General features: G+C 37.6%; 56 protein-coding genes. 39 read left to right on the forward strand and 17 right to left on the reverse strand.

Annotated elements, in window-relative coordinates; translation table 11 throughout:
- Positions 1–50: 50 nt before the first annotated feature.
- Positions 51–185: a hypothetical protein gene (locus SPK86_RS09765; protein ID WP_330949241.1), complete on the reverse strand. Its 135-nt coding sequence runs from the start codon at positions 183–185 to the stop codon at positions 51–53.
- An 11-nt stretch (positions 186–196) separates the two neighbouring features.
- Between SPK86_RS09765 and SPK86_RS09770 the strand changes: the two genes are divergently transcribed.
- Both SPK86_RS09770 and SPK86_RS09775 read left to right on the forward strand, forming a co-directional pair.
- Complete coding sequence (locus SPK86_RS09770; RefSeq protein ID WP_330949242.1) at positions 197–928, forward strand: RHS repeat domain-containing protein; 732 nt, start codon at positions 197–199, stop codon at positions 926–928.
- Positions 891–1,997, forward strand: coding sequence for an RHS repeat-associated core domain-containing protein (locus tag SPK86_RS09775; protein ID WP_330949243.1), 1,107 nt, complete (start codon positions 891–893; stop codon positions 1,995–1,997). Before SPK86_RS09770 ends, SPK86_RS09775 begins: the two co-directional genes overlap by 38 nt.
- Positions 1,998–2,286: 289 nt before the next feature.
- On the opposite strand, the gene SPK86_RS09780 is transcribed toward SPK86_RS09775, so the two are convergent.
- Positions 2,287–3,453 carry a C40 family peptidase gene (locus SPK86_RS09780; RefSeq protein ID WP_330949244.1) on the reverse strand — a complete coding sequence of 389 codons (1,167 nt, stop codon included), beginning with the start codon at positions 3,451–3,453 and terminating at the stop codon, positions 2,287–2,289.
- 543 nt (positions 3,454–3,996) lie between these two features.
- Here SPK86_RS09780 and SPK86_RS09785 point away from each other — a divergent pair.
- The 25 genes from SPK86_RS09785 to SPK86_RS09905 all read left to right on the forward strand — a co-directional run bounded on the left by SPK86_RS09785 (position 3,997) and on the right by SPK86_RS09905 (position 30,837).
- Entirely contained in the window at positions 3,997–5,820 is a 1,824-nt protein-coding gene (locus SPK86_RS09785) for a nucleoside-diphosphate sugar epimerase/dehydratase (protein WP_330949245.1), read from the forward strand.
- A 16-nt stretch (positions 5,821–5,836) separates the two neighbouring features.
- Positions 5,837–6,778 (forward strand): Wzz/FepE/Etk N-terminal domain-containing protein, encoded by a 942-nt coding sequence (locus tag SPK86_RS09790; protein WP_330949246.1) that lies wholly within the window; start codon positions 5,837–5,839, stop codon positions 6,776–6,778.
- Between the two features lie 30 nt (positions 6,779–6,808).
- Entirely contained in the window at positions 6,809–7,828 is a 1,020-nt protein-coding gene (locus SPK86_RS09795) for a Gfo/Idh/MocA family protein (protein ID WP_330949247.1), read from the forward strand.
- A gap of 27 nt (positions 7,829–7,855) precedes the next feature.
- Positions 7,856–9,193 (forward strand): nucleotide sugar dehydrogenase, encoded by a 1,338-nt coding sequence (locus SPK86_RS09800; protein ID WP_330949248.1) that lies wholly within the window; start codon positions 7,856–7,858, stop codon positions 9,191–9,193.
- Between the two features lie 14 nt (positions 9,194–9,207).
- Positions 9,208–10,485: a lipopolysaccharide biosynthesis protein gene (locus SPK86_RS09805; RefSeq protein WP_330949249.1), complete on the forward strand. Its 1,278-nt coding sequence runs from the start codon at positions 9,208–9,210 to the stop codon at positions 10,483–10,485.
- Positions 10,486–10,517: 32 nt separating this feature from the next.
- The gene (locus SPK86_RS09810; RefSeq protein WP_330949250.1) at positions 10,518–11,792 is read left to right on the forward strand and encodes an O-antigen ligase family protein; all 1,275 of its coding nucleotides are present in this window, start codon (positions 10,518–10,520) and stop codon (positions 11,790–11,792) included.
- A complete protein-coding gene (locus tag SPK86_RS09815; RefSeq protein ID WP_330949335.1) occupies positions 11,770–12,891 on the forward strand; it encodes a glycosyltransferase in 1,122 nt (373 codons plus the stop codon). The genes SPK86_RS09810 and SPK86_RS09815 overlap by 23 nt, the downstream gene beginning before the upstream one ends.
- Positions 12,892–12,906: 15 nt before the next feature.
- Positions 12,907–14,016 carry a glycosyltransferase family 4 protein gene (locus tag SPK86_RS09820; protein WP_330949251.1) on the forward strand — a complete coding sequence of 370 codons (1,110 nt, stop codon included), beginning with the start codon at positions 12,907–12,909 and terminating at the stop codon, positions 14,014–14,016.
- Position 14,017: 1 nt separating this feature from the next.
- A complete protein-coding gene (locus SPK86_RS09825) occupies positions 14,018–15,130 on the forward strand; it encodes a DegT/DnrJ/EryC1/StrS family aminotransferase (protein ID WP_330949252.1) in 1,113 nt (370 codons plus the stop codon).
- Between the two features lie 8 nt (positions 15,131–15,138).
- Positions 15,139–16,230 (forward strand): non-hydrolyzing UDP-N-acetylglucosamine 2-epimerase, encoded by a 1,092-nt coding sequence (gene wecB, locus SPK86_RS09830; RefSeq protein ID WP_330949253.1) that lies wholly within the window; start codon positions 15,139–15,141, stop codon positions 16,228–16,230.
- Complete coding sequence (locus tag SPK86_RS09835; RefSeq protein ID WP_330949254.1) at positions 16,230–16,946, forward strand: acyltransferase; 717 nt, start codon at positions 16,230–16,232, stop codon at positions 16,944–16,946. The genes wecB and SPK86_RS09835 overlap by 1 nt, the downstream gene beginning before the upstream one ends.
- 5 nt (positions 16,947–16,951) lie before the next feature.
- Complete coding sequence (locus SPK86_RS09840) at positions 16,952–18,187, forward strand: glycosyltransferase family 4 protein (protein WP_330949255.1); 1,236 nt, start codon at positions 16,952–16,954, stop codon at positions 18,185–18,187.
- A 13-nt stretch (positions 18,188–18,200) separates the two neighbouring features.
- Positions 18,201–18,824, forward strand: coding sequence for a sugar transferase (locus SPK86_RS09845; protein ID WP_330949256.1), 624 nt, complete (start codon positions 18,201–18,203; stop codon positions 18,822–18,824).
- Positions 18,817–19,452, forward strand: a complete 636-nt coding sequence (locus tag SPK86_RS09850; protein ID WP_330949257.1) for an acetyltransferase — start codon at positions 18,817–18,819, stop codon at positions 19,450–19,452. Before SPK86_RS09845 ends, SPK86_RS09850 begins: the two co-directional genes overlap by 8 nt.
- Positions 19,453–19,458: 6 nt before the next feature.
- Positions 19,459–20,613 (forward strand): DegT/DnrJ/EryC1/StrS family aminotransferase, encoded by a 1,155-nt coding sequence (locus SPK86_RS09855; RefSeq protein ID WP_330949258.1) that lies wholly within the window; start codon positions 19,459–19,461, stop codon positions 20,611–20,613.
- Between the two features lie 221 nt (positions 20,614–20,834).
- The gene (locus SPK86_RS09860) at positions 20,835–21,374 is read left to right on the forward strand and encodes a sigma-70 family RNA polymerase sigma factor (RefSeq protein ID WP_330949259.1); all 540 of its coding nucleotides are present in this window, start codon (positions 20,835–20,837) and stop codon (positions 21,372–21,374) included.
- A gap of 342 nt (positions 21,375–21,716) precedes the next feature.
- A complete protein-coding gene (locus SPK86_RS09865; protein WP_330949260.1) occupies positions 21,717–22,697 on the forward strand; it encodes an NAD-dependent 4,6-dehydratase LegB in 981 nt (326 codons plus the stop codon).
- Between the two features lie 119 nt (positions 22,698–22,816).
- Positions 22,817–23,860 carry a sugar phosphate nucleotidyltransferase gene (locus tag SPK86_RS09870; protein ID WP_330949261.1) on the forward strand — a complete coding sequence of 348 codons (1,044 nt, stop codon included), beginning with the start codon at positions 22,817–22,819 and terminating at the stop codon, positions 23,858–23,860.
- A complete protein-coding gene (locus SPK86_RS09875; RefSeq protein WP_330949262.1) occupies positions 23,853–24,494 on the forward strand; it encodes an acetyltransferase in 642 nt (213 codons plus the stop codon). Before SPK86_RS09870 ends, SPK86_RS09875 begins: the two co-directional genes overlap by 8 nt.
- The gene (neuB, locus tag SPK86_RS09880; protein ID WP_330949263.1) at positions 24,491–25,486 is read left to right on the forward strand and encodes an N-acetylneuraminate synthase; all 996 of its coding nucleotides are present in this window, start codon (positions 24,491–24,493) and stop codon (positions 25,484–25,486) included. Before SPK86_RS09875 ends, neuB begins: the two co-directional genes overlap by 4 nt.
- Entirely contained in the window at positions 25,483–26,655 is a 1,173-nt protein-coding gene (gene neuC, locus SPK86_RS09885) for a UDP-N-acetylglucosamine 2-epimerase (protein WP_330949264.1), read from the forward strand. Before neuB ends, neuC begins: the two co-directional genes overlap by 4 nt.
- Entirely contained in the window at positions 26,652–27,647 is a 996-nt protein-coding gene (locus tag SPK86_RS09890) for a Gfo/Idh/MocA family protein (RefSeq protein ID WP_330949265.1), read from the forward strand. Before neuC ends, SPK86_RS09890 begins: the two co-directional genes overlap by 4 nt.
- Positions 27,625–28,590, forward strand: coding sequence for a Gfo/Idh/MocA family protein (locus tag SPK86_RS09895; protein ID WP_330949266.1), 966 nt, complete (start codon positions 27,625–27,627; stop codon positions 28,588–28,590). Before SPK86_RS09890 ends, SPK86_RS09895 begins: the two co-directional genes overlap by 23 nt.
- Positions 28,587–29,348, forward strand: a complete 762-nt coding sequence (locus SPK86_RS09900) for an acylneuraminate cytidylyltransferase family protein (RefSeq protein WP_330949267.1) — start codon at positions 28,587–28,589, stop codon at positions 29,346–29,348. Before SPK86_RS09895 ends, SPK86_RS09900 begins: the two co-directional genes overlap by 4 nt.
- Before the next feature lie 193 nt (positions 29,349–29,541).
- The gene (locus tag SPK86_RS09905; RefSeq protein ID WP_330949269.1) at positions 29,542–30,837 is read left to right on the forward strand and encodes an acetamidase/formamidase family protein; all 1,296 of its coding nucleotides are present in this window, start codon (positions 29,542–29,544) and stop codon (positions 30,835–30,837) included.
- 136 nt (positions 30,838–30,973) lie between these two features.
- On the opposite strand, the gene SPK86_RS09910 is transcribed toward SPK86_RS09905, so the two are convergent.
- The 13 genes from SPK86_RS09910 to SPK86_RS09970 all read right to left on the reverse strand — a co-directional run bounded on the left by SPK86_RS09910 (position 30,974) and on the right by SPK86_RS09970 (position 42,418).
- Positions 30,974–31,378: a VOC family protein gene (locus SPK86_RS09910; protein WP_330949270.1), complete on the reverse strand. Its 405-nt coding sequence runs from the start codon at positions 31,376–31,378 to the stop codon at positions 30,974–30,976.
- Positions 31,379–31,423: 45 nt separating this feature from the next.
- Positions 31,424–31,783, reverse strand: coding sequence for a VOC family protein (locus SPK86_RS09915; RefSeq protein ID WP_284139072.1), 360 nt, complete (start codon positions 31,781–31,783; stop codon positions 31,424–31,426).
- Positions 31,784–31,905: 122 nt separating this feature from the next.
- Positions 31,906–32,334, reverse strand: a complete 429-nt coding sequence (locus tag SPK86_RS09920) for a DinB family protein (protein WP_330949271.1) — start codon at positions 32,332–32,334, stop codon at positions 31,906–31,908.
- A 101-nt stretch (positions 32,335–32,435) separates the two neighbouring features.
- Positions 32,436–33,278, reverse strand: coding sequence for an alpha/beta fold hydrolase (locus SPK86_RS09925; protein ID WP_330949272.1), 843 nt, complete (start codon positions 33,276–33,278; stop codon positions 32,436–32,438).
- A 177-nt stretch (positions 33,279–33,455) separates the two neighbouring features.
- On the reverse strand, positions 33,456–33,548 hold the full coding sequence (locus SPK86_RS09930) for a hypothetical protein (RefSeq protein ID WP_330949273.1): 93 nt from the start codon (positions 33,546–33,548) through the stop codon (positions 33,456–33,458).
- 54 nt (positions 33,549–33,602) lie between these two features.
- On the reverse strand, positions 33,603–33,830 hold the full coding sequence (locus tag SPK86_RS09935; protein WP_330949274.1) for a hypothetical protein: 228 nt from the start codon (positions 33,828–33,830) through the stop codon (positions 33,603–33,605).
- Positions 33,831–33,945: 115 nt separating this feature from the next.
- Complete coding sequence (locus tag SPK86_RS09940; protein ID WP_284139076.1) at positions 33,946–34,626, reverse strand: hypothetical protein; 681 nt, start codon at positions 34,624–34,626, stop codon at positions 33,946–33,948.
- Positions 34,627–34,674: 48 nt separating this feature from the next.
- A complete protein-coding gene (locus SPK86_RS09945) occupies positions 34,675–35,571 on the reverse strand; it encodes an ATP-binding cassette domain-containing protein (RefSeq protein WP_284139077.1) in 897 nt (298 codons plus the stop codon).
- A 28-nt stretch (positions 35,572–35,599) separates the two neighbouring features.
- Positions 35,600–36,760 carry a hypothetical protein gene (locus SPK86_RS09950; RefSeq protein ID WP_330949275.1) on the reverse strand — a complete coding sequence of 387 codons (1,161 nt, stop codon included), beginning with the start codon at positions 36,758–36,760 and terminating at the stop codon, positions 35,600–35,602.
- Between the two features lie 78 nt (positions 36,761–36,838).
- The gene (locus SPK86_RS09955; protein ID WP_330949276.1) at positions 36,839–38,065 is read right to left on the reverse strand and encodes a hypothetical protein; all 1,227 of its coding nucleotides are present in this window, start codon (positions 38,063–38,065) and stop codon (positions 36,839–36,841) included.
- A gap of 603 nt (positions 38,066–38,668) precedes the next feature.
- The gene (gene galT / locus SPK86_RS09960) at positions 38,669–40,150 is read right to left on the reverse strand and encodes a UDP-glucose--hexose-1-phosphate uridylyltransferase (RefSeq protein WP_330949336.1); all 1,482 of its coding nucleotides are present in this window, start codon (positions 40,148–40,150) and stop codon (positions 38,669–38,671) included.
- 6 nt (positions 40,151–40,156) lie between these two features.
- The gene (galE, locus tag SPK86_RS09965; RefSeq protein WP_330949277.1) at positions 40,157–41,149 is read right to left on the reverse strand and encodes a UDP-glucose 4-epimerase GalE; all 993 of its coding nucleotides are present in this window, start codon (positions 41,147–41,149) and stop codon (positions 40,157–40,159) included.
- Between the two features lie 426 nt (positions 41,150–41,575).
- A complete protein-coding gene (locus SPK86_RS09970) occupies positions 41,576–42,418 on the reverse strand; it encodes an AraC family transcriptional regulator (protein WP_330949278.1) in 843 nt (280 codons plus the stop codon).
- 163 nt (positions 42,419–42,581) lie between these two features.
- On the opposite strand from SPK86_RS09970, the gene SPK86_RS09975 reads away from it, so the two are divergent.
- From SPK86_RS09975 to guaC, 12 genes are all read left to right on the forward strand, one after another.
- Positions 42,582–43,937, forward strand: coding sequence for a carbohydrate ABC transporter substrate-binding protein (locus SPK86_RS09975; RefSeq protein WP_330949279.1), 1,356 nt, complete (start codon positions 42,582–42,584; stop codon positions 43,935–43,937).
- A 96-nt stretch (positions 43,938–44,033) separates the two neighbouring features.
- A complete protein-coding gene (locus tag SPK86_RS09980; RefSeq protein WP_284139083.1) occupies positions 44,034–44,924 on the forward strand; it encodes a carbohydrate ABC transporter permease in 891 nt (296 codons plus the stop codon).
- Positions 44,925–44,941: 17 nt separating this feature from the next.
- Positions 44,942–45,823 carry a carbohydrate ABC transporter permease gene (locus SPK86_RS09985; RefSeq protein ID WP_284139281.1) on the forward strand — a complete coding sequence of 294 codons (882 nt, stop codon included), beginning with the start codon at positions 44,942–44,944 and terminating at the stop codon, positions 45,821–45,823.
- Positions 45,824–45,832: 9 nt separating this feature from the next.
- Entirely contained in the window at positions 45,833–48,004 is a 2,172-nt protein-coding gene (gnpA, locus tag SPK86_RS09990) for a 1,3-beta-galactosyl-N-acetylhexosamine phosphorylase (RefSeq protein WP_330949280.1), read from the forward strand.
- Positions 47,994–48,161 carry a DUF6903 family protein gene (locus SPK86_RS09995; RefSeq protein ID WP_284139085.1) on the forward strand — a complete coding sequence of 56 codons (168 nt, stop codon included), beginning with the start codon at positions 47,994–47,996 and terminating at the stop codon, positions 48,159–48,161. Before gnpA ends, SPK86_RS09995 begins: the two co-directional genes overlap by 11 nt.
- 87 nt (positions 48,162–48,248) lie before the next feature.
- On the forward strand, positions 48,249–49,157 hold the full coding sequence (locus SPK86_RS10000; protein WP_284139086.1) for an ROK family protein: 909 nt from the start codon (positions 48,249–48,251) through the stop codon (positions 49,155–49,157).
- Positions 49,158–49,202: 45 nt separating this feature from the next.
- Positions 49,203–50,378: an SIS domain-containing protein gene (locus SPK86_RS10005; RefSeq protein WP_330949281.1), complete on the forward strand. Its 1,176-nt coding sequence runs from the start codon at positions 49,203–49,205 to the stop codon at positions 50,376–50,378.
- Positions 50,379–50,462: 84 nt separating this feature from the next.
- Positions 50,463–51,611, forward strand: a complete 1,149-nt coding sequence (gene nagA, locus SPK86_RS10010) for an N-acetylglucosamine-6-phosphate deacetylase (RefSeq protein WP_284139088.1) — start codon at positions 50,463–50,465, stop codon at positions 51,609–51,611.
- A 31-nt stretch (positions 51,612–51,642) separates the two neighbouring features.
- Positions 51,643–52,578 (forward strand): hexose kinase, encoded by a 936-nt coding sequence (locus SPK86_RS10015; RefSeq protein ID WP_284139089.1) that lies wholly within the window; start codon positions 51,643–51,645, stop codon positions 52,576–52,578.
- 18 nt (positions 52,579–52,596) lie between these two features.
- On the forward strand, positions 52,597–53,580 hold the full coding sequence (locus SPK86_RS10020) for a tagatose 1,6-diphosphate aldolase (RefSeq protein WP_330949282.1): 984 nt from the start codon (positions 52,597–52,599) through the stop codon (positions 53,578–53,580).
- A gap of 122 nt (positions 53,581–53,702) precedes the next feature.
- Positions 53,703–53,903 carry a hypothetical protein gene (locus SPK86_RS10025; RefSeq protein WP_330949283.1) on the forward strand — a complete coding sequence of 67 codons (201 nt, stop codon included), beginning with the start codon at positions 53,703–53,705 and terminating at the stop codon, positions 53,901–53,903.
- An 85-nt stretch (positions 53,904–53,988) separates the two neighbouring features.
- Entirely contained in the window at positions 53,989–54,972 is a 984-nt protein-coding gene (gene guaC / locus SPK86_RS10030) for a GMP reductase (protein ID WP_284139091.1), read from the forward strand.
- Positions 54,973–55,049: 77 nt separating this feature from the next.
- On the opposite strand, the gene nrdG is transcribed toward guaC, so the two are convergent.
- Both nrdG and SPK86_RS10040 read right to left on the reverse strand, forming a co-directional pair.
- Entirely contained in the window at positions 55,050–55,511 is a 462-nt protein-coding gene (gene nrdG / locus SPK86_RS10035) for an anaerobic ribonucleoside-triphosphate reductase activating protein (RefSeq protein ID WP_284139092.1), read from the reverse strand.
- Positions 55,508–57,367 (reverse strand): anaerobic ribonucleoside triphosphate reductase, encoded by a 1,860-nt coding sequence (locus SPK86_RS10040; RefSeq protein ID WP_443089772.1) that lies wholly within the window; start codon positions 57,365–57,367, stop codon positions 55,508–55,510. The genes nrdG and SPK86_RS10040 overlap by 4 nt, the downstream gene beginning before the upstream one ends.
- Positions 57,368–57,671: the final 304 nt, after the last annotated feature.

Genomic DNA, 57,671 nt, shown 5'->3' on the forward strand with positions numbered 1-57,671 from the left:
ATTTTCTTGACGGAGAATGAAAAAATAATGCTTACACAGAATTCTTGACACTACCTCAAGCGCAGCCCAATTCGATCAAGAACCGCCCCAATTCGATCAAGAATCACCTCAATTCGATCAAGAACCACCCCAATTCGATCAACAACCGCCGAAACTCGAAAAGCCAATTGAGAATTCTGATTCAAGTGGCAACACAATGCTTGGTCCTGATGAAGGAACGAATAGGGAAGAAGGTTTTCCAGAAAAGCCGAAATACGTGGTAGAACCTGCAGATTATGTAACATATACGTATGACGCTGTAGGCAATCGCTTGACAGAAGAAGTCGACGGTGAAATTAAGAAATACTATTACAAAGAAAATAATCAATTAACAAAAACAGATGACCGCACCTTGAAATATGATGCGAATGGTAACGTCATTGAAGAAACCAATTTGTTTGAACAAAGATCCTATACGTACGATGCTGCAAATCGCATTCGTGCAGTGATGTTCGGGGATGATAGCTATGTTACGTATGGTTATGATGCTCTTGATCGCAAAGTATATCGTGAAAGTGGCATGTGGCGTTCACTTGGAAAACCAAATGGGGAAGGACATCCAGGCAAAGGCCATGGGCTCAACAAAGATAACCCGGGCAAAGGTCATGGAGTTAATAAAGATAATCCAGGTAAAGGAAATGGTAAAGGAAATGGAAATGGTGTTGGAACAGACAATCATCCAGGAAAAGTAAATGCCTGGGGGTTATATAAACAGGGACAAGGCAAGAAAAAAATGGAGGTCGTGGAAACACGTTACCTTTATGAAGGCTTAAGCCATCTTGTTCACAAAGAATATAGTCCGTCTGGTTCACCATATGCTTGGTGCGAACAATCGAATTGTGTCACAAAAGATGTTTGGTTACCATGGACGCAGCATCCCAGGCCATGATCCAACAATGAAAACTACTGGAGGCTTGATGTACTATCATTATGATGGGATGTCAACCGTAAGTGAATTGACTGATCGGCATGGTGCAGAAATTCAAAGCTATCGCTATGACGTATTTGGTGGGCTTGTAAATGGAATAACTGCACCATTTAATACGAATAGTTATACAGGTCATAGCTATGACCAAGATGTCGGTTTAATTGATATGCGAGCGCGTATGTATGATCCATCAACAGCTAGATTTTTACAAGAGGATACGTATGCAGGAGAGCTCAATACGCCATTAACACAGAATCGTTATTCGTATGTGATGAATAATCCGGTCAATTATTGGGATCCAACTGGGCGGGTTGCTGAAAATTTTGATACATCAGGAATTCCGGATTGGGTAAAAGCTCGTCAGGATAATTTCGAAACTAATCGAGACAATCAAACTAGAATGAGCGAGGAGTCTTGGACTTATCAAAATTATGAAAGGACTTATGGTTCAGACGTACGAAAACAAGTCACGGATAATCAAAGATACTTAACAGTTTATTATGAAATTGATGCAAGGGATACATGGTATTATGATTATACGAAGACGTTGTATAGACTCTATCCAGACGGAACGATTGATTTTGGTTCAAAAATAGTTGCGAACGATGAATCTGTGCAATATGTAGCCGAAGGAATAGTGAGTTGGGAAGAAAGCATTTCGGCTTCTGCAATCGCAAAGGGGAACCAAGCATTTCTATCTAAACATTATAAGATACCAGAAAATGCAACGTTTAACACGTTTTATACATGGGCCAAGGGGTCCTACAATGCGATATTCTTTGATAATCCATTAACGGTAAATGATTACCTGCAATTGATGAAAAGTGGAGAACAGAGTTTCTCAGGAATAAGACATTTGAATACAGATGCAGATCCGAATGGATTAATGTACTATGAATTTTCGGATGGTACAATCGTAAGAGAAAATCAATTTTATAAACAGCTTCCGAGAGAGGGTTTTGTTTCAGAAATTCCATTGAGTGCATCCCAACCATCTTGGGCTATCTTCTCAGATTTATGTGAATTATAATAGTTAATGAAGCCTTAGGAGATTAATTCTTTTAAGGCTTTTTTCATGGGGTGGAATGACGAATGAAAAGCACTTACAAATGATAATTCAAATAGCGACTATGCAAGAAGTTCCAAAAGCCTTTAGCAAAACCAAAAACGCCTCTATTCACTGTAAGATAAGATTGGTTTCCCGACCACATTATCTCACTTTAGAAAGAGGCGTGTCCTATGAAGAACAAGAGTATTTTAATACACTCGATTTGGAACTCACACATTGGTTAGAGGTTCCATCTTAAATTATCCTACAATTAGTAGAATCTCTTAAAGCCGTCGAAGTGTTTTTTCCAATAGTTACTGTTTAGATTCGATTTTGTTACACCGGTAGATGTTCCGGAGTGGATAAATTCATTGTTTCCGACATAGATTCCCATATGTGAAATGCCTGCTCGATAAGTACCAGAGAAGAATACAAGATCTCCGATTTGTGGTTTATTCACATAAAAGGAGCGATTATAATAGCCGTCGGTTGATAGACGATTGATGCCCATTCCGGCGTCTTTATATGCATAATAAATAAAGCCACTACAGTCAAACCCTTCAGGTGAAGAACCTGCCCACAAATATGGAGCGCCGATAAGGTTTTCAGCTGCATTCGTAAGCTTATTTACATTATAACTAACATTAGCGCTTGGTTTTTCATTTTGTTCAGTTGAACCGGTGTTCACTGTATTGCCATTCGTAGCGCTATTACTTTCAGTTGAACCGTTCGCTGTGGAAGAACCGCTACTAGAAGAAGGTTTACCATCACCAATTGTTAGCTTCTGCCCGATTAAAATGAGATCGGATTTTAGCTTGTTCCACTTTTTTAAGTTGGCGACAGTTACCCCATTACGTGCTGCGATTGCTGATAGTGTATCACCTGATTTAACAACGTAAACAGAGGAAGAGGCGACTTGCCCTTTACCAGAATTAGTAGTTCCACTGCTATTTCCACTACTTGCGTTAGAGCTAGCATTCCCTTTGTTTCCAGTATCCGTAGTAGACTTGCTGACAACGAAGACATTGCCAGGATAAATCAACGTAGAATTTAGGTTATTCAAACGCATTAATTCAGACAGTGAAATCTTATGCTTACTTGCAATTCCGCTTAGCGTATCCCCAGCTTTTACGGTATATGTAGTTGTTTTCGAAGGTGTGGGTTTTGCTGGTTGATTGTTTGGTTTATTGTTTTTGTTCGGTGTCTGATTGTCTGTAGCTGTTGTTTTGAGTAGTTGGTTCGGATAGATAAGATCACTTGTAAGGCTATTAACCTTCTTTAAGTTAGCAACACTTGTATTATATTTTTGGGCAATCGTCCACAATGAATCACCTGGCTGAACCTTGTAAGAGGCAGCCTCTGCTTCCTGTGCAGCTAACATACTGGAAGCAATCACAGCACTAGCAGTTACGGACATGTACATTTTTTTATTCGACAATGGACAAAACTCCCTTCATGTAATGTATTTCATGTATACAGAAAGTTCTATTATTATATCGGTTTTTAACAAAATTTGCTAGATTTAACCTAATTGTAGCATGATAAAAGCAGAAAGCAACTTTCTTTTCCAATTATTGTCGAAAAAACCGAAGCACGCTAATTAAAAGTACTAAAATCACTTATAAACCGTGCATTCCCTTCAGAATAACGATAGAAATATTTTAATTTATACTCTGTCTACTATTATTGTGAATTTTTTGTAAGATAGTATAATAAGATTGGTGCAAATATGCTTTTTAAAATGCATACATAAAATTGCATAGCCTAGGGCGTATAATAAAGGTGCAAGATATGAGATTGGTGAAACAGTACATCTGGTATTTTGTCTATTTTTGTCATAATTCAACAAGGAATTTCGAAAAAGCCATATAAAGGAAAGTGTAAATGTGCTATTATTCTAATAGACATTATGAAATAAAATTTGTTTGCGAAATTTGTCATTTTACTTGTTTTATTATGCCTATTTAAGGGGGGTTCAAGGTTGTCGTATAAATTAAGAATGGCATTATTAGTTCTGATGGATTCTTTCATTGTCAGTACGGCGATTTTTATTGCGGCCTGGATCGTTTATCCGAACATGGATACATCGGTTTTTAACATGCCTGCTTTAATTACTAGTGCCATTGCGCTTTTATTATTTCATCATTTATTTGCATTCATTTATAAACTTTATAATAAAGTGTGGGCCTATGCGAGTGTCGGTGAGCTCGTAGCGATTGTGCAATCAATCACATTATCAATCGTAGCAGCTGGAGTTGTGCAATACTTTGCAAATGACTTTTCGCTGTATCGCCGGGCGTTAATCGTAACGTGGATGCTACATATTATTTTAATCGGTGGATCTCGCTTTGTGTGGCGAATCTTCCGTGATCGGTACATAACAGAAGTAATGGATAAGAAACGTACTTTAATTGTAGGAGCAGGCTCTGCTGGTGCAATGATAGTAAGACAGTTGAAAAATAATCACCAGCAATCAGAGCTTCAACCAGTTGCATTCGTGGATGATGATTTATCAAAGCAAAAAATGCAACTGTATAACATCCCTGTTTTAGGAACTGTAACAGATATTCCGCAAATCGTAGAAAAGAAAAGCATTGAGCATATTGTCATTGCGATTCCATCCTTACGAAATGGTGCGCTAAATCGTATTATTCAGGAATGTAATAAAACAAATGCTAAAACACAGATGATCCCCAAAATAGAAGATATTATGACTGGGAAAGTGTCCGTGAGCCAATTGAAAAATGTTGAGGTAGAAGATTTGCTTGGACGAGAACCAGTAAACTTAGATATTGAAGCGATTTCGAAGAATGTGACGAATGCTACCATTCTAGTGACAGGTGCAGGAGGTTCGATCGGTTCGGAGATTTGCCGACAGCTCATGCGCTTTACGCCTAGTAAAATAGTACTATTAGGGCATGGGGAATATAGTATTTATTCGATTGAAATGGAGCTTCGCGAGAAATTTGGTGGCGTCGATACAGAAATAATACCTGTTATTGGTGATGTGCAGGATCGACAACGGATGTTTGAAATTGTGGAAATGTATCGGCCATCGAAAATATATCATGCAGCAGCACATAAGCATGTACCATTAATGGAATATAACCCACGAGAAGCAGTGAAGAATAATGTCCTTGGAACGAAAAATGTTGCAGAGGCAGCTGATACGTTTGGGGTAGATACATTCGTTCTTATTTCTTCAGACAAGGCGGTTAATCCGACGAATATCATGGGTTCAACAAAGCGTGTTGCTGAAATGGTTATTCAGGATTTGAGTCAACGAAGCAATACAAAATTTGTAGCGGTTCGCTTCGGGAATGTACTTGGAAGTCGCGGCAGTGTTATTCCATTGTTTAAAAAGCAAATTGCAAACGGTGGCCCGATTACAGTTACAGATCCAGAAATGACACGTTATTTCATGACGATTCCAGAAGCCTCTAGGTTGGTTATTCAAGCTGGGACGTTAGCCCGTGGTGGGGAAATTTTCGTGCTCGATATGGGTGAGCCGGTAAAAATCGTCGACCTTGCGAAAAATTTAATTAAGCTTTCTGGACTTTCAGAAGACGAAATTACCATTCATTTCACTGGGAAACGTCCGGGTGAAAAAATGTATGAAGAGCTATTAAATGAAAATGAAGTTCATTCCAAACAGGTTTTTGAAAAAATTTATATCGGTAAAACAAACGGGACAGATTTTTCTGTCGTAAATGAAATTCTTACAGGATTCCAGGATTTATCAGAAGAAGCATTGAAGAAGCTTCTCATTGATACAGCGAATCCAAAAAAACTAGAAAAAGTATAGTAAGTGGGGAAAAGATATGAATGAAATGGAAGAGACAATTAGTTTACAAGAAATAATAGAGAAGTTATGGAATGGCAAATGGATAATTATTGGGATTACGTTGGCCTTTTTTGTGCTTAGTGCAATTTATAGTTTTGTTATTGCAGATCCAGTATATAAGGGAACTGCAAAGGTGACAGTACATAATGTGTCAGCAGTACCCGAAACAATTCAACCATATATAAATGAGATGACAAAGCCAGAGATATTTAATCAGACAATGAAGTCTACAGTAGTAATCGAAAAAATTATTGAAACAGAGAAATTGGATTCAACTGTTTCGCAATTGCAAAACAGCTTAACAGTTCAGTTGCCGAAAGATGAAACAAGTTCTTTAATTACTGTTTCTATGGAAGGAACAGATAAAGAGAAGATTAAATCTGTGATTGATAGTGCAGTTCAGATTACACGCGAACAGTTAGGGGCAAACATACAATCAAGATTAACGGTAATGGAAAATGAATATAAAACGAAGATGGAAGAAGAAAATGAGCAATTAGCTCAGGCTGTAAATGAGTTTAACGAAATAAATGCTGGGGAAGGTTTACCTACTCTACTACTCTTTCAACAAAATGCCGCTAGTGGAAATTATATGCTTGAGGCAAACGAAGTCTTGCTTGAAGAATTAAAAAACTTAGATAAAAGTGACCAAGTAAAATATGAAAAAATAAACAAAAAGATAAATAATTTAACCTCCTTGTATAATTTTTATAGTGATAAGTATGATGAGGTCCGAAGTATTTCTACAATGAATATTGTTGATATTAGTTCGAATGTGCTTTCGGAAGCATTTGTGCCGAAGAATCCAATTGCTCCTAATAAAGTGTTAAATGTAGCTATGGCTTTAGTGTTAGGATTTATGATTAGTGTATTCGTTGTATTCATTAAACCGTATTTGGAATTGAAAAAGAATAAATAAAATCTCATATCTAAAAGGTAGGCGACAAAAATGAAATTTGCTGTAGTAGGTTGTGGAAGAATTGCCAAGAAACATGTGGAAGCGATACATAATGCAGAAGGTGCAGAGCTTTATGCATTATGCGATATTGATTCTGAACGATTAAATAATATGGCGAAGGAAAACAAGATAACGAATTTGTTTCAATCAGTGGAAGAAATGCTAAAAGATTCAAGTATAGATGTTGTCAATATATGTACACCAAACGCATCTCATGCTGATCTAGCGATAAAAGCAATCGAAGCTGGAAAGCATGTAATGATCGAAAAGCCGATTGCTACTACTGTAGAAGATGCAGAACGAATAATTCAAGCTGCTAAAAAACATAAAGTAAAAGCTACTGCTGTGCACCAAAACCGCTTTAATGAAGCAGTACAAAAAACAAGAAAAGCCTTTGAAGCTGGGAAATTCGGATCAATGTCACATGGCGTTGCTAGTATTCGTTGGAACCGTGATGAGCGATATTATGGACAAGATGAGTGGAGAGGTAAAATTGAACAGCAAGACGGTGTCCTTATGAACCAATGTATTCATAATATCGATCTATTAATCTGGATGATGGGATCCGTAAAGAAAGTAACTGGAAAAACAACTACTCGCTTTCGTGATATTGAGATGGAGGACGTAGGTACAGCGATCATAGAATTCGAAAGTGGCTCACTTGGTGTTGTTGAAGGGGCTGGAACGATTTATCCTACTAATTTAGAAGAAACTTTAAACTTATTTGGTGAAAAAGGTACAGTATGTATCGGTGGAATCGCAGTAAATAAGATTGAAAACTGGCGCTTTAGTGAGGATTTTTCAGAGGAAGAAGATGCTATTATAAAGGAGCAACAAGGGAATCCGCCGACGGTTTATGGATACGGGCATCAAATTATTGTAGAAGATATGATAGACGCAATTAAGAAGGATCGCGAGCCATACATAACGCTAGAAGACGGTAAAAAAGCTGTTGAAGTAGTGTTAGCGATTTACGAATCATCGAAAACTGGAAAAACGGTTGAATTATAAACACATCTACCTAATGGAGGAATTCTAATGACTACAAAAACAAGAAGCGAAGAAAATGTTCAACAACTCTTAGAAAAATTAAACAACAAAACCGCAGTAATTGGTGTTGTGGGTTTAGGTTATGTTGGATTACCGTTAGCAGTTGAAAAAGCAAAGTCAGGATATCATGTAATTGGATTCGATATACAACAAGAGCGTGTGGATGAAGTAAATAGAGGAAACAATTATATTGGTGATGTAGTAGACGCCGAATTAAGGCAAATTGTTGAAAATAAACACTTCACAGCGACAACAGATTATTCGTTAATTAAAGATGTTGATGCAGTTGCAATTGCTGTTCCTACACCATTAGATATGTATAAACAGCCAGATACATCATATGTAGAGAGTTCAGCGACAGAGATTGCAAAGTACCTTCAAAAAGGCGTATTAGTAGTTTTAGAGAGTACTACTTATCCAGGTACTACCGAAGAAGTATTAAAACCTATTTTAGAACAAAGCGGATTAACATGTGGGGAAGATTTTTTCCTTGCGTTTTCACCTGAAAGAGTTGATCCAGGAAACAAACAATTTAAGACAAAAAACACACCAAAGGTTGTTGGTGGAATAACTGAAAATTGTACAAAGGTAGCTGCTACAATGTATCGAAATGTGTTAGAAGGAGAAATTCATGAAGTCTCTTCTCCAGCAGTAGCAGAAATGGAGAAGATATTAGAAAATACCTTCCGTAATATTAATATTGGACTTGTAAATGAAATGGCAGTTCTATGTAATAAAATGGGTATTGATGTTTGGGAAGTCATTGATGCTGCTGCGACTAAGCCATATGGATTTATGCCATTTTATCCAGGACCTGGATTAGGTGGTCACTGTATTCCAATCGATCCTTGGTATTTAACATGGAAAGCACGTGAATATAATTACCATACAAAGCTAATTGAAACAGCTGGTGAAATTAATAACGAAATGCCAGATTACGTAGTGAAACGAGTAATGGAGATTTTGAATAAAGAAGGTAAGGCTCTAAATGGTTCGAATATCCTTGTGCTAGGAGTAGCTTACAAAAAAGATATAGATGATTATCGTGAATCTCCTGTTTTACCTATATTGGAAAAACTAGAAAATGCAGGTGCTGATTGGACAGTAGTAGATCCATATGTCAAAGAATTTAAGTATAAAAACAGTTTATTAAATCCTGTAAAAGAAGCTAATGTTGAAATGATTAAGAATGCGGATTTAGTCTTAATTGCTACAGATCATAGTGATTTTGATTACGAAAATATATTAAATCATTCAAAAGTCATTTTTGATACTAGAAACTCTATAAAAATAGATACAACCTATACTAATTACTATAAACTATAATTGAGTTGGTATTTATGTTGAAACGAATAATGTCAAATGACTTTAACAAAAATGTGATTAAATTAATGACAGGCGCTACAATAGCACAAGCGATTCCGATAGCTATTTCACCTATACTAACACGCTTATATACCCCAGAAGATTTTGGGGTATTGGCGTTGTTTGTGGCAATAACTGCAATATTAGGTTCGGTTGCTAATGCGAGGTACGATATGGCGATAGTCTTACCTAGCGACGATAAAGAGTCCATTAATCTAGTAGCGTTGTCAGTTTTAATAGCCACTTTAATAAGTATCATGTTGACAATAATATTACTTGTTTTTCATACCAGTATAATCCGTCTTTTAGATAATCCAGATATAGGGAACTGGCTATACTTTATTCCTCTGGTAGTGTTTTTTATTGGATTATTTAATGCGTTAAATCATTTAAATACTAGAATGAAGAGCTTTGGTGTTATTGCTAGAGTAAGGGTAATAAAGTCTGTATCTTTAGCTGCCGTTCAATTGGGTTTGGGTTTTTTGAAATATGGTGTTAGTGGGTTGATTTATGGTCAAATTATTTCTCATATTTTTGCAAATACAAGGCTACTAAAAAGAGTATTAGAAATTAAAGGATGGTATTCATATATAAAACTGAGTGAAATAATAAGATTAGGTAAAAGATATTCAGATTTTCCTAAATACTCTTTAATAGCTACTTTATCGAACAATTTAGCTATTCATTTGACTAATATTTTTATACCTATCTTATATTCTACTAAAACCTTAGGACATTACTCTTTAGTGAATAGAACTTTGGGATTACCTACCACAATGATTGGTACATCAATCGGACAAGTTTTTCTTCAAAAAGCAAGTGAAGAAAAAAATAAAACTGGATTAGTTAAGGATACATTTAATTCAACATTTAAAAAGCTAATTCTAATTTCTTTAATTCCTTTTACTTTTTTATTTTTCTTTTCAGAAGAACTTGTTAGTATTATTTTTGGAAAGGATTGGATTGAGGCAGGCCTTTACATGAAGTATTTACTGCCGCTGTTCTTTATACGATTTATAGCAAGTCCTTTAAGCAATATATTAATCGTCTTTGAAAGACAAAAGTTGCTCTTATATTGGCAAGTTGGGAATTTATTTATCTCATTTATTGTATTCTTTGTTTCTTATTTAAACAATCTAGAAGTTAAGAGTTTTTTCATCTTTAATACACTATGTTTATTATTTCATTATCTGTTACTATTGTTTATTGTATATAGATTAAGCGTCTATGGGGCAATAAAAGGAGTTGAATAAGTTATATTGTCGGGTGAAATGAGAGTGAGTTTATGGATCAAGTGAAATACCGTATAAATTTTTTAGTTTTAATACATGTGATAGCATTAGTGGGATTAATATTTCCTTATGGATTTCCTTTATATTCAATTTCTATTTTAGCATTTTGGGGATACTCTTTATTAAACAAAAGCGTTTCAATTAAAAATAATGTATTTATGATAATTATGTACTTATCAATTACTACATATATTGTTGGTGTATTCAATAGTGAGGGTGTTTTATACAATACTGTAATTAATGATTTGATTGGAATTTTTTCACTCTTGCTAATGGTGTTATCTACAGGGAAATTTACAATTCAGGAGTATACTGAAACTGTGAAGAGATTTTTAATAATATATGCACATGTTTCTTTATTTTTTGCTTTAATATCTCTTTTTAAATATTATTCTTTACTAAATAATAAACATATCCAATATTTTGAAGTTGAAGGGAGACCTTATCCATGGGGAACTGCATTAATGCCAGACTACAATATGTTTGCCTTAGCAATGCTAGTTGGTTTAGTTGCTACCTCATATTTAATAAAGAAATCTGAGCAGACAATTATGCAAGTATATGGAGTAGTTTCAAGTCTAATTATTTCATTAGCGATTTTATTTTCAGGTTCTCGTCGAGGGTGGATTGTGTTACTGTTTCTTGTATTCCTATTAATGTATCGATTTTTACAAAGGTTAAAAAACAATACTAGTAGGAAAAATAAGAAATTGATACTAACATTAGTATTAATTTGTATTTCATTTATTATAATATTTAAAACTCAATTTAACCTTTCAATAACTAACAGTTATGAATTTGAAAAGCTTCGATATAGATTTTCTACATTAGAGGATATATCAAGCAGTCTGAGTAGTAGAACTAGTAGGCTGGAAGATGGGATTTTGCTAATGAAGGATTTTAATATTGTTGAGTTTATTTTTGGGGAAGGTTTTTCCTATCTATCCTTCTATGGAGAGAAATACATTGGCCCTGGTTATGAAGAATATCCCCATAATCCCCTACTATCAGCGTTCTTATATTCGGGAATAATCGGTTTATTAGTTATGATAACACTCCTTGTTATTCCTATATTTAGAAGTCTATTAAGCAGATTGAGTATTGATTATATGATTATTTATTTAATCGTATTATTTTTTCTAATCCAATCTGCTAATTCTATATTTTCTACGAATATATTTTGGTTGATTTTACTAATTTACTGTTTGATTCCAGTTTATGAGAGGCGAGTGGTTAGACTTGAAAGTGATATCAATAGTTCTAAATAACTTTGTTAATGATTCTAGAGTTTTAAAAGAAGCGATTTCTTTGGAGAACAATGGATATGAGGTCAAGGTTGTGGCTCTTTATGAAGAAAACCTTAAGGAATTTGATATTCAATCCGGTGTTCATGTCCATCGCGTTAAGTTAAAAACAAGAAACTTATCTAAACACTTTTTGTTTCAAATAATAAAATATGTCGAATTTTCAATAAAGGTTCTTCAAGTATATAAAAAGGTAGATTTTATTCATGTTAATGATTTAGGACCGTTACCTTTAGCGGTTCTAATGAAAATTCTAAATAAGAATATTAATATAGTTTATGATGCACATGAATATCAAACAGAAGTTAAAGGTCTTGGGAAATTCCGAAAAAAGATAATGAAAATGACTGAGAAATTGTTAATTAAAAAAACTGATTCTGTAATAACTGTTAGTCCAAGTATTGCAAATGAATATGTTAAATTGTATAACATATCAAAGCCTAAATTAGTTTTAAACTGTCCAAACTACAGAAGCGTTAAAAGGTCTGATTTATTTAGAGAGAGGTTTAATATTGGTGAAGAAAAAAGAATTTTCTTGTATCAAGGAGCTTTAGCAAGTGGCAGACAAATAGAATTATTACTAGAATCTTTTTCTAATCTATTAGAGACTAATGCTGTATTAGTTATAATGGGAAATGGTGTTTTACAGGAACTTGTAAAAGATTATGAAAAGAAATACGATAATATATTTTATCATGAAGCTGTTAACCCTGAAATTGTGCTTGATTATACAGTTTCTGCAGACATAGGTTTTGCATTATTAGAAGATTCTTGCTTAAACCATTCATATGCCTTACCAAATAAATTTTTTGAATATATTATGGCTGGATTACCGGTTGTTACAAATAATTTGCCTGAATTAGGATACATGGTTCAGAGTAATGCGGTTGGTTGGGTATTAGGTGATTTAACTGTAAATGATTTGATTAAAGTTGTTAAGAAAATAGTTTCTGATGAAGAATATATGGAATATAGAAAAAACACACGTGAAATGGCACGCAATTACTGTTGGGAGAAACAAGAAAAGAATTTAATTTCAGCCTATAGTAGTGACTATAAATAATTGGGATTGATGAAAATGAAAATATGCCATTTGACTTCTGTACACAAACCAGAAGATATTAGGATTTTCTTTAAAGAATGCACATATCTTGCACAAGAAAATCATGAAGTAAATTTAATAGCTCCGTCTTCAAATAGTTACCAGAAAAATTCTGTTAAAGTACATGGAATAAGTAATAACTATACTAATCGTTTGGATAGATTTTTTCGATTTTCAAAGCGAATCCTTCAAAAGTGTGAAGAGATTGATGCTGATATCTATCACTTTCATGATCCAGAGTTAATACCGGTTGGTAAAAAATTAAAAAAAAGTGGAAAAGTTGTATTTTATGATATACACGAAGACGTCCCTAGACAAATACTTACTAAACATTGGATACCTATTTATATTAGAAAAATCATTTCTTTTTCTTTTGAAAAGTATGAAAATTATTCTGTGAGGTTCTTTGATGCTTTAATTTGTGCAACTCCATATATTAGACAAAGATTTCATAATCTTAATCCTATGGTTATAAATGTAAATAATTATCCGATTTCATTTGAATTGTTTAGTAATAATAATCGATTAAAAAACCCTCCATATTTAGTATCTTATATTGGGGGTATATCAGAAAGTCGTGGAAGTTATGCAATGATAAAAGCGATTTCGAAAACAGATGCAATATTAGAGTTAGCAGGGAATTTTCAAAGTGATAGAGAAGAAACTGAACTTAAAAAGCACGAAGGTTGGTCAAGTGTTAACTTTTATGGGTTTGTTGGAAGAGAAGAAATTAAGAATATCTTAAATCGTTCTTTAGCTGGTTTAGTTGTTTTGGAGCCAAAAAAAAATTATGTGGACTCTTTACCAATTAAGATGTTCGAATACATGGCAGCAGGAGTTTGCGTAATTGCTTCAAATTTTCCGTTATGGAAGGAAATTATTGAAGGAAATAACTGCGGAATATGTGTAGATCCCCTGAACGTAGAGGAAATAGCAGAAGCTATACAGTGGGTAGTAGATAACCCCATTGAGGCGCAAAAAATGGGAGAGAACGGTAGAAGGGCTGTAGAAGAGAAGTATAATTGGGAAAGGGAAAGCGAAAAACTAATCCAATTATACAATGATTTGGAGAAGGAGATTAAATAGTATGAGAAAAGTAAAAATGCTTGATTTATCAGAACAATATAGCAACATGCGAGATGAGATGCTTCAGACCATTGATGAAGTTATTGGCTCATCACAATTTATATTAGGTAGTCATGTTAAGAAGTTAGAGAATGATATTGCACAATTCAGTAATGTTTCGAATGGAATTGGTGTTGGAAATGGTTCAGATGCAATACATATCGCACTACAAGCTGCAGGAATAAAAGAAGGAGATGAAGTAATTACTACACCATTTACTTTCTTTGCCACTGCAGGTTCCATTGTAAGAGCAGGTGCAGTACCAGTATTTGTTGATATTGATCCTATAACATTTAATATTGATCCTGAAAAAATTGAAGATGCAATTACTAATAAAACAAAAGCCATTATTCCAGTACATTTATATGGACAAATGGCTGACATGGATAAAATAGCTGTTATTGCACAAAAATACGAGCTTGCCATAATCGAAGACGCGGCTCAGGCGATTGGTGCAGAATATAATGGTAAAAAACCTGGTGAAATTGGTACAGCAGCAACATATAGTTTCTTCCCAACAAAAAACTTGGGTGCATATGGTGACGGTGGAATGATCGTTACCTCTGATGATAGTGTTGCTGAGAAGAGTAGGGTGATACGTGTTCATGGAAGTAAGCCTAAATATTATCACCATGTTCTGGGTTATAATAGTAGACTTGACGAAATCCAAGCTGCTATTTTAAATGTGAAATTTAAAAAATTGCCTGATTTCGGGAAACAAAGAAGAGAACGAGCATCTTTTTATTCGCAAGGTCTAAAGGGTATATCGAATTTTGTCACAACTCCGGTTGAAAAAGAAGGGAACTACCATGTTTTTCATCAATATACGCTTCGGGTAAGTAAAAGAGATGAATTGCAGCAATTCTTAAAAGAAAACGGAATAGATTCGATGATATATTATCCGATGCCACTTCATGTGCAGCCGGTTTTTGAGAATTTAGGCTATAAAAAAGGAGATTTTCCTCTAGCTGAAAAAGCAGCAGAAGAAGCATTGTCATTACCAATGTATCCTGAATTAAAACAAGAAGATCAAACGTATGTCATTGAGAAGATTATTGAATTTTATAAGGAATAGGTGATTTTTTGAAACTCTTAACTATAGCAGGAACTCGACCGCAACTTGTTAAAGTAGCTGCTGTTTCACGCGAGCTTAGAAAAGAATTTACTGAGGTATTAGTAAATACAGGGCAACACTATGATTATAATATGGCAGGTGTGTTTTTCGAACAATTAAATATACCTAAACCTGACTATGATTTAGGTGTCGGATCAATGGCGCATGGAAAACAAACCGCAAATATGATGATTAAAATTGAAGAAGTGGTAGAAATAGAAAAGCCAGATGCAATGGTTGTATATGGTGATACTAATTCAACATTGGCCGGAGCTTTAGTTGCCAGTAAATTACACATTCCAGTAATTCATATTGAGGCTGGTCTAAGAAGTTATAATAAGAAAATGCCTGAGGAAATCAATCGTGTAATGACGGATCACATTTCTGATGTCTTGTTCGCACCAACTGATTTAGCAGTGAGTAATTTAAGAAAAGAAAATATTATACAAGGTATCTATCAAATAGGCGATGTTATGTATGATGCGGTATTGTATAATTTGAATCTTGCTGAAGAACAGCATCAACTAGAGGACTATGATTTAATATCCAAACAATTTATCTTGGGAACAATACACAGAGCGGAAAACACAGATAATATTGAACGAATGACTGCTATAGTAGATGCTTTTACTAAAATAAACTATAAGGTATTTCTTCCACTTCACCCACGAACTAAGAATAAATTGGAGGAATATAATTTATTAGAGACCTTAAATCAAGCGGATAACATAACAATTGCTGAACCGATATCATACTTAGAAATGCTTTTATTAGAAAAGCATGCATTTGCAATTGTAACTGATTCCGGAGGAGTTCAAAAAGAGGCGTACTTTGCAAAAGTCCCTTGTTTTACCTTAAGAGATGAAACTGAATGGGTCGAAACAATCAATACCGGGTGGAATACGTTAGTTAATCCACAAATGGATGATTTAGCTAAGTCTATTACATCTTTTCAACCACAAGAATATATTGATAATCTATATGGCGATGGAAGAGCGGGGAAAAAGATAACTGAAATTATTAAAACACATTTTAACATAGAGACAGAGGAGGTTAGGTGATGGCTGATACTCAAGTTGGAAATAATGTAGTAATCGAAGAAAATGTAACTCTTGGAAAGAATGTCATTATTGGAAATAATGTAGTGATCTATTCTGGTACGAAAATCGGGGATAATGTCATCATTCAAGATAACGCGGTTATTGGTAAACAACCAACAAGAGCAAAAGCTTCAATCCTACCAGAAACAAACCAACTCCCTCCTGCTATTATTGGTTCAGAAGTTACTATAGGAACTTCTGCTATTATTTATGCGAATTGTAAGCTTGGTGATAACGTCTTTGTAGCTGATCTAGCCACGGTACGTGAAAGAGTTGAAGTAGGAGAATACACAATAATCGGACGTGGAGTTGCTGTGGAAAATGATTGTACCGTTGGAAAACGTTGCAAACTAGAAACGAATTGTTATATCACCGCATACTCATCTATCGAAGATTATGTATTTATCGCACCTTGTGTTGTAACTACGAACGATAACTACATGGCAAGAACGAAAGAACGTTTTAACAATTTTAAAGGGGTTACTATAAAAACAGGTGGTAGGATAGGAGCGAATGCAACTATACTTCCAGGTAAAGTTATTGAAGAAGATGGAACTATTGCTGCTGCTAGTGTAGTAACTAAAGATGTATATAGAGAAGAATTAGTTGTCGGTTCACCTGCTAAAAAAATACGTAATGTACCTGATGAGCAGTTGTTGCGTAATCAAGAGAGGTAGAGAGTGTGAATATCTGGATATTTAATCATTATGCAGTAGGGCCGAATAGTAGTGGAGGAACTAGGCACTTTGATTTGGCGAAGCAACTTGTTAAAAACGGCCATCGAGTTACTATTTTTGCTTCTTCTTATAATCATCAAACACTTGAGGAAGAGCAATTTAAAGAAGAAAATGACTTCTTTAAAGAAAAGGAATACGATGGAGTAAAATTCATTTGGATAAAAACTATTGCCTATAAAAAGAATGACTATAAGAGAGTTTTAAATATGTTAGGGTATACAAGGAAGTCTCTAAAAATTGGGAAGCAGCATAGAGAAAGACCAGATATCGTTATAGGATCCTTGGTTCATCCGCTTGCGGCATATGTTGGATATAAAATCTCAAGACATTATAAAAGTGTTTTTTATTTTGAAGAACGTGATTTATGGCCACAAACTCTTTTAGACCTTGGAAAATACTCTGAATATAATCCTCTAATTATTTTGATGGCAAAAGTTGAAAAATTTCTTTTTAAAAAAGCAGACAAAGTAATTGTTTTATTTGATAAAGCAGTTAAATATGTTGAAACAAAAGGAATTCCTAAAGAAAAAATTCTTTATATACCAAATGGCTATGACATAAAAAGAACTTCTAATGGAATAGAAGTGTCTGAAGAAATTAACAATCTTTTTCAAAGATTAGAGGGACAAATAATAGGAATATACACAGGGGCACACGGCATAGCTAATAATTTAGACGTTATCCTTGATAGTGCAAAAGTCTTGCAAGACAGAGATGTTCCTGTTTCATTTATATTAATTGGTAATGGGACAGAGAAAGAGAGATTAGTTGCAAGAGCAAGAGATGAAAAAATAGAAAATATATATTTTATTAGTTCGGTTCCAAAAGAAATGATACCAAGTATTTTAAAAAAGGCTAATGTTGGTCTATTACCTTTAGCAGATTCTCCTGTATTTAAGTGGGGGATAAGTCCAAATAAGTTATTCGATTACATGGGTTCCGAGTTACCGGTATTGTTATTGTGTGATTTAGATGGTACTCCGGTGGAATTAGCAGATGGCGGGAAGGTTATTAGACGGAACTTTGTAGATGGAACTGTAAATTTCTTTAGTGAGATTGATGCTGATAACCTAAAAAAACTAGGAGCTAATGGAAAGAAATACGTTGAAGAAAATCATTCATGGAATATTCTTGCTTCTATATTAGAACAACAAATGATTGAGGATTTAAACAATAAATAATCGATTTAAGAAGGTGAGCATTATTAAAAGATTATTTGATATTATCATTTCTTTCATTCTAGTATTGGCTCTATCCGTAATACTTATAATTACTGCTTTAGTAGTGAGGAATAAATTAGGGTCTCCTATTATCTTTAAACAAAAACGTCCAGGGAAAAATGGAAAACCTTTTTATGTGTATAAATTTCGCACAATGACAGATGAAAAGGATCAACATGGACAACTACTTCCAGATAACAAACGATTAACAAAGGTAGGAAGGGTTATACGCAAATTATCTTTAGACGAATTACCTCAGTTATTTAATGTTTTGAAAGGTGATTTAAGTTTGGTAGGGCCGCGTCCGTTGTTAATGGAATATTTACCCTTGTATTCTCAAGAACAAGCCCGGCGACATGAAGTGCGCCCAGGTATTACTGGGTGGGCACAGGTGAATGGTCGAAATGCAATTAGCTGGGAAGAAAAATTCAAATTAGATGTTTGGTATGTCGATAATCGAAGCTTTTGGTTAGATATAAAAATACTATTTTTAACTGCTTTGAAAGTTTTAAAATCAGAGGGTGTTAATCAAGACGAGCAGACCCCTATGAAGAAATTCGAAGGAAATAATTGTGAGAAGGTATCTTCAAATGGATAAAATTATTTTAATAGGTGCGGGTGGACATAGTAAAGTTATAAAAGATATTATATTAGCTACACCTAACTTTGAATTATATGGAGTTGTAGATGACGCTATCAATGAAACGCATATCATTAACGGGGTAACGTTTTCTAATACTTCTTTGTTAAGAGAAATCGATGTATATAAATATATGTTCTTGATTGCTATAGGAAATAATGATACGCGGAAAAGATTAGTAAATTCATTATCAATTCCAGAACAACGATTTGCGACAGTGATTCATCCAAGTGCAACTATTAGTAAAACGGCAAATATCGGTAGAGGAACTGTAATAATGCCCCAGGTAGTTATTAATGCGGATACAATTATTGGAGAGCATTGTATAATAAATACTGGATCCATTATTGAACATGATAATAAAATTGGTAATTATGTTCATGTATCACCAAGTGCGACATTAACAGGTTCGGTTTCTGTTGGAGAAGGGGCTCATATAGGAGCGGGATCTACTGTGATTCCTTCAAAAGCTATAGGGAAATGGACGACAATTGGGGCTGGAGCAGTAGTTATTAATGACATTAATAGTAAAACTATCGCTGTAGGGGTTCCAGCAAGAGAAATAAATTCAATTGAAAAGAGATGACTAGTAATGGTTATGCCACAAGAAGATAGAATCTTCCTCTCATCTCCTCACATGAGTGGAAATGAGCAAAAGTATATACAAGAGGCATTCGACTTAAATTGGATAGCACCTCTTGGTAATAACGTTGAGGGCTTCGAACGTGAACTAGCTCAGTATAATGATATAGCAGGTACTGCCGTTGTTACTTCGGGAACAGCAGCAATTCATTTAGCATTAAGAATGTTAGGAGTTGAGCGGAATGATACCGTTTTTTGTTCTTCTTTAACATTTATTGCTAGTGTAAATCCCATCATATATCAAGGTGCAAAGCCAGTATTTATCGACTCTGAACTTGATTCGTGGAATATGTCCCCTCAAGCATTAGAACGAGCATTTGAAGATGCTAAACGCAAGGGAGAAATGCCTAAGGCAGTCATCGTAGTTCACTTATATGGACAAAGCGCCAAAGTTGATGAAATTAAAGAAATTTGTGATACGTATCATGTTCCACTGATTGAAGATGCAGCAGAATCATTAGGAAGTACATATAAAGGGAAGAAAAGTGGAACCTTGGGTAAAATAGGGATTTTCTCATTCAATGGTAATAAAATCATTACTACATCTGGTGGAGGGGCGCTAATTTCAGAAGATGAACAGATGTTACAAAAAGCTAGATTTTTAGCTACACAGGCGAGAGATCAGGCTATACATTATCAGCATAGTGAACTAGGTTATAACTACCGAATGAGTAATATTGTGGCGGGAATTGGACGAGGTCAGTTAGAAGTTTTGGATGAGCGAGTGAATCAACGCCGTGCAGTATTTGAAAGATATTATAAAGCATTTAAAGACATACCAGGCATAGCATTCCAACCTGAATTAGAAAATAGTCGATCAAATCGATGGTTGACAGCTTTAACGATAGATTCGAAGCAAACGGGTGTATCAAGAACGGAAATTATCCAAAAGCTAGCTGAGGAAAATATAGAGGCACGCCCTGTTTGGAAGCCGATGCATTTACAACCTTTATTTGCAGGTTTATTGTACTATCCTCATGAAGTAGAGAATAGTGTTTCTGATTTCTTATTTGAAAATGGTCTTTGTTTGCCAAGTGGATCAAATTTGAGTGAAGAACAACAAAATAAAGTGATAGCTATGGTTCTAGATATGCTCAAAAAATGAATTTAAGTAGTAATCGTATTATAAATGGCTCTTCAGCATGAATTTGCTTTGAAGAGCTTCTCTATTGGACTAATTCTTTATATGAAATCTAGTTCCGTTCTAATTATATGGTTATTTTTTACCAATTTAACAAATTTTTGAAGGGATTTGCGTCCTCTAAGGAGAACATAATATATGACTAGTTTTATAGATTATATATTATGGGGGAGGTGAGTTCCAATATGAAGCAGCCGAAATTTTCGTTTGAGGATATCTTTGAGCAAAATAAGAATCGCGTATACTATCAAATGCACAGATTAGGAATATGGAATGATCCATGGCGAGAATATTTTCAAGAGGGAACGTTCGCGTTATGGAACGCTTATCAGAAATACCAACCAGATAAAGGCCCCTTATCCACATACTTCAACTATATTATCCGCTACCGATTAATCGACCTGCTAGAAAAAGAGGCCCGGCAAAGAGAACGTCAAGCCAAAATCACCCAGGAAGAAATCATAAACATAGATCATGGTAACCGTTATGGGAATAAGAAATATCCGCTTGTTGAAATAGCTAATGAGTCTGTTCAAGATGTCCAGTGGGAAAGAATTAAATCAATGCTTACGGACAAACAGTGGAAATGGATTGATTACTATATAATTCAAGACATGTCAGTCGAAGAAATTGCAGTTCGAGAAAATGTGCATGTAGAAGCAGTGAAAAGCTGGGGTAGAGGAGTACGAAAGAAACTTCAAAACGAAAAATGGTTAAAGGAATAAGATGATGGTCAACATTTTACATGTGAAATTCAAGCTTATCCAATAGGATTAATCACTTCATATAGCATACACGTTGCTGAGTGTGAGGAATCATTAAAAACCGGAGCTTATCCATAATGGCTTCGGTTTTTACATGTGCGGGCGAATAAAAGGAAGTACAATTATTTTAGTTAATTTTACTAATGGGCTTTTATTAAGCTACTCCCTTAAGAAAAACGTAATAAATGTCGAAAATAGAAGAAAGACGTATTGTTGAACGATGGTTTATAATAGACGTATAGCTTTAATAGAAAACAAAATGTTGAATAGAATTTTACTAGTATTAGGAGTGTGTCATACATAATGAAAAATATATTAGTAACGGGAGCAGATGGCTTTATTGGGAGCCATTTAACAGAAGAGCTTGTAAAAAAAGGGCATAAGGTAAAGGCGTTTGCTTATTATAATTCCTTTAATACGTGGGGGTGGCTAGATACACTTCCGAAAGAAATAATGAAGGAAGTCGAAGTTTTTACAGGAGATGTGCGTGATCCGAATGGAGTGAAGGAAGCGATGAAAGGGATGGATGAGGTGCATCATTTAGCAGCGCTTATCGCCATTCCATTTAGCTATCATTCACCAGATACATATGTAGATACGAATATTAAAGGGACGTTAAATGTGCTTCAGGCTGCTAGAGATCTAGAAACTTCTCGACTGCTTGTTACATCAACATCGGAAGTTTACGGGACAGCACAGTACGTTCCGATTGATGAAAAACATCCATATCAAGGACAATCGCCTTATTCTGCAACGAAAATCGGGGCAGATCGCTTGGCAGAATCTTTTTATCGTAGCTTTAATTTACCTATTACTATTGTTCGTCCGTTCAATACGTATGGACCAAGGCAATCAGCGCGTGCAGTCATTCCAACGATTATTACTCAATTGCTCGCAGGCAAAGAGGAAATTGAGCTTGGTGCGCTGTCACCGACGCGCGATTTTAATTACGTAAAAGACACGGTTAATGGATTTATCGAAATCGCAAATACAGATAAAACGATAGGCGAAGAGATTAATATTGCGACACAGCAAGAAATCTCTATTGGTCAATTAGCAGAAGAGCTTATCAAGCAAATTAATCCAAATGCAAAAATCCGCTGTGATGAAGAGCGTTTACGTCCGGAAAATAGTGAGGTCAACAGATTACTCGGTGCTAATGAAAAGATTAAACGACTAACGAACTGGAAGCCGAATTATACATTTGAAGAAGGACTTGCTGAAACGATTGCATTTTTTAAAGATCATTTAGATAAATACAAAGCTGATATTTATAACATCTAGGCGTTCTAACCTTGTAGCTCTAATTTAACGAAGGAGGATGTTGCTCGAGTCATTCATTGCTTGCAACATCCAGAAAGGTGAAATCGTCATCAGTGCCAATAACAGGGAGGGGAAGCAGCTTGGATATTAAAGAATTTTTGATTGATGAAAATGCGACGATGCTAGATGCAATGGCATTATTAGATAAAGTCGCCAAGAAGGTGCTGTTCGTTGTACGGGAGGACCACTTTATAGCAGCAATTACAGATGGGGATATCCGTAGATGGATTTTGCGGAAGGGGAATTTAGAAGCAAAGGTTTGTGATATCGCAAACTATAACCCGAAGTATATCTATGAGCATGATAAAAAGACAGCAAAAGCGTTCATGAAAAAGCATTCGATCGAGGCACTTCCCGTTTTAAATGCGGACAAGGATATTGTATCGATTATTTTTTGGAATGATGAAATTGAACATAAAAAGCGCCTCCCTGTTCCAGTTGTTGTTATGGCTGGTGGATTAGGAACGAGATTGTATCCGTATACGAAGATTTTGCCCAAGCCGCTAATCCCAATAGGCGAAATTCCAATTGCGGAGCATATCATTAATCGGTTTCACCAATATGGCAGTAAGGAGTTCTTCTTAGTTGTGAACCATAAGAAGAATATGATTAAAGCTTATTTTAATGAAATCGAAAAGGATTATGAGGTGCAGTATGCTGATGAGGACGAGCCATTAGGTACTGGTGGCGGTCTGAGCTTGTTAAAAGGAAAAATAAACGAAACGTTCATTTTGACTAATTGTGATATTTTAATTGAGGAAGATTATGAAAAAATATATGCTTACCATAAAAAAGAGGGAAACCTGATTACAATGGTCTGCTCACTAAAGCATATTCGCATTCCCTATGGTGTAATTGAAATTGGGGAAACTGGAGAAATCGAGGAAATGAAGGAAAAGCCAGAGTTTTCCTTTTTTACAAATACCGGAATGTATATTGTTGAACCGCAAGTTATTGAGGAATTACAAGCAGGTGAGGCAGTCGGTTTTCCGGATATTATTGAACGATATAAGGAAGCTGGAGAAAAAATTGGTGTGTATCCAATAAGCGAGCATGCATGGCTTGATATGGGGCAGCTCGATGAAATGGAAAAAATGAGGAAAAGGCTGGAACGAGATGAATAAACAAATGCTATTAGTCGGGGCAGGTGGACATTGTACGTCTGTCTTAGATTCCCTGCTTAGCTTAAAGCAATTTTCAAAAATAGGAATCGTCGAAAAAACGGGGAAGCATGAAAAAAGGTTGCTTGGTGTCCCTGTTGTAGGGTGTGATGCGGATCTTCCAAAGCTTTATGAGCAAGGCTATGAGTACGCATTTGTGACGGTAGGAAGTATTGGCGATGCAAGCGTTCGTATGCGTTTAATGACACACCTTGAAGAGATTGGCTTTAAAATCCCAACAATTATTGATCCGACTGCAGTCGTGAGTCATCATGTGCAGCTCGACAAAGGCATTTATGTTGGCAAGCGAGCAGTAGTGAATGCTGGGGTGGAAATTGGCAAAGGGGCGATTATTAATACAGGTACGATTATCGAGCACGATTGTCGAGTTGGTGCATTTTCACATATTGCCCCTGGAGCCGTGTTAAATGGTGCGGTTCACATTGGAGAGAATACTCATATTGGTGCAAACAGTACGGTCAAGCAAGAAGTGACAATTGGTTCAAATGGAATAATCGGAATGGGAAGCACGGTATTACATAACTTCGGCGATCATTTCGTTGCCTATGGAAATCCATGCAAGGAGGCGTTAAAGTGAGTGTTTTTATTATTGCTGAAGCGGGTGTGAATCATAATGGCAGTCTAGCTTTAGCGAAGCAGCTGGTTGATCAGGCAAAGGAAGCTGGTGCAGATTGTATTAAGTTTCAAACCTTTAAAGCGAAAAATATAGCCTCAAAAAATGCAAAAAAAGCTACCTATCAAAAGGAACAAACCGGAGCCGATGAAACACAGCTGCAAATGCTTGAGAATCTTGAGCTTTCCTTTGAGGAGTTTCGTGCGCTTCATGCGTATTGCCAAGCAAAAGAAATTGCGTTTCTTTCTACGGCATTTGATTTTGATAGCATCGATTTTTTAAACGAATTAAAGATGGATGTTTGGAAGATTCCTTCTGGTGATATTACGAATTTACCTTATTTAATGCAAATTGCTGCATTGAATATGCCTGTCATTCTCTCAACAGGAATGAGTACGATGGCGGAAATTGAAGCGGCCCTTCAAGTGCTTAAGCAGCATGGTGCTGGTGAGATTACGGTTTTGCATTGTACAACAGAATATCCCGCACCAATGGAGGATGTAAACTTGCTAGCAATGAAAACGATTGGCGAAGCATTTGGAGTATCAATTGGTTACTCGGATCACACCAAGGGTATTGAAATACCAATAGCTGCAGTAGCGATGGGAGCTACGGTTATTGAAAAGCATTTTACACTAGACCGGAGCATGGAAGGACCTGATCATAAGGCAAGTCTTGAACCACATGAGCTAAAAGCAATGGTACAGGCGATTCGCAATGTTGAAAAAGCGATTGGTAATGGTGAAAAAAAACCAGCCCCTTCCGAGGAAAAGAATATTGCAGTTGCTCGAAAAAGTATTGTAGCACAGCATAACATTCAAAAAGGCGAGTTATTCTCAACAGAAAACATTACCGTAAAGCGTCCTGGAGATGGACTTAGTCCGATGAAATGGTTTGAGGTTATTGGACAAAGAGCTGCGCGAGATTTTGAAGAGGATGAGCTGATTGAGCTATGAAGACGATTTGTATATTAACAGCCACTAGAGCGGAATATGGCTTATTAAAGCCGATTATTGTAAAGCTACAAGAAGAAGCGGCATGGAATGTGCGTCTTGTTGTAACAGGTGCCCATCTATCACCTGAATTTGGTTTAACGTATAAGGAAATCGAAGAAGATGGCATTTCCATTGATGAGAAGATAGAGATGCTTGTTAGTGCAGATACGCCAGCAGCGGTTTCTAAATCAATGGGGTTAGCTATGATTAGCTTTGCTGATTATTTTGCCAGGGTACAGCCTGATATGCTGCTTGTGCTTGGTGATCGTTATGAAACATTAGCTGTTTGTATGGCTGCCATGAATGCTCGCATTCCGATTGCGCATCTTTATGGTGGGGAAACAACAGAGGGTGCTGTTGACGAATCCATTCGTCATGCGATTACAAAGCTCAGCTATTTGCATTTTACGAGTACCGAAAGCTATCGTAGGCGAGTAATTCAGCTTGGGGAAGAGCCAGATCGTGTCTTTACAGTTGGCGCTATTGGGATAGAAAATATTCTTCACCATCCATTGATGGATAAGCAAGCACTTGAGGAATCGCTTGCCTACCGTTTAGAAAAGCCGTTTGCACTTGTTACCTTTCATCCTGTTACATTAGAAAATGATGAATCCGCCAATCAGTTTCAAGCATTGCTTGACGTGTGTGCGAATTTTCCGGACATGCAGTTCATTTTCACAAAGGCAAATGCAGATACAAATGGACGGATTATTAACGAAATGATTGATGCCTATGTTACAGCACATGAACACGCAATCGCCTTTACCTCACTTGGGATGCCGCGTTATTTAAGCGCCTTAAAGCATTGTCAGCTCGTGATTGGTAACTCATCGAGTGGCTTGTTAGAAGCGCCTTCGTTTGGTATTCCTACTGTGAATATCGGTGATCGCCAAAAAGGAAGGCTACAAGCACCAAGTGTAATTACCTGTGAACCAACGGTCGAAGCGATTACAGAGGCAATGCATACCGCTTTATCAGCAGCCTTTAGAGAACAGGCAAAGCAGACTGTAAATCCATACGGGGATGGGCATACAAGCGATAAGATCATTGCGGTGTTAAAGGAAATATTAATGGGCGATCGCATTGATTTGAAAAAGCGATTTTATGATGTGGAAGGTGAAAATCAATGAAAGTAGCTGTTATAGGCCTAGGCTCCATGGGAAAACGAAGAATTCGTTTAATTCAAAAATACAATGAAAATATTGAAATTCTAGGAATCGATACGCGTTTAGAACGTAGGGAAGCATGTGCAACGGAATATGATATCGAAGCCTATGAAAGCTTATCTGCATTAGGGGAAGCGCATAAGGTGGACGGGGCATTCATTTGTACGGCTCCCTTATCTCACCAAGCACTCATTCATCAATGTCTTGAGCTTGGTATGCATGTGTTCACAGAACTGAATTTGGTTGCAGATGGCTATGCAGAAAATATTGCCTTAGCCAAACAAAAGGAGCTCGTATTGTTTCAATCTTCTACTTTCCTTTATCGCGATGAAATAAAAACAATCAAGTCTTCCGTACAAGCGGTGGATGGTGCGCTTAATTATACATATCATGTTGGGCAGTATTTGCCTGATTGGCATCCGTGGGAAAGCTATCATGATTTTTTCGTCGCGAATAAACGAACAAATGGCTGTCGAGAAATCTTTGCCATTGAGCTACCATGGTTAACCGATGTTTTTGGAGAAATCGTCCATATAAATGTCGTGAAAAATAAAATTAGTACGTTAAACGTCGATTATGCAGATAATTATTTCGTTATGCTACAGCATAAGAGCGGACATAAAGGGATGCTAGCAGTTGATATTGTATCGCGAAAGGCCGTTCGTAATTTAGAGGTTTTTGGTGAGCAGCTTTATATGGCTTGGAACGGTTCGCCAGAGGGATTACGTCTTTATGATTATGAGCAAAAGCTTGAAGTACCAATTGAACTCCATGAAGCGGTAGAACGATTGGATAATTATAGTTCGTTTGTTGTGGAAAATGCCTATTATAATGAAATTGCTGCTTTTTTTGAGCAAATAGCGCATGGAACGGCCCCGTTATACAGCATGGAGCAGGATGAAAAGATCTTAAAGGTGATTGACGAGATTGAGAATGGAAACGACGCACATGTATAAGATTGGGTTGGTTGGACTAGGGTCGATCGGTACAAGGCATTTACATAACATCGTCAGCGTGCTGCAGGAAAGAAATCATGCTTTTTCGATTGATTTATTTCGTAGCGGCAAAGGAAAAGAGCTTGATGAACAGATTCAAAGGAATATCACGAATGTTTATTATTCGAGTGAGCAAGCGGCAAATGATTATGATGTCATATTCATAACAAATCCAACGCATTTGCATTTCAGTACAATTGCGCAATATGTTCCGAAGACGAAGCACATGTTTATCGAAAAACCAGTTTTCGATCAAACGGATCTTTCGCTTGAAGCACTTTCCTTGAAAAACGACAGCATCTATTATGTTGCCTGTCCGCTTCGTTATACCGATGTCATTCAATATTTAAAGGAGTGGACTGAGAAGGAAGGACAGCATATTTATAGTGCGCGGGTGATTTCTTCAAGCTATCTTCCGGAATGGCGTCCTGGGGTAGATTATCGAACAACCTATAGCGCCCATAAAAATCAAGGTGGCGGCGTATCCATCGATTTGATTCATGAATGGGATTATTTGCATTATTTATTTGGGAAGCCTGAGCAGGTGTTTCATATACAGGGGACTTTTTCGCATTTAGAAATAGATAGTGATGACTTATCACTTTATATTGCGCGTTATCGGAATATGGCAGTAGAGGTACACTTAGATTATTTTGGGAGAGAGCCGATAAGAGAGGTACAGCTTTTTACGAGAGAGGATACGATTGTAGGGGACTTGCTGCAAAGTGAGGTTCGCTTCTTGAAAAGTGGAAAAACCGTCTCCTTTCATGAATCACGGAATGATTTTCAACGGAAGGAAATCGAATATTTCTTTGATGTGATCGAAGGGAAGAAGCAAAACGAAAACGATATCGTGCGCGCAATGGAAACGTTAAAGATCGTAAAGGAAGGAAAAGTAACATGAATATTTTATTTACCGTTTGTGGTCGTGCTGGTTCAAAAGGAATCAAAAATAAAAATATAAAGGATTTTCTCGGCTATCCGCTCGTGTATTATACTATGGCTGCAATTGATTTGTATCAAAAGGAGCATCCGGTTTATTCATGCGATCTTGCTATTAATACAGATAGTAAGGAATTAATTGAAATGGTGCAGGACGGTTTGAATATTCCAGTCCATGTAATCGAACGGGAATCTTCTTTAGGACAAGATGATACACCAAAGGTGGCAGTCATTGCAAAAAGTCTCGATCAGATGATGGAACAGAAGAGGCAGCACTATGATATGGTTGTCGACTTGGATATCACCTCTCCACTGCGAACGGTCGCAGACATAGAGAAGCTTATTCAGAAAAAGCTAGCTTCAGAGGCAGATGTTGTATTTTCTGTTACCGATGCAAGAAGAAATCCATATTTTAATATGGTCAAGCAAACGGAAAATGGCTATGAACGGGTCATTGCATCCAATTTTAATGCCCGACAACAAGCACCAGAAATATTCGATATGAATGCATCTTTATATGCGTATTCGCCGTCCTTTTTACAAAGTGGAAAAGGAATCTTTGACGGGATATGTGAGATTATTAAAATGAAGGATACCGCTGTTCTTGATTTAGATCATGAAGGTGATTTTGAATTGATGGAGGTTATTGCCAAGCATTTATTTGCGAAGGATAAATCATTTGGTAGAATAAGAGCCCATATTGAGCAGGTGAAGAAATAAAAGATTATGTAATAATCTACTAAAAAAGAAGCGAGGAGAAAATTCCTTGCTTCTTTTTATGATGGGAATTTAATCCTTCGCGTTTTTGTCACTTTATGTCGAAAACACTTCTTTTTCGAGGGGGTTTAATAGAAAGCGTTTTCAAATCGGTGTAAAATGAAAGTGTATTGAATACTAGAAGGAGGTTATTCCAATGGTTGCCAAGCAAACCGTTTATGTAGACAGATTTACAGATGGAATTCTTGATCCGAGTAAAGAGATGGAATACGTTGTGAAGGATGGGGGACAGATTGTCGCAAATACCGCGCCAGGCTGTTGGGGACCTATGATTACACCTGCTTTAAAGGGCGGTCATGAGGTGACAAAGCCAGTATTTGTAGAAGGAGCAGAAGTGGGGGATGCAATTGCCATCCGTATTAAGTCTATTGATGTAACATCAGTCGTGACTGCATCGGGGAATGATGAGCCGATTGATGGAAGATTTAATGGTGATCCATTTGTTGCTGCAAAATGTCCAACATGTGGAACAGTCAATCCAGAAACGGTTATTAAGGGAATTGGTGAAAAAGCAGTTCATTGCAAAACCTGTGACACGGATATTACACCTTTTATATTTACACATGCTTATTCAATTGCATTTAATGAGAAGAAATCAGTAGGTATTACATTAAATAAAGAAGCAGCAGAAAAAGTAGCTGAAAATGGAAAGCATTATATGAATACACCAGAGCATTCGATTCAGAATCCAATCGTGACATTTGCTCCGCATGGTATGCCGGGAACAATGGCTAGACTACGCCCGTTTTTAGGACAATTAGGAACAACGCCTGCACGGGCATTACCAGATTCCCATAATGCAGGTGACTTTGGCCAGTTTTTAATTGATGCTCCACATGATTATGGTATTACAAAGGAACAGCTTGAGGATCGTACAGACGGCCATATGGATATTAATCGTGTAAGAGCTGGTGCAGTGCTAATTTGTCCAGTAAAGGTTCCAGGCGGTGGCGTCTACCTTGGTGATATGCATGCCATGCAAGGAGACGGAGAAATCGCAGGGCATACTGCTGATGTAGCGGGCGTTGTTCATTTGCAGGTGAATGTTTTGAAGGGCATGCAAATAAATGGACCTATCCTTCTGCCAGTTGAAGAAGACCTTCCATACCTTGCCAAGCCTTTTACAAAAGAAGAGAAAGAGCAAGCAGTTCATTTAAGTAAAGAATGGGGAGTAGTGGAGGTTGAAGAGGTGCTTCCAATATCCTTTATCGGAACTGGTGCAGATCTGAATGAAGCAACAACGAATGGTCTAGAAAGAGCGGCGGCATATTTTGATATTACCGTTCCAGAGGTAATGAATCGGGCTACCATCAATGGTTCCATTGAAATTGGACGACATCCGGGAGTTGTTACCGTGACATTTTTAGCACCGACGCGCTATTTAGAGAAAAAAGGCATCTTATCCATTGTTAAAGAACAGTACTTGTTATAAAAGGGAAAATTATTGGCTGTAAAGCATCGAACATTTTCAGATGATCTATGTGGGATAAAAAAGCAGCAATGCGTATGATGCGCATTGCTGCTTATAGTTTAAACTTAAAATCATTTTTGAGTAATAACTATAAACCTTATTTATGTGGATTCGAAGTTGGGAGTAGTGCATTTATTCTTTGTTTTTCTTCTTTTTTGTCAATGTATTCAAAAAGGCCAAGAAGATTCCCCCAAGGATCAGAAAATGTTCCCCACTTTACAGGAACTTCTTCTCTTTGGTGTATCTTAAATTTATCAATTTCTAATATGCGTACAAGCCTTTCTCTTTCTCCTTCAATGTCGCTAACTCCTATTCGTATCGGACCGCTCTTTTCTGATGGAGTTCCTTCAGCGACTTGTAACCAGCAGCCAGGTATTATTTCCCACTCAGCAAACCCATCATGAGGGATAAAGTCAGGTGTTCTATTAAGAAAGGTTTGATACCAGTTACTTCCTCTTGTAAAATCATGTACACGTACTTGTACTGTCATCTCAAAAATCATTTTTTCCCTCCTTAAGAAATACGCTAGGAGCAATTTCCGTTCATCCTATCCACCAACTAGAACAAAAACATTTTCATCTGGTGCTTGCATTACAGCAACATGACCGCCTAGGGAGTTAGGAAAAGGTGTGCGAATCCACTGAATATCGTGACTATCTTTTAGTGCCTCATAGGTTTGTTTTACATCGTCAACGAGGATTTCAACCTCAGCAAATTTTAATTCAGGATTGTTTTTTAGGATCAGTTCCGAATCGCCATCAGGAAACTTCATTCCAACAAGCTTCCAGCGGTTTTCATTGTCTTGAAATGTCTCCCAAGCTTTCACTAATCCGAGTGATTGATAGAATGCTTCCGATTTTTCCAAGTTATCTGTGTAAATGGCAACACATTCAATGCTTTTCCACATATCCCCTGCTCCTTATTTGAAATCAAGCTAATTAGAATTTATTCTTCATCGTTTAAACGTGCTTTTATTTCTTGAATTTGTTCAATATGTCGAGCTTCGTGTAAATGTACGAGCTCTATCCATTAATCTAGCGGCAACTTTCCAAAGAAGGGGTGCTTTACAGCAAGTTGTTTTAGGGTAGGTGTGTCCTCTATGGAAGCAAGGAAGGTCAGTAATTTTTCCCTTGATTGATTAAATAAATCTATCATTTCATCCACTGTAAATGCTTCAACAGCTGGGGTGACCACCTTTGGGGCGGAAACCTTTCGCGTTCGATCTAATATTAAATGGATGTTTTTCGGCTCTGTGTGCTCATGATTAGCTGGGCTTAATCCCCATTTGACAGCGTTTATCGTTGCCTCTTCTGTTAAAACTAAATGATGACAAACCTGTGCAACAGACCATGTATCTTCATCAGGCTGCATATTAAATTGGGTATCGCTTATAAAAGAAAATTCATTTAGAAGTTTATTTCTTGTTTCTCGTAGCTTTTCATCCAGTGCATTATTCATGAGCGATACATCCCTTCACTAGAAAATAGCATTCTTATATATATATTCTCTAAAAAGAAGCATATTCCTGCATCGATGCGTTTTTACTTTACTATTATGTGTTAGTAATTATCGTGTATGAAGCGAAGTATTGCCCTTTTGAATGCGGAAGGATGTTCTACATAAGGATGATGCCCGGTATTTAATTGTTGAATATCGTATATCGGAAATTTAAATGCGTGATGATGTGTCGGTCCGACTGCATCATCTTTTTTCCCAGCAATGATTAAGACAGGCTTATGAACAGCAAGTGATAGTGGGATAAAATCTTGAAAAAATTCTTCTGATGAAAATATATATTGTTGGAAGTTAGGGGCGCTCTCTATTCCTTCTTGATCAATTTCATCCATCTTTTTCTTGTTTGTTAGATCGACATACTGGAAGTTAAAATATGCACCGTTATCGAGAAGTAGAGAAAGCATAGAGTAATAGGATTGCATTAACGTATTCATGTTGACTGTACAGAAATCATCCTTATCTAAGCCTAATAAATTTGCTCCTGTATGGATTTGGTGCGTGAAGGACGTAGCCATATTTAAGGTTGCATTAGATAAGATGACTCCTTTTGTACGATGAAGAAATTGATGGGCATAGTTGACTGCTAGTAACCCTCCGAAAGAGTGGCCTAGAAGTAGCCATTCATCGATTTCTAAAAACAAGCGCAGCTCTTCGATATCCTCTATTATTCTTTGAAGTGAATAAGCTTTCGTAGCACTGTGCTCGGAACGCCCGCACCCACGTTGATCTAAATAAATCATTTGCAGCTTATTTTCTAATAGTTCCTTTGAAAAATGCTGAAAGGATTTACTCCAATAACCTGGTCCACCGTGTAAAAACAAACAGGGAATCCCTTTACCACTTATTTCAACATGAAGTTTTAGACCATCACTTGTTTTAAAATTCATCGTATTTACTCCTTAAAGCGAAAGATTACAGTAAAGTGAAAATAAAGCTATTAAATTCTTAATATCCAAACAATGTATGAGCTCGTGTTAAAGTACACACTTATTTGAGAAATGTGCCTGTGGCGTACACATCTACAGCTTGGTTGTTTAATTGTATTCTTTTAAACACATGCATGCCTATTTTTTGGCAACATGCTGGGAAGCAATATTTGCAGGTTGTATAAGTGCAATAAATCGTTCAAGTTGAAGGTTTTGCTTCCCGTTTTCCAAAAGCGTTTTCGCAGCCTCGGTGGCATATCCGTTGCCCCAATGTTCTCTTGAAATCTAATAACCAATTTCCATTTCTGTTTTTTCCTCAATGGTTTGTGGAACTAATCCAGCATGCCCAACTGGCGTACGATCGTCCTTTTTCTCTAGTACCATTAAGCCTAGTCCGTCACCCATCTCATATATCCGATAAATCCAATTCAAAAAGTCCTTTCCAGCCTGTGTATCTTTAACTTGACCGTTTCCGATATACCGAACCATTTTTGGCTCTGTTAATAAAGCCATTAAAAATGAAAAATCCTTATTTTCATATGGCGGAATTGTAGTCTATCTGAGGTGTATGTCATCGCCGAGCTCCTTTCAGTCACTTCTCGAATGAAATGCGATTCTTTTGCTTATTTTACTTTCCTTTTTTCTCTAGTTGTACCATTGTAGCACCTGAAACAATAATGCGCTGTCCTTTTTGTAAATGAACATCAAAGGTCGTTTCGCGATTCTCATGACTACTAAAAAGTTCATGAACACGAGGGCTTTCACCTTGCTTAAATATGATAAAGCTTCCAAACCCACTGCTAGCCACACGATAAATTCCTTCTTTAACGTCTTTTCCAACTTCCCAAATACCAGTTGTTAATTCAGTAGATAGCTTTGTTGCTACAGGGGTAATGAATACTTCTTCAAAGCCGTCCACTCGAACAGTATGAGAGTTGTTTACATCGATGGTAACCCTTTCTACGCCAGAGGGGTATGGAGCGATTACCTCGTGAAACAATAGTTTTCCAGCTTCATCACGAATATATATATTTCCAGTAATTTGACCAGAAATTTGGTATCTGCCTTCAGGAAGTGTTACCTCTTCACCATCTTGAGCGATGGGAGCAAGCTGGACTTCTTTGGCCGCTGCATTGCTCCGATCGATAGAATCATAAATTGTCTCACTAATATTCCCAACCATTGCTTCTTTTTCTTCACCAATAATTTCAAAGTTTTCCTGATAGCGAATAACCGTTTCGGAAGGTTGTTGACATGCGCTCAATGTTATTAACCCAAGTAAGGCAATAAAAATAATTGCTTTCCTCATAGGTGATCACTCCCAATCCACTTACTAGCCGTACAACAACTGCTATTATTATTCCTCATGGTAATATTTTTCATAGAATTCCACCGTTCCTAAAGGTCCGATCGTTAAATCCTTTCCTTTATATAGTAAAAGCCGTTCGATCCATGTGGCTTTCTCTTCAGGAGTTAAGTTTGATAAAGGCAAACAGAAAAGGCGTTTCGCAATATAATGGTGCTCCTCGGGTACTTCTATATCGTTACAAAGCGTTTTATATTGGTCTGGTTTTAACTCGATTTTTATATAGTCAACAGAGGCTTCATGCAAATCTTCCTGATAAACGATGACGCCATCCTTTAGGAAAAGCACACGATCAGCATATAAATCAAGATTTTCTAATAGATGGGAAGCGATGAATATTAATTTATCTTCTTTTTTCATTTGCAACAGATGGTTAGATATCATCGCTACATTCGCAACATCTAAGCCATTCATTACTTCATCCATGAGCATAATGGGAGTATCAGCTGCAGCCATCATGGCAAAGCAGAGGCGCTGGCGCATCCCTAAAGAATATGTTTTCACCTTTCGTTTCACGTAATTTGTCATTTGTAGCCGATCGATAATGTCTGGAACGTGCTTTGTTGTTCCTTTCCAAAGATTGGCATATAGATTCAAGTGATCTACTCCTGATAGCTCATCGAATAAATCCCCTTGATCTGGAAAGGTGACAAGCTGTTTATGAATGGTAAGCTCATCCTTCTCGGTCTTATATTCAATCGAATCAAAAAAGGTGACCGTTCCTGCATTCGGCTTTAAAAAGTTTGCCATTACATGGAACAATGTCGTCTTTCCCGTTCCATTTGGAGCAACTACCCCGATAACTTCGCCTTTTTCAGCTGAAAGGTTTAGTTTATTTAATACGTTCTTTTCTTTATATGCAACGGAAACGTCCTTTAATTTCAGCATAAGCATCCTCATTTCCATAATAATTTAGCTAAAAAGCTTTTTCTAAAGGCATATCCTTTGGCTGTCGATGGTATGTCCAACGATTCATTCCATAGATTATGCTGACAACAAGTATCAGTAGTCCGCCGAGCCATGTTATAGCGTGCCAATAATCAATCGTGCTGTTTCCAAATTGTATTGCTAATTCTCCGGATAATACTTTTGCAATATCCATATATTTGATTGGGGCTAAAATCTTCGGTGAAATCCCGGTAGCAGTTAATAAATCAGGAAGAAAAAAGATACCGAGACCAACAAGTAAATTAGCAAATGCATTGCGAAATAGCATGTTTAGTAGAACAGATACATAGAGTAAAAGCGTTAAAACGATGGCAAATCCAAGAAATACATAAAGTAAATATTGTAGTGTTGATACGGCTATATAGCTTTCATTTACATAGATGAGTACAGGAAAGGAAAAATTACTCGCTTGAAGCGTTGATGCTGCATAAATCGTTCCAATGAAAAAACCAACGATTAATAAGCTATAAACATGAACAAAATGGACAGCCACCTTCTGATTTACTTTTTTCATAAATGGCAATGGGAATCCTTTCACGACCGATTGGTGACGCTGCTCATAAATTAATAGCTCACTACCTGCAATAAGCGCGACTACTAGAAGCAACAATCCGCTCATAGCTTGCTGTGCTTTAACAAAAAAATCATTTGTCGCAAAAGAATCGTCTTCAATTGGTAATTGATGCTTTTTAATATAATGTAATATAGCGTTCTCTTTTAATATTTCATCCTTCGGTTTAATGAGGTGATTCGGAATTCCCTCATTCCCTAATTCATGCACCTTTAACCGCAATTGATTTAACTCAAGTCCATTTTCAATATACTGCGCCTGATCATCGCCCACGCCTAAATAAAACACTTGATAGTTTATTAAAGAGGATTGTTCGGTTAATAACTGATATACTTCTTCAACCTTTGGAACTTCATCGCGTAAATAATCAACATACTCAAATGTCGCATTCATGATGCCTTGTTCTTCATATTTTTGCTGCTTTAAGGTTAGTTGCTCTCCTTGGTTGTAATAGATGAAAAATATAAAATAAAAGAGAAGTAAAAATAGCGCTATAAAGAGATTTTTTCGATTATGCCACAATAGCTTTGTTTCAAATTGCGTATATTTCCAAAACATATTGCCGTATCCTTTCTGTGGAAAATATCCTTATCTATCATTTGCCACATGCATCAATATCTTTTTCAATGAAAATAGTTAAACTCCATAGTAAAAGCGGCGTTTGTTTACAATTCGAGATACGATAAACAGGGTAACTTCAACGATTACAAGACTAATGCATAGGACAAGCAGCCCTTTTTCATATGTCATTGTTTCTAAGTTAACGAGAAAGTTTTTATCATTTACAATGATTTTTCCTAAGTCAAAATAGGTTTGTGGCAGATTACTAATTTCAATGCCGAATAAGTCTCGTGTTGTTCTTGTGAAATAAATTCGCTCGGAAAATAAGAAAATCGTGCCTACCATTAGCACACCCCAAGTGTTTTTTAAAAGTAAGCTTAATATGGCGTTCAACCGAATAAATAAATAGATAAGAATGGGCAAATATCCCAGTGCTAACAAGAAAAATCGTCCCATCGATATGAAATCATATGCATAATAATTTCCATAAGCAAGCTCCTCAGCACTTGCTTGCATTGAGATTGGCACATGCATGGAAAAGGAGCCAAAGCCATTTTGAATCGTAAGCACGATGATCGATAGAAAAAGTAGCCCTGTTAAAACGAGCAGCGTATAAAAAAATGCGACGGTCGTTTTTAAATTGATTCGTCGATACCAAGATATAGGGAGCCCTTGCATAATGGATTGGTTTTTTCGATCCTTCGTGAGCATGTCACTACTAAAATAGATCGCACAAAATAGTACAATGAGCACGGCCGAACTAACTAGAAATTGTTTTACTGTTTGTAAAGCTGTTTTTTGTTCAATCACTTTATATGTAATTGGGTGATTTTCAGTTAAATAGCCTTCATAGCGTATGATAGTTTGATTAAAGCGATGATTTATATCCTTTCCTGGAAAAGGAGAATCTCTAATAATCGCTTCATCCATCGATTGACTCATATAATTATTCGCCATATCAATCATCCGAAGTCGTAAAAATCTGGTGTAATTTCCATCATCAAAAGCATAGACCATTCGATTCCGAACATTATATGCGTATTCATTTTCAGCAAACACAGCTCTCCCAGACATGTAGGAAAAACCAGTTGCACCACGAGCTTTCTTTCCTTCTTGAACCGCAGCCAAGTCTTTGAGCTCTAGCTTCACCTCGTTGGAATCAAAAGAATCAGGGGTCTGTTTAACAGGAAGGATAATAAAAAAGTAGCTTAGCATTAATGCGACTAATGTAATGATAAACAGGATGTTTTTCCTACTTCTACTAATCATTTTAAATTCATGAATAAATAAAGCTTTGTTCATTGTTTCTTCCCCTTTAGATCATACTTTCGTTGCTTGCCCTATCGAGAACAGGATATGTATATAAGTTTATTTTTTAAATATTTTTAACTATTTAAAAAATAGTCTAGCAGAAGGGGATAGAAAAGTAAACGGCTGTCTTATTAGATCATTCGCACTAGATTTGGAAGGACGAGCGGGAGTTGCTCCGGAATTGCTTTAATTCGAGCAAGAATGCGTCGAACTCGAGCGAGAACTGCTCAAATCGAGCGGGAAATGCACTAAATCGAGCGAGAACTGCACCAATTCGAGCGAGAAGCTGCCCAAACGATCAGGATTCGCTTCAAATCGATCAGGAAAGTGCCCCAAACGATCAAGGAACGCTCGAATTCGATCGAGAAAGCCCCGAAACGATCAAGAAAGTGCTCCAAACGATCAAGAAAGTGCCTCAAACGATCAAGAACCACTCGAATTCGATCGAGAAAGCCTCAATTCGATCGAGAATCCCCCAATTCGAGCGAGAGCCACCCAAATTAGAGCGAGAACTCCCCAAACTCAAGCGAGAAGCACCCCACACTCCCAAAAAAAATCGCGTGAGCCCAATCGAGCTCACGCGTACGCTTTCCTCTATAATGTTTGGATAAATCGTTTAAAGGCTTTGATTCCTTCATTAGTTTGTTTGAATACGCCTGCATCTTCTAGCACACGTGCAAATTTCAAGCCAAGCTCTTTTTCTACAATTTCTCCTGCTTCTTCTATTGTAGATGGGGTATATTTTGCTTTCATTTGTTCTGCCCATGCTTGATGGTATGCTGCTACGGTTACCGGTTGATTAAGCAAATATTGCTTAATGGTTGCGAGCTCGTCCTTTAGTCTTGCTGGTAGGACGGCTAAGCCCATTACTTCAATTAGTCCGATGTTCTCTTTTTTAATATGATGTACGTCCTCATGCGGATGAAATATTCCTAATGGGTGCGCTTCAGTCGTACGGTTATTGCGCAATACAAGATCAAGCTCATATTGCTGACCACGACGTCGGGCGATTGGTGTTACCGTGTTATGTGGCGTTTCTTCTGTGAATGCGATAATATCCGCATTGGCATCATCATAGCTTTTCCACGTTTCTAAAATGTGGCCTGCTGCATGGATGATCTGGTCTTTGCTTTTACTTTGTAGTCGAATAACGGATAATGGCCATTTTAAAACAGCTGCCTCTACGCCCGGAAATCCTTGCAGTGAAAATGAAAAAGCATTTTCCGCGTTCGTCATCGCAAATTCATAGCAACCTGCCTGATAATGGTCGTGCGAAAGAATAGAGCCGCCGACGATAGGTAAGTCTGCATTTGAACCGATAAAATAATGTGGGAATTTTGCTGTGAATTCCACTAATCGGGCAAAGGCATTTCGGTCGATTTTCATGTTTCGGTGCTCTTCCGAAAGAAGAATGCTATGTTCATTATAGTAAACATATGGTGAGTATTGTAAATACCAATTTTCATCAAAAAGAGGTACGTTAATTACGCGGTGGTTTGCGCGCGCCGGATGATTAATCCGTCCAGCATATCCTTCATTTTCTACACATAATACGCACTTCGGATATTGGACTGCATGCTGCTTACTTTCGCGCTCACGCTTAATTTGTTCTGGGTCTTTCTCAGGCTTGGAAAGATTAATCGTAATATCTAATTTTCCGTAAGCTGTATCTGCTTTATAATGGATGTTTTTGGCGATTTGCTTCATTTGAATATAATTGCTGTTTTTGCTTAATGCATAAAAATAATCGGTTGCGGCCTCAGCGGATTGCGCATACTTTTCATAAAACGTATGTTGAACAACTGAGGGACGAGCTACAAAGCAATTCATGATGCTCGCAGATAAAATGTCCTTCTGATCAAACGTATCTTCAATGACTTCATTTTCGACCGCGTATTGGACGATTTTTTCTAATAGATTCGGAATAGAATCTGTCGTTTCAGCAATTGAATCAGGAAAACTATCCAATTGAAGTAACTGCATTACTTGGTTTCGGGTGTAACGTGCATCTATCACCTCGATGAGTTCGGTTTGGATTGCCTGTTGCACGAGGCCTGCTATATCGTTGTAAATCATCATCGGTTAATCCTTTCTATATCCATGTGGATGTGATTTATGCCAATTCCAAGCATCCTGGATAATCGTTGTAATGGATGTGCGAGTAGGCTGCCATCCGAGTATTTTTTTTGCTTTTGCGGAGCTAGCGATTAATTTACTTGGATCCCCTGCGCGACGCTGGCCAATTAATGCCGGGATTTCTTCACCTGTTACTTTTCTTGCTGCTTCAACGATTTCTTTCACGGAAAAGCCTTGGTTGCTACCTAGATTAAAAATATCGCTCTCGCCATTTTGCTGTAAATAATCAAGCGCAAGCAAATGGGCAGCAATTAAATCCTCGACATGAATGTAATCACGAATGCACGTCCCATCTGGTGTAGCATAATCGTCTCCAAAAATGGTTACGTTGTCGCGCTGCTTTAATGCGGTTTGTAGGACAATCGGAATAAGATGGGTTTCTGGATGATGGTCTTCACCAATTTCGCCAGTTGCTCTTGCACCTGCAACATTAAAATAGCGCAACGATACAAACTTGATTCCGTGAGCCTTTGCTGTCCATTTCATCATTTTTTCCATTGTTAGTTTCGTTTCACCATATGTGTTCGTAGGGTTTGTCGTCATCGTTTCTGTAATAGGCACTTGATCTGGCTCACCATAGGTTGCTGCAGTAGATGAAAAGACGATGTGCTTTACATGAAACTCTGTCATCACCTGAAGTAATACTTGTGTTCCGTAAACATTATTATCAAAATATTTTAATGGATTTTCCATAGATTCTCCAACGAGCGAATTCGCTGCAAAGTGGAGAACGGCATCAATTTGTTCTTTTTGAAATACAGTGCGGAGAAAATCAATTTGGCGAATGTCACCATGATAAAAGGTTGCATTGGGGTGCAGTGCTTCTCGATGACCTGTTTCCAGATTATCGACAACAACTACGTCTTTCTTTTGATCGATTAACTGATAAACTGCGTGGGAGCCGATATATCCTGCTCCACCTAAAACTAAAATACTCATTTTACCACTCCTTCAGGGAAATCATGTTTGGTTAATGTCAAAAAGACTGCTTTCATTCACATCATGCACCAATGTTCTTCCTTACAAAAGTTCATGTATCCATGAGTATGCGAACAAACCGGAGCTGAAATGCAACTGCAGTCCTTCATAATAGTCGTTTTCCTGTTCAATAAAAATACAAAAAACACCGCGATGAACAGGGTGAAGTGTGGAAAATAAATATATGCTTGCAACAAAGAAGGGAAAGCAAGCGATTGTTTTATCAATCAAAAAAATAGGGGACTACTGTTAGTCTAATCTATCTTGTTTAATTAGTATAGTAGAACGTCGGATTTTTTTCGAAAAAGTTACGAAACGTAAACGAAAAACAATTTCACTAAAAAAGCATCCAACAAAATTTGCATTGGATGCTCTTTACCGTACAAGTTATACGCTTCCTTTACTCTTTGCCGCTTTTCGATAGCTTGAAGGTGTTTCGTTTGTGCTTCGTTTAAACGCTTGTGCAAAAAATGATTGTGAAGAAAACCCGATAATTTCAGCAATATAAGAGATAGGATAATCGGTTGTTTCTAATAAAATTTGTGCCTCATGCACACGGATTTTATTTAAATAGTCAATGGGAGAGACGCCCATATCCTTTTTAAAGCTATGTGCCAAATAATACTTATTAATATGGGCAACCTTGGCAAGCTTATCAAGTGTAATATTATCACGGTAATTCTGATTAATGTAATGCATAGCAAATGCGACCGCTTTGTTTACATTCTTTGTTTCAATTTGCTCCACCTTGAAATTCTTTTCTCTTCGTAGCTTTACAATTAAAATCTCAATTATATTTTGACAAACAATCTCGTATTCTGCATCCCCGTGCTGGACCTCTACTAAAAGCTTTTGAAGATAAAAGAGCATGTCCTTCCGATCTCCTTGATAGGTGTAAAGTCCAACACTGGAATCCATTTCTTTTGGTAGCGAAAAGGCTAGTCCTTCAATCCCTAATGCAATATATTCCAAGGAATCCTGTGGGTTTGATTTTTCTGTATGCTCGACATTTGGATTAATAATGACAAGATCATTTTCTTTAATCGGAATTTCCTTTTGTGGAAGTACGAATGCTCCTTTTCCTTTTACAATATAAAAAAGCTCTGTAAAATGATGCGTGTGCTGCGTGCTATGCCAGCCTTTGTCATATTCAGAATGGGTAATGTATAACAGCTTAAAGGGCATTTTTTCCACCGAAAAATCCTTCATTTTATAAACTTCATAGGACATTCATCTCATCCTTTCGATGGAGCATATTGTTACTATATTATTTTATCGAGTTATAATATAAAAAGCAATATAACTAAAAATATCAACAAGATGTTTATTGTGAAAGCGTTTTATTATTTGTACGATAAAGATGTGGAAAATAAAAAAAGTAGGGGGCACGCATATGAAGCTCAAGAAAATAGTTTGGATGTTTGCACTTGTTTTGTTAGTTGTCGGCCTGGCAGCTTGTTCTGGGGATAAAGAAGAAGGCGATAACAATGATGCAGCAGGTGACAAGGATAAGGGAAAGCAAACGACACTAAAAGTAGCCGCATTAGAATCTGCATATGGCGCAGATATGTGGAACAAAATCGCTGAATCCTACGAGGCAGCAAATGAAAATGTGAAAATCGAATTAACATTAAAGAAGAATTTAGAAGAGGTCATTCGTCCGAACATGCAGGCTGGAGAATATCCAGATGCTGTTTTACTAGCAACTGGACGTCCAGAAGCATTAACAGAAACGTTAATTAAGGAAAATGGCTTAGAAGATATTTCAGATGTATTTGAAGGAAAAGTATATGGTGAGGATATTAACGTAAAAGATAAAATGTTATCTGGTTTCACTAATACGTTAGCAACAAATCCATATGCAGATGGTAAAACATATTTAGCACCAATGTTCTATAGCCCAACAGGATTATTCTACAATGCTGGTCTATTAGAAGAAAAAGGTTGGGAAGTTCCAAAAACATGGGATGAAATGTGGGAGCTAGGAGAAAAAGCACAAGCAGAAGGTATTTCCTTATTCACATACCCAACAACTGGTTATTTTGATACATTTATCGGATCCATGCTTTATGCTGCAGGAGGTACAGACTTCTTTAATTCTGCAATGACTTATGAAGATGGAATTTGGGAGTCAAAAGAAGCAACGAAAGTATTCGAAACAGTTGAGAAGTTAAAGGATTATACAGAAAAGAACACGGTAGCAAATGCGAATCCGAACGATTTTACAAAGAACCAACAATTAATCTTGGATAATAAAGCATTATTCATGCCGAATGGAACATGGGTTGCAGGAGAAATGGCGGAAGCACCAAGAGCAGAGAACTTTGAATGGGCTATGATGCCAATGCCTGCTTTTGAAGAAGGTGGAGACCGCTATGCATTTACTTTCTTTGAGCAAATGTGGATTCCAGCAGCTGCAAAAAATAAAGATGCTGCGAAAGAATTTATTTCGTACATGTATTCCGATGAAGCAGCAGAAATTTTCCTAGAAGCAGGTGCGATTCAGCCTGTGAATGGAATTATTGATCAATTAGAAGGACAAAACAAAACATTCTACAGTGTCTATGAGAGTGAAGGTGCACTTCCAGCTATGGGTACATTTGCTTCAACAAAGCCTGTACCTGGTGTAAATATGGGAGATACATTATATGGTTCAATCGACAGTGTCATGAGTGGAAAAATTTCGTATAAAGAATGGCAGGCAAATGTCGAAGCAGCAAGTGATAAGCTAAGAGATGCAATGAATTAAATGATTTGTATGCCTGTATAAGAACGACAGTAACTTAAAAATAAAACGGTGGGTATACAGGCTCGCCGTTTTATTTGCTTAAGAGAGGTGAACGAGATGAGTAAATCGAAGTCGAGAAATATATTTATTCTGGTTAGTGTTGCACCAGCAATAATATTATTTCTCTTATTTATGGTTATTCCAACGATAGAAGTGTTTCGGATGTCGTTGTATCAATGGGGAGGCTTTTCTAACACACAGCAATTTGTGGGCTTAGATAATTTTAGAACGTTATGGAATGACATGAATTTCATTCGTTCCTTTCAAAACTCCATCCTGTTAATTGTTGTAGTAGCGTTGATCACTGTTGTTTTTGCGGTGTTCTTTGCAGCAATTCTTACGAAAGAAAATGTACGAGGAGCTAACTTCTTCCGTGTCATTTTTTACATTCCGAACATCCTTTCTGTCGTTGTTATTGCGGGTATTTTCTCCGCAATCTATGATCCATCAAATGGATTGTTAAACAGCGTTTTCGGTATGTTAAGCCTAGAAAATCTTCAGCAAATGTGGCTCGGAAATCAAGAAATTGTTATCTATAGTATTGCGGGTGCGTTAATTTGGCAGGCGATCGGATATTACATGGTCATGTACATGTCTAGTATGGCAAGTATACCTGCAAGCTATTACGAAGCTGCATCATTAGAGGGCGCTAGTAAATTAAAGCAGTTTACGAGCATCACCCTTCCACTAATTTGGAACAATATCCGAACAACATTAACATTTTTTATCATTAGTACGATTAATTTAAGCTTCTTGCTTGTAAAAGCGATGACGAATGGTGGACCAGATGGATCGACAGAAGTTTTCCTTTCCTACATGTATGCACAAGCCTACGGGAACTCAACATACGGCTATGGAATGGCAATCGGAGTCGTTGTCTTTACCTTCTCATTTGTTCTTGCAGCGATTGTTACACGAATTACGAAGCGTGACGTACTGGAATATTAAGGAGGTTTGGCAGATTGATGAAGAAATCAAAAGGTATTAGCACAGAAAAGTTATTTCGATTATTTGTTTATGTTGCATTAATTTCATTAGCAATCTCCATCCTTATTCCAGTTGGATGGGTTTTTCTCGCTTCTATTAAGGAAAATGCAGAGTTCTATGGCAGTCCTTGGGCAATGCCAAATGGCTTTCATTTTCAAAACTTTATAGAAGCATTTAATGAGGCAAAAATGGGAGAGTATCTACTTAACTCTGTCATTGTTACGGTATTAGCATTAGTGATTTTGCTTGCTGTTGCATTACCAGCAGCATATGTATTATCACGCTTTACATTTAGGGGAAGTAAATTTTTGAATAGCTTTGTAAAAGCAGGGTTATTTATCAATATGAGTTATATTGCTGTTCCTATCTTTCTTATGCTACTTGATTGGGATACCGCATTACGTGTCATTATGGGTGATGGTGTCTTTTTAAACAATCGTTTCATGCTTGCGCTTGTTTATGCATCAACGGCATTACCGTTCACTATTTTTCTGCTTTCCAGTTATTTTGAAACATTACCTGCTGACTTTGAAGAAGCTGCAAGTATTGATGGAGCTGGATATTTTCGCACGATGTTTTCGGTAATGCTTCCAATGGCAATGCCGAGTATTGTTATTGTCGTGTTATTTAATTTTCTCCTATTTTGGAACGAATATATTCTTGCGCTGACATTAATGCCAGGAGAAAACCAAACACTGCCAGTCGGCTTATTGAACTTAATGGCAGCGGAAAGAGCCGCCGTAAATTACGGACCAATGTATGCAGGCATGGTTATTGTCATGCTACCAACATTAATTTTATACATTATTGTACAAAAACGATTAACTCAAGGGATGACGGTTGGAGGATTGAAAGGATAGGTGTATCAGATGAAAAAACAAACAGGAAGAGTAACCTTACCGAGTGAGCAGAATTTTTTACAAGAAACAAAGGAATTAATGGCGCGCTGGGGTGCAGATGCGCTTCGAGATAGTGACGGAACAAAGCTTGATGATGAAATTAAGCAATTGGATGCCAAAATCTATACGACGTATTTTGTGGCGAGAAGTCATAATGAATTTGCTGAAAAGCATCCAGAAGAAGTACAGCAGCTATATTTAATGTCCCAGTATAATACGGCAACATCTACAACACTGGATATTACGTTTTTAACTGGCTATTTCGAAGAGCAAATTGAAGCGGATTATGTACATGACCCGAAGAAATGGTGGGAGGTTATTGACCGGACTACTGGTGCAGTTGTAGACCAGGAGAAATGGACTGTCGATCAAGAGAATAATGTATTGACAGTTCATGATGCAACACCATGGCATGAATATACCGTATCCTTTCTTGCCTATATGAAATGGGATCCTACCCAAATGTATAACCATATTACGAATGATTGGGGCGACAAGCCACATGAAATTCCGTTTGATGTTCGTCAGCCACATTCAAACCAATTTATGAAGCAATATTTACAGCAATGGTTGCAGGAAAACCCTGACACAGATGTTGTTCGTTTCACCACATTTTTCTATCACTTTACCCTTGTATTCAACAATTTAGGAAAAGAAAAATTTGTTGATTGGTTTGGTTATGGTGCAAGTGTATCGGTTGCAGCATTAGAAGCGTTTGAGAAAGAAAAAGGATATCGTTTAAGACCAGAGGATATTGTCGATCAAGGCTACTATAATTCTACGTTCCGTGTTCCTTCTAAAGCCTATTTAGATTATATGGACTTTATTCAGCAGTTTGTAGCGAAGGAAGTAAAGGAATTAGTCGATATTGTACGCGAATCTGGAAAAGAGTCGATGATGTTCCTTGGTGATAACTGGATTGGAACAGAGCCGTACGGAAAATATTTTAAAGAAACAGGCTTGGATGCTGTTGTTGGAAGTGTTGGTGATGGAACAACGCTACGAATCATTTCAGACATTCCGCATGTGAAATATACAGAGGGAAGATTTTTACCATACTTTTTCCCAGATACGTTTTATGAAGGCAATGATCCAGTAATTGAAGCAAATCAAAATTGGCTTACTGCTCGTCGTGCCTTAATGCGAAAGCCGCTAGATCGAATTGGCTATGGAGGCTATTTAAGTCTTGCTTATAAATTCCCAGCGTTCGTTGACTATGTTGAAAAAGTTACCGATGAATTTCGCGAAATTTATAGCAATATTAAAGATGTCAAGCCGTATACCGGATTACGTGTAGCGATATTAAATTCATGGGGTAAGCTAAGATCTTGGCAAACACATATCGTCGCACACGGCAAATGGTATAAGCAAATTTATTCGTACCAAGGTGTATTAGAAGCATTAAGTGGATCGGCAGTTGAAGTAGAATTCATTAGCTTTGATGATGTAATTCAGAATGGGGTCCCAGAAGGTATTGACGTCATTATTAATGCGGGTGATATGGGAACAGCATTTTCCGGTGGAGAGCGCTGGCAGGAGGAAGCATTAGTTGCAAAAATTACCGAATGGGTCTTTCATGGCGGAGGATTTATTGGAATTGGAGAACCGACTGCATATCATCATGAGGGACGTTTCTTCCAGCTTGCGAACGTGCTTGGTGTAGATAAGGAATTAGGCTTTAGCTTATCTACGAATAAATATTATACAGCGACTACACAAAACCACTTTATTGCAGAAGATATCGATACGTATGATTTTGGGGAAAGCATGAAAAACGTTTATGCTACCCGAGAAGATACAGAGATTATTGAGAATTCGGATGGAGATGTGCATTTAGCTAGTGCACCATTTGGTAAGGGTAGATCGGTTTACATTGCCGGGTTACCGTATAGTCATTCCAATACGCGATTATTAATGCGGGCTATGTATTACGCGGCAAATAAAGAAAAAGAATATAAGATTTGGCATGCATCGAATATTCATTGTGAAGTACATGCATATCCGGAAGCTGGAAAATATGCGATTGTGAATAATTCGAATGAGCCGCAAGAAACAGAAGTATATGATGGAAACGGCGTAAAGCGGAATGTGTCACTAGCACCAAGTGCAATTATATGGGAGGAATGGCAGGATGAAAGATAATCTTTCTCGTATTCTAAAAGTCGTATTCTTTCTCTTTTGTATGTTTTTGATCATTTATGGACAGCGAACCGTTGGGCGAACGTTTTTGTTTATGCAATTAGTCGGACTTGGAGGCTTGCTCGTTTTGCTTTGGAATTACAATCGAAAGTTTACGTGACCAATCGGTATGTGACACGATTTTTCCAATGAAAATAGCAATTCCTACCTGATTATAAAAATCAGCGATGAAGGGAAGTGTTCGGTTATGAAGTATGCGATTGGAATCGATATCGGAGGAACAAAAATCGCCGCTGGCATTGTCAATGAAAAAGGCGATTTGATCCAAAAGGAAGTTGTGAAAAGTGATCCCTCTGATCGCGAGAAGATGTTCCAACAGGTGATTGGGTGTGTAGAGCAGCTTCTCAATCATTCTAGTATTCCATTAGATCATATTTATGGCATTGGAGCAGGTGTGCCAGGAAAGGTAGATCGGGAGAAAGGAATTGCCGTCTTTCAAAACAATTTACCATGGGATAATTTTCCGTTTGTTGAGCGCGTCAAAGAGGCATTACATATCGAGCGGATTCGAATCGATAATGATGTCTATATGGCGGCCTTTGCAGAGTGGAAGCAAGCACAGCTAACGAATGATCAGCTACTCGTTTACCTAACGATTAGTACAGGAATTTCCTGTTCGATTATTCAAGGCGGACAATTTGTACGTGGTGCGGGCTTTGCAGGGGAACTAGGTTTAATTCCTGTGCTTAGTCCGCGAAAGGATAGACTAGAGCGATTGGAAAGACTTGAGCTAATCGCTTCTGGGCCAGCTATTGAGAAAGAAGCGAAGTATCGTTTCGATGATTCATCAATCACAGCAAAGAAACTATTCGATGCGTATTATGATGGGGATATACATGCACAGCAGTTGATTGACGAAACGGCAACTGCATTAGCACAAGGAATATACATGGTTAATAGCTTACTAGATCCACATAAAATTGTTATTGGTGGTAGTGTAGCGACGAATAATCCAATTCTTCTCCATGTTATCAAGGAGAAGCTAGGAAGTAGTCTCCTTCCAGAGCAACAGCACATCTTGAACAATATGGAGATCAGTCAGCTTAAAAACGAACAAGGTGTTGTCGGTGCAGGACTCCGCGTGTTTGAAAGCTAGTAATCTTACGGAAAACAGTAAATAAACAAATATGGAGGATGAAAAATGTTTAACATCACAGCTGAACAGCTTGAAAAATACAAGGCTATCCATACAGCAAGGGAGATCTATCAACAGCCAGAAGTATGGAATGAGCTCGTTGAAATGATTTTACAGCAGCAGGATACATGGAAGACATTTGTGGATTCTATTTATCAAAAGCATGATCAAGTTAGAGTGATTTTTACTGGTGCAGGAACATCCGCTTTTGTTGGAGATACAGTCGTACCTGCACTTCGTAAAGGAACTTCCGGGAACATCCAGTTTGAAGCAATTGCAACAACGGATATCGTTTCTAATCCTGAAGAATATTTATTAAAGCAAGTACCGACGATTATGGTATCTTTCGCACGATCTGGAAATAGTCCAGAAAGTGTGGCAACAGTAGCTTTAGGGGAACAGTTAATTGATCATTTTTATCAAGTAGTGATCACGTGTAACAAGGGTGGACAGCTTGCGAAAAATGTCGAAAACGATGATAAAGCACTCGTTATTTTAATGCCAGATAAAGCACATGATCAAGGATTTGCTATGACAAGTAGCTTTACAAGCATGATTCTTACCGCGTATGCATTATTCCAGTCCACGCCATTTAATGGAGAACAGGAGCAGCTTCTTGTGGAGCAGGCTCAGCATTTCGTGGATCATGTTGGGGATGTTGTCGATGATATGCTTTCATTCGACTTTGAACGCATCGTTTATCTTGGCTCAGGGCTATTTGGACAGTTGTCTCATGAAGCAGCGTTAAAAATGCTAGAGCTAACAGCTGGAAAGGTTGTTGCTATTCATGAATCATCCTTAGGCTTTCGTCATGGTCCAAAATCTATCCTGCATGAGAAATCAGCAGTTGTACTATTCATGTCACAGCAGTCCTACACGCGTAAATATGACATGGATATACTGCGTGAATTAGCAGTGGATGATTCTGGTATGAAGGTCATTGCCTTAACAGAAAAAGAAGATGCAGAGGTAGCTGCATTAGCAGATTGGACCATTACGGTAAACCAAAGTGAAACAGCCTTTTCTAATGATTTTCATCTTGCATTGCTATACGTTATTTTCGCTCAAACGGTTGCATTGAAGAAGTCTTTAGCGCTTGGAATTACACCAGACAATCCGAGTCCAGATGGACGTGTAAATCGTGTTGTACAGGGTGTTACCATTCATCATTACGACGTGTAATCGGCTCAACTAAGCGTTAATAGATGCATCGATTCGGAAGCGTATTAAGATGACGCTAATTTACAATCAAAGGAAGCATGTACAATGACTACCTATATAAAAGCAGATCGTTTTTTATTAGAGCATGGAGAGGCTTTTCATTCGTTTCTTGAAATTAATAATGGGCGTTTTGGTGAGTTTGTTAATAACGTCCCGAATGATGCGGAAATTATTGATTGGACTGGGTACACGGTTGCGCCTGGTTTGTTTGATACCCATATCCATGGCATTAAAAATCAGGATGTTATGGACGGAACTGCAGAAGCGATCCATTTGATTTCCGAAGCAATATTAGCCCTAGGTGTAACACGTTTTTTACCAACAACACTGACATCTAGTAAAGCAGCACTCGAAGCATCGATCCAGGCTATTGTGAACGCTGTGAAGGACGGACTACAAGGTGCGCAATCAGAAGGTATTTTTCTCGAAGGACCGTATTTTACAGAACAGCATAAAGGTGCGCAAAATCCTAGTTATTTTCGCGATCCAGATATGCAAGAATTCGAGCGCTGGCAGGAGCTTGCCGAAGGTTCTATTGTAAAAATAGCACTAGCACCTGAAAGGGAAAATAGCATTCCGTTTATTAAGCAAATGCGTGAGAGTCGTGTTTTACCAAGCATTGCGCACACGGATGCCAGCTTTGAGTGCTGTCAGCAAGCGGTTGCTGCTGGTGCAACAAATTTTGTGCATTTATTTAATGGCATGTCAGGGCTGCATCACCGCAATCCAGGTGTAGTAGGCGCTGCATTAACGAATCCGCATGCATTTGCTGAATTAATTTGTGATGGTTTTCATGTTCATCCAGAGGTAGCGGCATTTGCTGCAAGGGTGAAGGAAGATAAGCTGCAATTAATTACAGATTGCATGCGTGCGGGCTTAATGCCTGATGGAAATTATCAGCTTGGTGAATTTCCAGTCATTATGAAGCAAGGAGTTGCTCGAACAGAGACGGGTTCGTTAGCTGGGAGTACATTAACGCTTATTGATGGCGTAAAGAACCTCCATGCTTGGAGTGAAAAAGCCCTTTATGATGTCTGGCATTTAGCATCATTATCTCCAGCAGCTAGCCTTGGCCGTGCAAACGAGCTAGGAAGTATCGCGCCAGGAAAGCTTGCTGACTATGTTGTTTTAAATGAACAATTGGATGTCCAAGCGGTAGCTGTAGAAGGAAATTTGAAATATAAGCGCGTCTAGGATTTTGATAGATTGGATTGGGGGTGAAGCAATGATACTTACCGTAACGTTAAATCCAGCAGTGGACATTAGCTATAAACTCGAAACGCTGTCATTGGATACCGTTAATCGAGTAGCCGACGTAACGAAAACTGCTGGTGGAAAAGGATTAAATGTTGCACGCGTCCTTCAGCAGCTAAATGTGAATGTTGCTGCAACAGGGTTTTTAGGTGGAAGTTTAGGTGCATTTATTCGAAGTGAGCTTACGAAGCTTGGCATTGAAGATTATTTTGTCGGAATAAAAGGCGAAACACGTAACTGTATTGCCCTTATTCATGAAGGACAACAAACAGAGATTTTAGAAGGTGGACCGCTGATATCTGAAGAAGAGCAAGCACGATTGTTAGCTGCTTTTTCTCTGCATCTTCCTGAAGTAAGTCTTGTAGCCATTTCGGGGAGTCTGCCAGCTGGGATCGCTGCAGACTACTATGAACAAATGCTTGCACTTGCAGCTGAACAGGATGTGCCAGTTCTCTTGGATACAAAGGGAGACTTATTAGAACGTACATTACAATCGGTCAATAAGCCGTATTTAATTAAGCCAAACGAATCAGAGCTGTCTGATTTGCTTGGTAGGACGCTAACGACAGAAGCTGCCTTGTTAGATGGACTACAGGATGAACGATTTGAAGGCATTCCAATGGTTGTTGTTACAAGAGGAGCTAATGGTGCAATTGTAAAGGAAGGAAATAAATTGTATCGGGTAACGATTCCAAACGTAACTGCAGTCAATCCGGTAGGTTCTGGGGATTCCGTTGTTGCAGGCTTTGCCGCAGGTTTATCGAAAGGCATGAAAGAAGCCCCTTTACTTAAATATGGAATGGCAATGGGAACGTTGAACGCCATGGAAGAAAAAACAGGGTTTATCGATATCGAAAAGCTCGATTGGTGCATGGAACAAATACAGGTCATTAAAATTGGACATTAAATGGGAGGGTGTTTGAAGATGAATTTAACACCAGGAAAGCGACGTGGATTAGAACAAATTTCCAATGAAAACCATGTGATTTTAGCAACAGCAATGGATCAACGCGGCTCACTTGGTAAGATGATTCAAGGATTAAACGATCAAATTAGCTATGCCGATGGTCTAAGCCGCTTTAAAGTGGGCGTTAGTGAAGTACTTGGTAATCAATCCTCTTCACTTTTGCTAGATCCAGAATATGGCTGGGATGCTGCCAAAAAATTAAACAAGGATATCGGCTTAATCATGGCATATGAAAAAACAGGTTATGATGCGACGGAAAAAGGAAGGCTTCCAAACCTCGTTGATGATTATGCAGTACAGGATTTAGTCGAGCAAGGAGCAAGTGCAATAAAGCTATTAATCTATTATGATCATAAGGAAGAAGAGAGCATTAACCGATTAAAGCAAGCATTTATAAAGCGTGTCGGTGACGAGTGTAAGCAAAACGATGTTCTCTTTATTTTAGAGCCAGTTTCCTATAGTGCGGAAGGATTTGACGCAAAGGGAACAGACTTTGCGAAAGTAAAGCCTGCCATTGTTGAATACTTTATGGAAGAATTTTCAAAGGAAGCGTATGGTGTCGATGTATTAAAGGTAGAAGTACCAGTATCTATTTATCATATTGAAGGCTTCTCTAAATCAGAAGCTGAAGCTGTGTACAGCAAAGAAGAAGCAGCAGCGCTTTACCGAACATGCTCCGAAAAAAGTGGCGTACCATTTATTTATTTAAGTGGTGGTGTAACGAATGATCAGTTTATCGATACACTGTATTTTGCCAAAGAAGCAGGCGCTCGCTTTAGCGGAAGCTTATGTGGAAGAGCTATTTGGAAGGAAGGCGTTCAATCATTTGCCGAAGCTGGAGAAAAAGAATTCTACCAATGGCTAGAAACAACAGGAACAGCTAATCTAACGAAAGTAATGGATGTTATTAAAGAAACAGCAACCCCATGGAACAAATTTTAATCGAATTAGATTAAGATAAGCTTCGTATTTAAGAAAAGTAAGGTATTGCGTTTATTCGGTATGATATTTTCATATCGTTAGGCATACCTTACTTTTTTTGTGCGGTTTTTGGGGGGAGAGGGGTGGATGTCGCTCGAGTTGGGGTAGATCTTGATCGAGTTAGGGTGAATCTCGATCGTTTGTGGTGGATTCTTGATCGAATTGGGGTGAATCTTGATCGTTTGATGCACATTCTAGATCGAGTTGAGGTTTGGGACTTTCTGGCTCGACTAAAGGTAATTCTCGCACTCATTTTCACCCTTATCCGTTTCTGTTCAGATTGACATTCTTTGAAAAATGATTTATATTACAAAAGTCGAATGTTTTTATTAATTTACTTTTTAATGTTCGGAAATAGGAGTGATTTGGATGGAAAATGTATTTGATTATGAGGATATTCAGTTGGTTCCACGAAAATGCGTGGTGCGAAGTCGATCAGAATGTGATACGAAGGTTACGTTAGGAAAGCATACGTTTAAGCTACCTGTTGTTCCTGCGAATATGCAAACGATTATGGATGAGAACCTTGCCATAATGCTAGCTGAGAATGGCTATTTTTATATTATGCATCGATTTCAACCAGAAACACGAATCGAGTTTATTCAAAGTATGCATGCAAAAGGATTAATTGCATCAATTAGTGTTGGCGTGAAAAATGATGAATACGCTTTTATTGAGCAATTAGCACGTGAAAAACAGATTCCAGATTATATTACAATTGATATTGCCCACGGACATTCCGATTCCGTTATTGAAATGATTCGGCATATTAAACAGCATTTACCTGAAAGCTTCCTTATCGCAGGGAATGTTGGTACACCAGAAGCGGTTCGGGAGCTCGAGCATGCAGGAGCCGATGCGACGAAAGTTGGGATTGGTCCTGGAAAGGTGTGTATTACAAAGATTAAAACAGGCTTTGGAACAGGTGGCTGGCAGCTGGCTGCACTTCGCTGGTGTGCAAAAGCAGCTACAAAGCCAATTATTGCTGATGGTGGCATCCGTACACATGGTGATGTGGCGAAATCGATTCGTTTTGGAGCTACAATGGTAATGATCGGGTCCTTATTTGCAGGGCATGAAGAATCGCCAGGCGAAACGGTAGAGAGGGACGGAAAGAAGTATAAGGAATACTTTGGTTCTGCTTCTGAATTCCAAAAAGGTGAAAAGAAAAATGTAGAAGGTAAGCGCATGTATGTTGAGTACAAAGGACCTTTAATGGATACGCTTGTTGAGATGGAACAGGATCTACAATCATCTATTTCTTATGCAGGTGGAACGGATTTAGAAGCGATTCAAAAAGTGGATTATGTTGTGGTGAAAAACTCGATTTTCAATGGAGATAAAATATACTAAACGATGAAACGAAGAGGCAATAAAGCCACCGGTAAGATAGTCTAACGGTGGCTGCTTCCCTCTTTTTTTATCTCCTATTACCCGCCTATATGATGCAGATCAATAATGCTTTGGTTCCTACTTCCTCTGAAGGATAAGCTCAAATCTCGTTCTTCCTGAATAAATTTTCCATCTACTAAAACATCACATAAAGCAAGTAGCTCCTGCTGGTATGGATTAATTGAAGTAGATAGCTGCTCATATGTATAGCCACTGTAAATCCATACATTTTTTCCTCTTTCTTTCAGCAATGCTACGAGTTTTACTAGCTCCTTTGCTTGGATGAAAGGTTCACCACCAGATAGTGTGACATCTGTTAGTGGATTACTTTCAACTTCACGTAGGATTTCTTCGATGGACATATTGGTTCCATTTGTCATTTTCCAGCTTTCAGGATTGTGACAGCCTGGACACTGATGTGGGCAACCAGCTAAAAAGATTACCGTACGAAGGCCAGGCCCATCGACAACAGAGTCATGGATAATGTTCATGACCTTCATCGATGCTTTACCCTTTCTCGTTCCTCACTCGATTTTGCCGCATTCCACCGTGACATATCTCCAACAAGATAACCTGTGATTCTGCGGATTCTCTCAATATAATCTTCATCTGCATTTTGACAAACAGGACAAGCTTGATCAATAATTCCTGAATAACCACAGCTCAGGCATTGATCAACTGGATGGTTAATCGAAGCATATCCCATATTCGCATTGGCCATCGCTTTAACTAATTGATTGAGGGCAGGTATATTTTTAGAAACATCTCCATCACATTCAATGTAAGAGATATGCCCGCCGTTACATAGGGCATGATATGGTCCTTCCTTCCGAATCTTATCAATTGCTTTTATTGGAAAGTAAACAGGAACATGGAACGAATTTGTATAGTAATCCCGATCCGTAATTCCAGGCAGCTTACCAAATTGTTTTTGATCATTCCTTGTGAATTTACCAGATAATCCTTCTGCAGGAGTAGCCAATAGTGAGAAGTTAACATCATAATCATTCGATGCGCGCTCTAACTTTTGGCGCATCCATTTTATAATTTGTAAGCCGATTTGCTGTGCATCATGACTTTCACCATGATGCTTTCCTGTTAATGCTACTAACGCCTCCGCTAAGCCGATAAAGCCAACACTTAATGTGCCATGCTTTAACACATTATCTAACTTGGAATGTGCTTCTAATGTTTCACTGTCCTTCCATATGTGCTGAAGGTAAAGAAATGGAAAATGGCGTGCATGTTTTTTACTTTGAAAAGAATACCGCGCTAACAGCTGTCGAATTGCAATGTCCATATATTGCTCGAGCTTGTTAAGGAAAGCTTGAAAGCTCCCTGTTGTTAAGGCGATTTTTACGAGATTAATCGATGTGAAAGAAAGATTTCCACGACCAATACTTGTCTCTCCTCCGTGTCGGTTTGCCATCACTCTCGTACGACACCCCATATAAGCAACCTCTGACTCAGGCGTTCCATCATAATGGATTTGATTCATACTCGCATCGATAAAGCTGAAGTTCGGAAATAGCCGTTTGGCAGTCGTTTGCAGTGCTAATTCATACAGATCATAATTTGGTTCATTTTTCTCTGCATTCGTCCCATTTTTTATTTTAAAGATTTGAATTGGAAAAATAGGTGTTTCTCCGTTTCCTAGGCCAGCTTGTGTTGCTAATAAAATATTTTTCGTAATCATTCTTCCTTCCTTAGAGGTGTCGGTGCCATAGTTAATGGATACAAATGGAACCTGTCCACCACCACGAGAATGCATGCTGTTACAATTATGTATAAATGCTTCACACGCTTGGTATACATCCTTTTCTGTATCTTTCCATGCCTGTTCGATGATTTCCATGCTTGTCCAAGTTGTCGGGTAATGTTCCAGTCGTTCTTTATGTCGTTGAAACGTTTTTTGGACATATGGTGCAAGGTCATAATCAAATAAAGGATAGCTTTGACCACCATGCTGCATATTTTGATTTGCTTGAAAGATGATGGAGGCTAATGCCATGGCGCTTGTTATGGAAGTTGGCTTCCGAATAGCACCATGGCCGGTATTAAAGCCACGTGCTAATAGCTTTCCTAACGGGATTTGGCAGCAGGTTGTTGTACCTGTCGAATAAAAATCTAAATCATGAATATGAAGATAGTTTTCTTCTACTGCTTGTCGTGCTTCCTGTGAAAGTAGATATTCATTCGTGTAAAATTTACTTCCTTCCGAAGCAAATTTGCCCATTTGTCCCATTGGGGTTTGCCCATCTACATTTGCGTTTTCCTGTAAAAAATCTCTGTTTGTTGTATCTACAATGTCAGTAAAAGCTCGCATGAGCGCATGTTCCTCTTTTTCTACGATCATTGTGAAATACCTCCCATCCTGTAGCTGAAATACAATATATTGTGTTTTGTTTTTATTTATATACAATATATAGTTTCTTTTTTCATCGTATCATAAGTAGAGCATCCGTTTTTTGAATTCGCGGTGACGTTTTTGGCTTTTATACTATTTATATGTTTTTAATATTTTCCAATGCGTTAATTTGACAATTTTTTGCAAATATCTTACCATTATATTTAGAAAAATATAAATGTAACGGTTTACATAATGCTGTATGTCGTTTTTCATAGTACTATGACGTATTCCGTATGTCTTACTAGGTAGC

This window comes from Virgibacillus sp. MG-45, assembly GCF_036409425.1.
GTDB lineage: Bacteria > Bacillota > Bacilli > Bacillales > Amphibacillaceae > LDC-1.

Coding starts and splice junctions, on each gene's coding strand:
- SPK86_RS09770 (WP_330949242.1), top strand. CDS start 197: ATGCTTGGTCCTGATGAAGGAACGAATAGGGAAGAAGGTTTTCCAGAA.
- SPK86_RS09775 (WP_330949243.1), top strand. CDS start 891: ATGTTTGGTTACCATGGACGCAGCATCCCAGGCCATGATCCAACAATG.
- SPK86_RS09790 (WP_330949246.1), top strand. CDS start 5,837: ATGAATGAAATGGAAGAGACAATTAGTTTACAAGAAATAATAGAGAAG.
- SPK86_RS09795 (WP_330949247.1), top strand. CDS start 6,809: ATGAAATTTGCTGTAGTAGGTTGTGGAAGAATTGCCAAGAAACATGTG.
- SPK86_RS09800 (WP_330949248.1), top strand. CDS start 7,856: ATGACTACAAAAACAAGAAGCGAAGAAAATGTTCAACAACTCTTAGAA.
- SPK86_RS09805 (WP_330949249.1), top strand. CDS start 9,208: ATGTTGAAACGAATAATGTCAAATGACTTTAACAAAAATGTGATTAAA.
- SPK86_RS09810 (WP_330949250.1), top strand. CDS start 10,518: ATGGATCAAGTGAAATACCGTATAAATTTTTTAGTTTTAATACATGTG.
- SPK86_RS09820 (WP_330949251.1), top strand. CDS start 12,907: ATGAAAATATGCCATTTGACTTCTGTACACAAACCAGAAGATATTAGG.
- SPK86_RS09825 (WP_330949252.1), top strand. CDS start 14,018: ATGAGAAAAGTAAAAATGCTTGATTTATCAGAACAATATAGCAACATG.
- SPK86_RS09835 (WP_330949254.1), top strand. CDS start 16,230: ATGGCTGATACTCAAGTTGGAAATAATGTAGTAATCGAAGAAAATGTA.
- SPK86_RS09850 (WP_330949257.1), top strand. CDS start 18,817: ATGGATAAAATTATTTTAATAGGTGCGGGTGGACATAGTAAAGTTATA.
- SPK86_RS09855 (WP_330949258.1), top strand. CDS start 19,459: ATGGTTATGCCACAAGAAGATAGAATCTTCCTCTCATCTCCTCACATG.
- SPK86_RS09860 (WP_330949259.1), top strand. CDS start 20,835: ATGAAGCAGCCGAAATTTTCGTTTGAGGATATCTTTGAGCAAAATAAG.
- SPK86_RS09865 (WP_330949260.1), top strand. CDS start 21,717: ATGAAAAATATATTAGTAACGGGAGCAGATGGCTTTATTGGGAGCCAT.
- SPK86_RS09875 (WP_330949262.1), top strand. CDS start 23,853: ATGAATAAACAAATGCTATTAGTCGGGGCAGGTGGACATTGTACGTCT.
- neuC (WP_330949264.1), top strand. CDS start 25,483: ATGAAGACGATTTGTATATTAACAGCCACTAGAGCGGAATATGGCTTA.
- SPK86_RS09890 (WP_330949265.1), top strand. CDS start 26,652: ATGAAAGTAGCTGTTATAGGCCTAGGCTCCATGGGAAAACGAAGAATT.
- SPK86_RS09895 (WP_330949266.1), top strand. CDS start 27,625: ATGGAAACGACGCACATGTATAAGATTGGGTTGGTTGGACTAGGGTCG.
- SPK86_RS09900 (WP_330949267.1), top strand. CDS start 28,587: ATGAATATTTTATTTACCGTTTGTGGTCGTGCTGGTTCAAAAGGAATC.
- SPK86_RS09905 (WP_330949269.1), top strand. CDS start 29,542: ATGGTTGCCAAGCAAACCGTTTATGTAGACAGATTTACAGATGGAATT.
- SPK86_RS09910 (WP_330949270.1), bottom strand. CDS start 31,378: ATGATTTTTGAGATGACAGTACAAGTACGTGTACATGATTTTACAAGA.
- SPK86_RS09915 (WP_284139072.1), bottom strand. CDS start 31,783: ATGTGGAAAAGCATTGAATGTGTTGCCATTTACACAGATAACTTGGAA.
- SPK86_RS09920 (WP_330949271.1), bottom strand. CDS start 32,334: ATGAATAATGCACTGGATGAAAAGCTACGAGAAACAAGAAATAAACTT.
- SPK86_RS09925 (WP_330949272.1), bottom strand. CDS start 33,278: ATGAATTTTAAAACAAGTGATGGTCTAAAACTTCATGTTGAAATAAGT.
- SPK86_RS09935 (WP_330949274.1), bottom strand. CDS start 33,830: ATGGCTTTATTAACAGAGCCAAAAATGGTTCGGTATATCGGAAACGGT.
- SPK86_RS09940 (WP_284139076.1), bottom strand. CDS start 34,626: ATGAGGAAAGCAATTATTTTTATTGCCTTACTTGGGTTAATAACATTG.
- SPK86_RS09945 (WP_284139077.1), bottom strand. CDS start 35,571: ATGCTGAAATTAAAGGACGTTTCCGTTGCATATAAAGAAAAGAACGTA.
- SPK86_RS09950 (WP_330949275.1), bottom strand. CDS start 36,760: ATGTTTTGGAAATATACGCAATTTGAAACAAAGCTATTGTGGCATAAT.
- SPK86_RS09955 (WP_330949276.1), bottom strand. CDS start 38,065: ATGAACAAAGCTTTATTTATTCATGAATTTAAAATGATTAGTAGAAGT.
- galT (WP_330949336.1), bottom strand. CDS start 40,150: ATGATTTACAACGATATAGCAGGCCTCGTGCAACAGGCAATCCAAACC.
- galE (WP_330949277.1), bottom strand. CDS start 41,149: ATGAGTATTTTAGTTTTAGGTGGAGCAGGATATATCGGCTCCCACGCA.
- SPK86_RS09970 (WP_330949278.1), bottom strand. CDS start 42,418: ATGTCCTATGAAGTTTATAAAATGAAGGATTTTTCGGTGGAAAAAATG.
- SPK86_RS09975 (WP_330949279.1), top strand. CDS start 42,582: ATGAAGCTCAAGAAAATAGTTTGGATGTTTGCACTTGTTTTGTTAGTT.
- SPK86_RS09980 (WP_284139083.1), top strand. CDS start 44,034: ATGAGTAAATCGAAGTCGAGAAATATATTTATTCTGGTTAGTGTTGCA.
- SPK86_RS09985 (WP_284139281.1), top strand. CDS start 44,942: ATGAAGAAATCAAAAGGTATTAGCACAGAAAAGTTATTTCGATTATTT.
- gnpA (WP_330949280.1), top strand. CDS start 45,833: ATGAAAAAACAAACAGGAAGAGTAACCTTACCGAGTGAGCAGAATTTT.
- SPK86_RS09995 (WP_284139085.1), top strand. CDS start 47,994: ATGAAAGATAATCTTTCTCGTATTCTAAAAGTCGTATTCTTTCTCTTT.
- SPK86_RS10000 (WP_284139086.1), top strand. CDS start 48,249: ATGAAGTATGCGATTGGAATCGATATCGGAGGAACAAAAATCGCCGCT.
- SPK86_RS10005 (WP_330949281.1), top strand. CDS start 49,203: ATGTTTAACATCACAGCTGAACAGCTTGAAAAATACAAGGCTATCCAT.
- nagA (WP_284139088.1), top strand. CDS start 50,463: ATGACTACCTATATAAAAGCAGATCGTTTTTTATTAGAGCATGGAGAG.
- SPK86_RS10015 (WP_284139089.1), top strand. CDS start 51,643: ATGATACTTACCGTAACGTTAAATCCAGCAGTGGACATTAGCTATAAA.
- SPK86_RS10020 (WP_330949282.1), top strand. CDS start 52,597: ATGAATTTAACACCAGGAAAGCGACGTGGATTAGAACAAATTTCCAAT.
- guaC (WP_284139091.1), top strand. CDS start 53,989: ATGGAAAATGTATTTGATTATGAGGATATTCAGTTGGTTCCACGAAAA.
- nrdG (WP_284139092.1), bottom strand. CDS start 55,511: ATGAAGGTCATGAACATTATCCATGACTCTGTTGTCGATGGGCCTGGC.
- SPK86_RS10040 (WP_443089772.1), bottom strand. CDS start 57,367: ATGATCGTAGAAAAAGAGGAACATGCGCTCATGCGAGCTTTTACTGAC.